Annotated in this window: 56 protein-coding genes (1 of these 56 cut by a window edge); 36 read left to right on the forward strand and 20 right to left on the reverse strand. The window is 70.4% G+C overall.

Going from position 1 to position 55566, the window contains the following annotated elements:
- The first annotated feature begins 14 nt into the window (after nt 1-14).
- Together AC6EI4_RS14585 and AC6EI4_RS14590 are read left to right on the forward strand one after the other, a co-directional pair.
- Nucleotides 15-242, forward strand: a complete 228-nt coding sequence (locus AC6EI4_RS14585; RefSeq protein ID WP_498451880.1) for a hypothetical protein — start codon at nt 15-17, stop codon at nt 240-242.
- A gap of 3 nt (nt 243-245) precedes the next feature.
- On the forward strand, nt 246-3560 hold the full coding sequence (locus AC6EI4_RS14590; RefSeq protein WP_498451881.1) for a hypothetical protein: 3315 nt from the start codon (nt 246-248) through the stop codon (nt 3558-3560).
- An 87-nt stretch (nt 3561-3647) separates the two neighbouring features.
- Here the strand turns inward: AC6EI4_RS14590 and AC6EI4_RS14595 are convergent, their stop codons facing one another.
- The 3 genes from AC6EI4_RS14595 to AC6EI4_RS14605 are packed head-to-tail and all read right to left on the reverse strand — an operon-like array spanning nt 3648 to nt 4390.
- On the reverse strand, nt 3648-3776 hold the full coding sequence (locus tag AC6EI4_RS14595) for a hypothetical protein (RefSeq protein WP_498451882.1): 129 nt from the start codon (nt 3774-3776) through the stop codon (nt 3648-3650).
- Nucleotides 3777-3779: 3 nt separating this feature from the next.
- Entirely contained in the window at nt 3780-4100 is a 321-nt protein-coding gene (locus AC6EI4_RS14600; RefSeq protein WP_498451883.1) for a hypothetical protein, read from the reverse strand.
- Nucleotides 4097-4390, reverse strand: coding sequence for a hypothetical protein (locus tag AC6EI4_RS14605; protein WP_498451884.1), 294 nt, complete (start codon nt 4388-4390; stop codon nt 4097-4099). The genes AC6EI4_RS14600 and AC6EI4_RS14605 overlap by 4 nt, the downstream gene beginning before the upstream one ends.
- Nucleotides 4391-4971: 581 nt before the next feature.
- Here AC6EI4_RS14605 and AC6EI4_RS14610 point away from each other — a divergent pair.
- A complete protein-coding gene (locus AC6EI4_RS14610; RefSeq protein ID WP_498421723.1) occupies nt 4972-6441 on the forward strand; it encodes an RNA polymerase sigma factor in 1470 nt (489 codons plus the stop codon).
- Nucleotides 6442-6612: 171 nt separating this feature from the next.
- Entirely contained in the window at nt 6613-7245 is a 633-nt protein-coding gene (locus AC6EI4_RS14615) for a hypothetical protein (protein WP_498451885.1), read from the forward strand.
- Nucleotides 7246-7258: 13 nt separating this feature from the next.
- Here the strand turns inward: AC6EI4_RS14615 and AC6EI4_RS14620 are convergent, their stop codons facing one another.
- Nucleotides 7259-7735: a DUF456 domain-containing protein gene (locus tag AC6EI4_RS14620; RefSeq protein ID WP_498421721.1), complete on the reverse strand. Its 477-nt coding sequence runs from the start codon at nt 7733-7735 to the stop codon at nt 7259-7261.
- 126 nt (nt 7736-7861) lie between these two features.
- A complete protein-coding gene (locus tag AC6EI4_RS14625) occupies nt 7862-8095 on the reverse strand; it encodes a DUF7455 domain-containing protein (RefSeq protein WP_460798842.1) in 234 nt (77 codons plus the stop codon).
- Nucleotides 8096-8360: 265 nt separating this feature from the next.
- On the opposite strand from AC6EI4_RS14625, the gene AC6EI4_RS14630 reads away from it, so the two are divergent.
- Nucleotides 8361-10463 carry a DNA gyrase/topoisomerase IV subunit B gene (locus AC6EI4_RS14630; RefSeq protein WP_498451886.1) on the forward strand — a complete coding sequence of 701 codons (2103 nt, stop codon included), beginning with the start codon at nt 8361-8363 and terminating at the stop codon, nt 10461-10463.
- Nucleotides 10464-11028: 565 nt separating this feature from the next.
- Here AC6EI4_RS14630 and AC6EI4_RS14635 read toward each other — a convergent pair.
- On the reverse strand, nt 11029-11526 hold the full coding sequence (locus AC6EI4_RS14635; RefSeq protein ID WP_498421719.1) for a beta-class carbonic anhydrase: 498 nt from the start codon (nt 11524-11526) through the stop codon (nt 11029-11031).
- Between the two features lie 62 nt (nt 11527-11588).
- Between AC6EI4_RS14635 and AC6EI4_RS14640 the strand changes: the two genes are divergently transcribed.
- Entirely contained in the window at nt 11589-12455 is an 867-nt protein-coding gene (locus tag AC6EI4_RS14640) for an alpha/beta hydrolase (RefSeq protein WP_498451887.1), read from the forward strand.
- Here AC6EI4_RS14640 and AC6EI4_RS14645 read toward each other — a convergent pair.
- From AC6EI4_RS14645 to AC6EI4_RS14655, 3 genes are read right to left on the reverse strand one after another with little or no spacing between them, the layout of a single operon-like run.
- A complete protein-coding gene (locus AC6EI4_RS14645; protein WP_498451888.1) occupies nt 12445-14214 on the reverse strand; it encodes an MFS transporter in 1770 nt (589 codons plus the stop codon). The two genes, AC6EI4_RS14640 and AC6EI4_RS14645, sit on opposite strands and share 11 nt — an antisense overlap.
- On the reverse strand, nt 14211-14924 hold the full coding sequence (locus AC6EI4_RS14650) for an LppX_LprAFG lipoprotein (RefSeq protein WP_498451889.1): 714 nt from the start codon (nt 14922-14924) through the stop codon (nt 14211-14213). Before AC6EI4_RS14650 ends, AC6EI4_RS14645 begins: the two co-directional genes overlap by 4 nt.
- Before the next feature lie 4 nt (nt 14925-14928).
- Nucleotides 14929-17415 carry a DNA gyrase/topoisomerase IV subunit A gene (locus AC6EI4_RS14655; RefSeq protein ID WP_498421715.1) on the reverse strand — a complete coding sequence of 829 codons (2487 nt, stop codon included), beginning with the start codon at nt 17413-17415 and terminating at the stop codon, nt 14929-14931.
- A 78-nt stretch (nt 17416-17493) separates the two neighbouring features.
- Here AC6EI4_RS14655 and AC6EI4_RS14660 point away from each other — a divergent pair, with 78 nt between their 5' ends.
- From AC6EI4_RS14660 to AC6EI4_RS14670, 3 genes are read left to right on the forward strand one after another with little or no spacing between them, the layout of a single operon-like run.
- Nucleotides 17494-20202: a bifunctional acetate--CoA ligase family protein/GNAT family N-acetyltransferase gene (locus tag AC6EI4_RS14660; protein WP_498451890.1), complete on the forward strand. Its 2709-nt coding sequence runs from the start codon at nt 17494-17496 to the stop codon at nt 20200-20202.
- A 60-nt stretch (nt 20203-20262) separates the two neighbouring features.
- Entirely contained in the window at nt 20263-20847 is a 585-nt protein-coding gene (locus AC6EI4_RS14665) for a DUF5998 family protein (protein WP_498421713.1), read from the forward strand.
- Nucleotides 20848-20857: 10 nt separating this feature from the next.
- Entirely contained in the window at nt 20858-22024 is a 1167-nt protein-coding gene (locus tag AC6EI4_RS14670) for an alkaline phosphatase family protein (protein ID WP_498421712.1), read from the forward strand.
- Between the two features lie 22 nt (nt 22025-22046).
- On the opposite strand, the gene AC6EI4_RS14675 is transcribed toward AC6EI4_RS14670, so the two are convergent.
- A complete protein-coding gene (locus tag AC6EI4_RS14675; protein WP_498421711.1) occupies nt 22047-22700 on the reverse strand; it encodes a thymidine kinase in 654 nt (217 codons plus the stop codon).
- A 71-nt stretch (nt 22701-22771) separates the two neighbouring features.
- On the opposite strand from AC6EI4_RS14675, the gene AC6EI4_RS14680 reads away from it, so the two are divergent.
- Together AC6EI4_RS14680 and AC6EI4_RS14685 are read left to right on the forward strand one after the other, a co-directional pair.
- Nucleotides 22772-23782 carry an aldo/keto reductase family protein gene (locus tag AC6EI4_RS14680; RefSeq protein WP_498421710.1) on the forward strand — a complete coding sequence of 337 codons (1011 nt, stop codon included), beginning with the start codon at nt 22772-22774 and terminating at the stop codon, nt 23780-23782.
- A complete protein-coding gene (locus AC6EI4_RS14685) occupies nt 23779-24624 on the forward strand; it encodes a sulfurtransferase (protein WP_498451891.1) in 846 nt (281 codons plus the stop codon). Before AC6EI4_RS14680 ends, AC6EI4_RS14685 begins: the two co-directional genes overlap by 4 nt.
- A gap of 4 nt (nt 24625-24628) precedes the next feature.
- Here the strand turns inward: AC6EI4_RS14685 and sepH are convergent, their stop codons facing one another.
- Complete coding sequence (sepH, locus tag AC6EI4_RS14690) at nt 24629-25735, reverse strand: septation protein SepH (protein ID WP_498451892.1); 1107 nt, start codon at nt 25733-25735, stop codon at nt 24629-24631.
- 243 nt (nt 25736-25978) lie between these two features.
- Here sepH and AC6EI4_RS14695 point away from each other — a divergent pair, with 243 nt between their 5' ends.
- Nucleotides 25979-26590 carry a trimeric intracellular cation channel family protein gene (locus AC6EI4_RS14695; protein WP_498422254.1) on the forward strand — a complete coding sequence of 204 codons (612 nt, stop codon included), beginning with the start codon at nt 25979-25981 and terminating at the stop codon, nt 26588-26590.
- A gap of 42 nt (nt 26591-26632) precedes the next feature.
- On the opposite strand, the gene AC6EI4_RS14700 is transcribed toward AC6EI4_RS14695, so the two are convergent.
- Entirely contained in the window at nt 26633-27943 is a 1311-nt protein-coding gene (locus AC6EI4_RS14700) for a D-arabinono-1,4-lactone oxidase (RefSeq protein ID WP_498451893.1), read from the reverse strand.
- Nucleotides 27933-29210: an MFS transporter gene (locus AC6EI4_RS14705; protein WP_498451894.1), complete on the reverse strand. Its 1278-nt coding sequence runs from the start codon at nt 29208-29210 to the stop codon at nt 27933-27935. Before AC6EI4_RS14705 ends, AC6EI4_RS14700 begins: the two co-directional genes overlap by 11 nt.
- 67 nt (nt 29211-29277) lie before the next feature.
- Between AC6EI4_RS14705 and AC6EI4_RS14710 the strand changes: the two genes are divergently transcribed.
- From AC6EI4_RS14710 to AC6EI4_RS14720, 3 genes are all read left to right on the forward strand, one after another.
- Nucleotides 29278-30402: a ferrochelatase gene (locus AC6EI4_RS14710; protein ID WP_498451895.1), complete on the forward strand. Its 1125-nt coding sequence runs from the start codon at nt 29278-29280 to the stop codon at nt 30400-30402.
- Nucleotides 30399-31235: an inositol monophosphatase family protein gene (locus AC6EI4_RS14715; RefSeq protein WP_498421704.1), complete on the forward strand. Its 837-nt coding sequence runs from the start codon at nt 30399-30401 to the stop codon at nt 31233-31235. The genes AC6EI4_RS14710 and AC6EI4_RS14715 overlap by 4 nt, the downstream gene beginning before the upstream one ends.
- Before the next feature lie 150 nt (nt 31236-31385).
- Nucleotides 31386-31676, forward strand: a complete 291-nt coding sequence (locus AC6EI4_RS14720; RefSeq protein WP_498422252.1) for a DUF4193 domain-containing protein — start codon at nt 31386-31388, stop codon at nt 31674-31676.
- Between the two features lie 90 nt (nt 31677-31766).
- Here AC6EI4_RS14720 and AC6EI4_RS14725 read toward each other — a convergent pair whose 3' ends face one another.
- Both AC6EI4_RS14725 and AC6EI4_RS14730 read right to left on the reverse strand, forming a co-directional pair.
- On the reverse strand, nt 31767-32084 hold the full coding sequence (locus AC6EI4_RS14725) for a DUF4235 domain-containing protein (RefSeq protein WP_498421703.1): 318 nt from the start codon (nt 32082-32084) through the stop codon (nt 31767-31769).
- Nucleotides 32085-32183: 99 nt separating this feature from the next.
- Entirely contained in the window at nt 32184-32651 is a 468-nt protein-coding gene (locus AC6EI4_RS14730) for a DUF3093 domain-containing protein (protein WP_498451896.1), read from the reverse strand.
- 114 nt (nt 32652-32765) lie between these two features.
- Here AC6EI4_RS14730 and dut point away from each other — a divergent pair, with 114 nt between their 5' ends.
- Genes dut through AC6EI4_RS14750 form a run of 4 tightly spaced genes read left to right on the forward strand, consistent with a single transcriptional unit; the run spans nt 32766 to nt 35088 of the window.
- Complete coding sequence (gene dut / locus AC6EI4_RS14735; protein ID WP_498421701.1) at nt 32766-33275, forward strand: dUTP diphosphatase; 510 nt, start codon at nt 32766-32768, stop codon at nt 33273-33275.
- 27 nt (nt 33276-33302) lie between these two features.
- Nucleotides 33303-33980: a DUF3710 domain-containing protein gene (locus tag AC6EI4_RS14740; RefSeq protein ID WP_498421700.1), complete on the forward strand. Its 678-nt coding sequence runs from the start codon at nt 33303-33305 to the stop codon at nt 33978-33980.
- Nucleotides 33981-33988: 8 nt separating this feature from the next.
- The gene (locus AC6EI4_RS14745; RefSeq protein ID WP_498421699.1) at nt 33989-34354 is read left to right on the forward strand and encodes an OB-fold nucleic acid binding domain-containing protein; all 366 of its coding nucleotides are present in this window, start codon (nt 33989-33991) and stop codon (nt 34352-34354) included.
- Nucleotides 34351-35088 (forward strand): DUF3159 domain-containing protein, encoded by a 738-nt coding sequence (locus tag AC6EI4_RS14750; protein WP_498451897.1) that lies wholly within the window; start codon nt 34351-34353, stop codon nt 35086-35088. Before AC6EI4_RS14745 ends, AC6EI4_RS14750 begins: the two co-directional genes overlap by 4 nt.
- A gap of 41 nt (nt 35089-35129) precedes the next feature.
- On the opposite strand, the gene AC6EI4_RS14755 is transcribed toward AC6EI4_RS14750, so the two are convergent.
- Nucleotides 35130-35801: a potassium channel family protein gene (locus AC6EI4_RS14755; RefSeq protein ID WP_498451898.1), complete on the reverse strand. Its 672-nt coding sequence runs from the start codon at nt 35799-35801 to the stop codon at nt 35130-35132.
- Nucleotides 35802-35826: 25 nt separating this feature from the next.
- Complete coding sequence (locus AC6EI4_RS14760) at nt 35827-36489, reverse strand: potassium channel family protein (RefSeq protein ID WP_498421696.1); 663 nt, start codon at nt 36487-36489, stop codon at nt 35827-35829.
- Between the two features lie 116 nt (nt 36490-36605).
- On the opposite strand from AC6EI4_RS14760, the gene AC6EI4_RS14765 reads away from it, so the two are divergent.
- Together AC6EI4_RS14765 and AC6EI4_RS14770 are read left to right on the forward strand one after the other, a co-directional pair.
- Complete coding sequence (locus tag AC6EI4_RS14765) at nt 36606-38660, forward strand: APC family permease (protein WP_498451899.1); 2055 nt, start codon at nt 36606-36608, stop codon at nt 38658-38660.
- 4 nt (nt 38661-38664) lie between these two features.
- Entirely contained in the window at nt 38665-39912 is a 1248-nt protein-coding gene (locus tag AC6EI4_RS14770) for a class I SAM-dependent RNA methyltransferase (protein WP_498451900.1), read from the forward strand.
- Between the two features lie 22 nt (nt 39913-39934).
- On the opposite strand, the gene AC6EI4_RS14775 is transcribed toward AC6EI4_RS14770, so the two are convergent.
- Together AC6EI4_RS14775 and AC6EI4_RS14780 are read right to left on the reverse strand one after the other, a co-directional pair.
- Entirely contained in the window at nt 39935-41029 is a 1095-nt protein-coding gene (locus AC6EI4_RS14775; RefSeq protein WP_498451901.1) for a hypothetical protein, read from the reverse strand.
- Nucleotides 41026-42207, reverse strand: a complete 1182-nt coding sequence (locus tag AC6EI4_RS14780) for a hypothetical protein (protein ID WP_498451902.1) — start codon at nt 42205-42207, stop codon at nt 41026-41028. Before AC6EI4_RS14780 ends, AC6EI4_RS14775 begins: the two co-directional genes overlap by 4 nt.
- Before the next feature lie 139 nt (nt 42208-42346).
- On the opposite strand from AC6EI4_RS14780, the gene AC6EI4_RS14785 reads away from it, so the two are divergent.
- Nucleotides 42347-42730: a hypothetical protein gene (locus AC6EI4_RS14785; protein WP_498451903.1), complete on the forward strand. Its 384-nt coding sequence runs from the start codon at nt 42347-42349 to the stop codon at nt 42728-42730.
- Nucleotides 42731-43043: 313 nt separating this feature from the next.
- On the opposite strand, the gene AC6EI4_RS14790 is transcribed toward AC6EI4_RS14785, so the two are convergent.
- Nucleotides 43044-43691 carry a PadR family transcriptional regulator gene (locus AC6EI4_RS14790; RefSeq protein WP_498451904.1) on the reverse strand — a complete coding sequence of 216 codons (648 nt, stop codon included), beginning with the start codon at nt 43689-43691 and terminating at the stop codon, nt 43044-43046.
- A gap of 97 nt (nt 43692-43788) precedes the next feature.
- Between AC6EI4_RS14790 and AC6EI4_RS14795 the strand changes: the two genes are divergently transcribed.
- The 14 genes from AC6EI4_RS14795 to AC6EI4_RS14860 form a co-directional block, all read left to right on the forward strand.
- Nucleotides 43789-44526, forward strand: a complete 738-nt coding sequence (locus tag AC6EI4_RS14795; protein WP_498451905.1) for an SDR family NAD(P)-dependent oxidoreductase — start codon at nt 43789-43791, stop codon at nt 44524-44526.
- Between the two features lie 31 nt (nt 44527-44557).
- A complete protein-coding gene (locus AC6EI4_RS14800) occupies nt 44558-45100 on the forward strand; it encodes a cupin domain-containing protein (RefSeq protein ID WP_498451906.1) in 543 nt (180 codons plus the stop codon).
- Nucleotides 45101-45110: 10 nt separating this feature from the next.
- Nucleotides 45111-46064 (forward strand): DODA-type extradiol aromatic ring-opening family dioxygenase, encoded by a 954-nt coding sequence (locus AC6EI4_RS14805; RefSeq protein ID WP_498451907.1) that lies wholly within the window; start codon nt 45111-45113, stop codon nt 46062-46064.
- Nucleotides 46061-46915 (forward strand): alpha/beta fold hydrolase, encoded by an 855-nt coding sequence (locus AC6EI4_RS14810; protein WP_498451908.1) that lies wholly within the window; start codon nt 46061-46063, stop codon nt 46913-46915. The genes AC6EI4_RS14805 and AC6EI4_RS14810 overlap by 4 nt, the downstream gene beginning before the upstream one ends.
- Before the next feature lie 157 nt (nt 46916-47072).
- Nucleotides 47073-47258, forward strand: a complete 186-nt coding sequence (locus AC6EI4_RS14815) for a ferredoxin (protein ID WP_498451909.1) — start codon at nt 47073-47075, stop codon at nt 47256-47258.
- Nucleotides 47255-48454, forward strand: a complete 1200-nt coding sequence (locus AC6EI4_RS14820) for an NAD(P)/FAD-dependent oxidoreductase (RefSeq protein ID WP_498451910.1) — start codon at nt 47255-47257, stop codon at nt 48452-48454. The genes AC6EI4_RS14815 and AC6EI4_RS14820 overlap by 4 nt, the downstream gene beginning before the upstream one ends.
- Before the next feature lie 110 nt (nt 48455-48564).
- Nucleotides 48565-49863, forward strand: a complete 1299-nt coding sequence (locus AC6EI4_RS14825) for a Rieske 2Fe-2S domain-containing protein (protein WP_498451911.1) — start codon at nt 48565-48567, stop codon at nt 49861-49863.
- Nucleotides 49864-49865: 2 nt separating this feature from the next.
- A complete protein-coding gene (locus tag AC6EI4_RS14830) occupies nt 49866-50414 on the forward strand; it encodes an aromatic-ring-hydroxylating dioxygenase subunit beta (protein ID WP_498451912.1) in 549 nt (182 codons plus the stop codon).
- A complete protein-coding gene (locus tag AC6EI4_RS14835; RefSeq protein WP_498451913.1) occupies nt 50411-50686 on the forward strand; it encodes a hypothetical protein in 276 nt (91 codons plus the stop codon). The genes AC6EI4_RS14830 and AC6EI4_RS14835 overlap by 4 nt, the downstream gene beginning before the upstream one ends.
- 65 nt (nt 50687-50751) lie before the next feature.
- Nucleotides 50752-51585 (forward strand): SDR family oxidoreductase, encoded by an 834-nt coding sequence (locus AC6EI4_RS14840; RefSeq protein WP_498451914.1) that lies wholly within the window; start codon nt 50752-50754, stop codon nt 51583-51585.
- Nucleotides 51586-51632: 47 nt separating this feature from the next.
- Entirely contained in the window at nt 51633-52388 is a 756-nt protein-coding gene (locus AC6EI4_RS14845) for a VOC family protein (RefSeq protein ID WP_498451915.1), read from the forward strand.
- A 1-nt stretch (nt 52389) separates the two neighbouring features.
- Nucleotides 52390-53532, forward strand: coding sequence for an alpha/beta hydrolase (locus AC6EI4_RS14850; protein WP_498451916.1), 1143 nt, complete (start codon nt 52390-52392; stop codon nt 53530-53532).
- Between the two features lie 181 nt (nt 53533-53713).
- Nucleotides 53714-54037 (forward strand): alpha/beta fold hydrolase, encoded by a 324-nt coding sequence (locus tag AC6EI4_RS14855; protein WP_498451917.1) that lies wholly within the window; start codon nt 53714-53716, stop codon nt 54035-54037.
- 257 nt (nt 54038-54294) lie between these two features.
- Nucleotides 54295-55566: the beginning of an aconitate hydratase gene (locus tag AC6EI4_RS14860; RefSeq protein ID WP_498451918.1), read on the forward strand. The gene runs 1605 nt beyond the window's last position; 1272 of the gene's 2877 nt are visible here — the first part of the coding sequence; the start codon lies at nt 54295-54297; its stop codon lies off the right edge, out of view.

A 55566-nucleotide genomic window follows, 5' to 3' on the forward strand; every position in this document is an offset into this window, starting at 1 on the left:
CTGGGGGTGACGCGATGAGCGCCGGCCAGATGTCCGACCTCAGCTTCGCCTCGCGGTTCCAGATGATCGTGCTGCTCGATCGCCTCCTCGGCATGAGCAAGGACGACATGCGTCAGGCAGAGATGGAACTCGACGTCCTGACCAAGAACCTCAACGAGTGCGAGGTACTGCCTCTCCTGGCCAGCCTGCGGGGCCTCATCGGCTCCATGCGCGCGGCCCTCGACACCCTCCCGGAGGACTGAATCATGGGTATTCGCAGAGAAAAAGTGGTGTTGGAACTCGATGACCGCTTCTCGAGTGGCATGGCGCGCGCGGCTGCTGCTGCGGCGCTGCTGGCGCGCGAGGTCGACTCGATCGACAAGGGCGCGCGTGGCGCTTCCGCGTCGCTGAACCGAAACTCGGTCTCGAATGACCGGTTCACGCGGTCACTCGAGGGCATGAACCGCAACCTGCGGGAGACCAATCCTCTCCTCAACGCGCTGAACGGGCGCAACGGGTTCGCTGGCTTCAACAGTGGTGCCAACTCGGCCGGCCGGAGTATCAACCAGTTCACGGGGCGTCTGCGGCTGATGGCTGACGCAGCTGTCAGCCTGGGGCCCGCCCTGGTGCCGATCGGCGCATCCCTGACCCCGGTGCTGTCGGGTGTCGCAACGCAGTTGACCCTCGCTGCGGCCGCCGCGGGGACGGCGGTGCTCGCGTTCAACGGCGTCGGTGATGGCCTCACCGCGCTGAACGCCTACCAGCTCGCACCGACTGCCGAGAACCTCGACAAGATGCGCCTGGCGATGGACAAGGTCGGTCCCGCGGGAGCCGAGTTCGTCCGGTTCCTCGACATCGTTGGCCCGCAGTTGCGGGTGCTGCAGATGACGGCGCGCGAGGGCATGTTCCCCGGCGTTGAGGAGGGCATCACGTCGCTGCTGACGATGCTTCCCCAGGTCGAGACGATCGTCGGGGAGATCTCGTCGGCTATGGGCGAGCTCGCGGCCGGCGCGGGCGAGGCGCTCTCGGGGGAGAGGTTCGCGGACTTCTTCAACTACCTCGAGACCAACGCGGGCCCGGGCTTGATGCAGTTCGGGCGCACCATCGGCAACGTCGCCGAGGGGCTCGCGGCCATGATGGTGGCCTTCGGTCCTCTGTCAGCGCGGTTTACAGACGGCTTCGAACAGATGACTGCTTCGTTCGCGAGCTGGGCGCACGGGCTCAGCTCGTCGTCGTCGTTCAACGAGTTCGTGGCCTACGTGAACGCGAGCATCCCGCGCGTCCTGGACCTGATGGGGTCACTGGGGGGCACCTTCGTGGACATCGCCGTCGCCGTGGCCCCCGTGGGCGATGCGGTGCTGCCTGTCTTGAGCGCACTCCTGGACGTTGTGGGAGCCATCGCGTCCTCTCCGATCGGCCCGGCACTGTTCGGCACCGTGGCTGCGCTCGCAGCGGTGACGCGCGCTTCAGCCCTGGCCACAGCCTCGATGACAGCGCTGTCCGCGTCGTCCTTCACTGCCGCGATCAGCGGCATCTGGGCATGGCGCGGGGCGCTGGTGGGGTTGGCTGCGCAGTCGGTGACGACGAACCTGACACTCTCCGCGATGGCCGGCACGATCGGCGGCCTGTCGTTCGTCGCCGCAGCGGCCGGAGCGGCTGTCTACGCGGACACGCTGACGGACGTGAAGTTCTCAGCCGAGGAGATGGACTCCTCGCTCACCGGCCTGGCGTTGGGCGAGGTGAATGACCAGCTGAACAACCTGGCGTTCGGCGCGGACGGACTGGGGGAGGCTCTCAAGCAGGCCGCCTACAACGACCTGCACCTGTTCGACGCGGCCGACGAGATCAAGGCCCTTGACGAAGCGATGGCCTCACTGGCATCGCGCGACCCCGAGCAGGCCGCGAAGGCGTTCAAGACGATCAATGAGGAGGCCACGCGCGCGGGAATCAGCGCGGACGACCTGGCAGGGATCTTCCCGAAGTACACCGATGCGGCGTACCTGGCAGGCAAGGCCGCGGAGGAGGAGGCAGCCGCCACGAGCGCGGGCACCTCGGCTCGTGAGCGTGCTATCGCCGCACTCGATCGCCACCGGGCAGCGATGCAGGCCAACGTTGACGCCATGCGGGCGGCGCGAGAGGAGACGCTGCGCAACCAGAACGCTGAACTGAACTTCGCCGCCTCACTGATCGACGTGCGAGAGGCGGCCCGGAACAACGCAGGAGTCCTGCGCCGCAACGGCGAGATCATCAACAAGAACTCGACCGAGGCGATCGACGCTAAGCGCGCACTGCTGGGCATGGCTGAGGGATGGAACAACCTCGGCGCCCGCGCGCAGAACACCACCGGCGCTCATCGCCAAGCCATCGCCGCCTTCGTGGCTGCCGCCGTTCAGATGGGGATGAGTGAGGCCGCTGCGCGCAGATACGCACGGCGCCTGATGGAGATCCCGTCCCAGCGGCGTACCGCGATCATCGCCGAGACCTCGGCCGCGGAGGGCCAGATCCGCTCCGTGCAGGCGGCGCTCAACGCGATCCCGCGATCCATCGGCGTGCGCGTGGCGATCACCGAGACCACCACCAACGGGGGGCGCTCCACCACAGGGGGCTTCACCTACGCGGAGGGCGGCTTCGTCCCCCGCGACGTCCAGCACTTCGCGGACGGTGGCGACATCCGCAACGGCCACCAGCCGCAGGTGGCTCGCGGTGGCACGTGGCGCGTGTGGGCTGAGGATGAGACCCAGGGTGAGTCCTACATCCCGCACGCCAACGATCACCGTCGCCCGCGCGCGAAGTCGATCCTGGAGCAGACCGCGGCGCTGTTCGGCGGCGATGTCGAGTGGTACGCCAAGGGTGGGTCGACGGAGCAGAAGAAGCGCGAGGCGGCGGCTAAGAAGCGCGCGTCGGCCCTCAAGGGGTTCGACCTGACCGGCGACTTGGGCGTGGCGGGCGTGCGTCAGGAGATGCGCGAGTTCGAGCGCGTGCTGCGTCAGGCGGGGCTCAGCACCGGCAAGGGCTTCGACCGGCTCGGCGATCGCGCGGAGGCGTTGTCGAAGCGCTGGCTCGAGGCTGACCGCAAGCTGGACGCCCTCACGTCTCGCCGTGATGACGTGCGCTCGGCTGCCGTGGGGTCGTTCAACAACGGCATCTTCGGCAACGGGTTGGCGGGCCTCAAGCTGCAGCTTGGCGCGGACACGAACGACGCCAACAAGATGACGACGCTGCTGAATCAGCTCCGCAAGCAGGGGCTGGACGGTGGGTTGTACGAGGCGCTGTCGGGTTCGGGCGACATCAACACCGCCCAGCAGTTGCTCGCCACGGGACGCAGCGGCATCGCTCAGTACGAGCGCATGTACGCGCAGCGGGCGACGGCTCAGACCGGGCTCGGCAATGCCGCGACGGCCGACCTGACGAAGCAGGTGGCTGTCATGACAGCCAGTCTGGCGGGGATGACGAAGGCGATGGAGCGGCTCGAGGGCCGCATCGAGGCCGGCGTCTACAAGGGCGCGAAGGACGGCATTGAGGGCAAGGACCGCGACAAGAACCGCAAGACGCGGCAACTGGTAGGGGGTGGCGTTCGATGAGGTACCCCGTCATCAGCTAGCACCTGACAACAGAACGCCCCCGCCACTTCGGATGGCGGGGGCGTTCTGTGCTGTCTGAGCCCTGGACTAGTGGCCCGAATCGGATTCAGGCACGCCCGCGAGGATGCGCGCCGCCGCCTCGATCTGCTGGGGCGTTAGTGGCGGCGCCGAGGCGGCCAACAAGGCGCCGGCCTCGCGAGGTGTCATCGTGGTCATGTCTCACTCCCAATCGTGATGGCCTGCCTCTCGAAGCCCGTTACGCACGGCTTCGAGAACGTGAATTGCACGCTCGACGATAGCCAGTCTGCTCTCCTCATCGGTCATGACGGAGACACTTCCGACGTGGTTGCCGGGAGTCCCGCCGTCGTGCTCCAGCATGAGCACCACGGGGTGCGCGTCGTGGGCGCCGTGAACGTCCTGCTGGCTCCGTAGGTGCTTGATCAGTCCCTCCGGGTCGGAGATGCCCGCGTTGAAGCTCACCGAGCGCCCTTCGGCGTCGGTGCGGTGGAACCCCTCGATGACGGTACGGGCGCCGCTCATGCCGTGACCGTCCTCTCGCACACGGCCGCGGCCTCGGAGACGGCGAGGGCCAGCGCGACGCTGAACTCTCGCGCCATGCTCGGCGACATCTCCTGCTGTCCCAACGTCAGCTCCACCCAGACCTCGGCCGGGTCGCTGACGTAGCGACCCTCGGGGTTGCCGTCATCAGTTCCGGTGAACATCTGGGCATCGACGACGAACAGGTCCGTCCGGGTGATCCGCTTCCAGCACACGAAGCCGCCGCCCTCGGCGAACTCGCCGGGGGAGTGGTCGACCTCGCACCACTCCACACACGGCGGATTGGGTGCGCTGCGCCACCACGGCGCAGCGAGTTCGAGGGTAGGGGTAGCGCTTTCGGGCGCAGGGGTAGTACGTTCTGTCTCAGTCACTTACTTTCCCTTTCCAGAGGGACCTGGCCCCGGTGTTCCAGCACCGGGGTTTCTTCATGTCCGGGGGCGTTTCCAGGCGCCCAGCCGGCACGGTGATGTCACGTGACGCGTCACGTCGCGAGCGCTCAGCGGGCTGCCGGCGCACCACCCCCCTTCATGGCGTGGCAGTCCGCACAGAGTCCGCAGGACGTCCACAAACGCTCACCGGTAGTCACCGGGCCAGATAGCGTTAGTGCAGGTCGCAAGTGGTGGGGGCTCGGACAGCCACCGGTAGCCACCACGAGGGGCCACAAGAAGCAGAAGAAGGCCGCCGCCAAGGCCGGCCAGGGCCCCGCTCCGGGCCACTGACCCGGTAGCGGCGGGTGCCGCGCCCGGTGTCGAAACCGGGGTAGGGCGTCCGCCTCACCAGGGTCGTGGCAGAATACAACTCGCGGCAGTTGACGTTACCGGGCCTTGCCGCGCCCCTATGTCTTTCACGAGAGGTGTTCGTGTCCTCGAACCCACGCAAGACGCTCCCCGCCGAGGTGCTGGCGCACCCCGCCGTCGCCACCCTCATCGAACGCGGTACGCCCACCGGGACGGTCAGTCCGGATGAGGTCCGCCGGGCCAGCGAAGACGCTGCCGTCGAGCCACGCCACCTGAAGGCGTTGCTGGGTCACCTCAGCAGCCTCGGCATCTCGGTGCAGATCCCCGCCAGCACCGGGCGCGCGGTGGCCGCGTCGAGTGCGCGCAAGACGACGACGGCGCGAGCCGGGAAGTCGGGCGAGGCCGCGGCCAAGGCGCCGGTGAAGAAGACGGCCGCCAAGAAGGCGAGCGCAGCGAAGCCCGATCCCGAGGTCGCCGTCGAGGTGGCAGCCGCCGTGCTGGCCCCCCTCGTGGTCGGCCCCGACGGGAAGAAGGTCCTCCCCGACATTCCCGACGAGGAGTTCGAGAAGGACGTCAAGACGGACCCGACGATCGTCGCGGACGAGAAGCAGGCGACGTTCGTCGTCTCGGCCGCCGACGAGACCGACGAGCCCGAGCAGCAGGTCATGGTCGCCGGCGCCACCGCCGACCCGGTCAAGGACTACCTCAAGCAGATCGGCAAGGTCCCCCTCCTCAACGCCGAGATGGAGGTCGAGCTGGCCAAGCGGATCGAGGCCGGCCTCTTCTCGGAGGAGAAGCTGGCCAAGGGCGGCAAGATCAGCGCCAAGGTCCAGGAGGAGCTCGAGTGGATCTCCGAGGACGGGCGTCGCGCCAAGAACCACCTGCTCGAAGCCAACCTGCGTCTCGTGGTCTCCCTGGCCAAGCGCTACACCGGTCGCGGCATGCTCTTCCTGGACCTGATCCAGGAGGGCAACCTCGGTCTGATCCGCGCGGTCGAGAAGTTCGACTACACCAAGGGCTACAAGTTCTCCACCTACGCGACCTGGTGGATCCGGCAGGCGATCACCCGCGCCATGGCCGACCAGGCGCGGACCATCCGCATCCCGGTGCACATGGTCGAGGTCATCAACAAGCTGGCCCGCGTGCAGCGTCAGATGCTGCAGGACCTGGGCCGCGAGCCCACCCCGGAGGAGCTCGCCAAGGAGCTCGACATGACCCCCGAGAAGGTCATCGAGGTGCAGAAGTACGGCCGGGAGCCGATCTCGCTGCACACGCCCCTGGGTGAGGACGGCGACTCCGAGTTCGGCGACCTGATCGAGGACTCCGAGGCGATCGTGCCCGCGGACGCGGTCTCGTTCACGCTGCTCCAGGAGCAGCTGCACGCCGTCCTCGACACGCTCTCCGAGCGGGAGGCCGGCGTGGTCAGCATGCGCTTCGGGCTGACCGACGGCCAGCCCAAGACACTCGACGAGATCGGCAAGGTCTACGGCGTGACGCGCGAGCGGATCCGTCAGATCGAGTCCAAGACGATGTCGAAGCTGCGTCACCCCTCGCGCTCGCAGGTGCTGCGCGACTACCTGGACTGACCCGCTCCTCGACGAGACCCCCTCGCCGCTCAGCTCTTGAGCGGCGAGGGGGTCTCGTCGTTTCCGGGCCGCGACCCGGTGGCCCCGGGCGGGACGAAAAACGGTTGTACGGCGGGCGCGGGGGAGTCGCATGCTGGGGCGAAGCGCACCACCCCCCAGGAAGGAATCGCCATGACCAGCCCCCGCATCAGCCCCCGCAGTCGAGCCGCACGCCCCGCCCGGCGTCGCCGTACCGTGGCGGGCCTCCTGGCGGCCGGAGCCGTCGCCTCCATGGTCCAGCTCGCACCGGCCCAGGCCCAGGCCCAGGCGCCGCGCGAGAGCGCCAGCGCCGCACGTGCGACCGCGGTCTTCACCGACGCCGCCGGCGACATCGCCCACGGGGCCGACCTCAGGCGGGTCCGCGTCGTCAACGCGAACGAGGTCCGGGTCCGCGTCACCCACGCCGACCTGCGACGCAGCTGGCGCAGCGGCAGCAGCCTGACCGTCTACTTCGACACCGATCGAGGCCAGGCCGGCCCCGAGTTCGCCTTCGCGGGCGGCACCTTCCAGGGCACGGACTACGCGCTGGTGCGCACCGACGGCTGGCGCCTGCGCAGTGGTGGCACGCCGAGCCGCTGCACCTACGACATGACCCTCGACTACGCCGCCGACACCGCCCTGATCCGCATCGCGCGCCGGTGCCTGGGGCTGCCCGAGGGGCTGCGCGTCGCGGTGAGGACCGCCGGGGAGCAGCCGGACGGCGACACCGTGGTGGACTGGCTGGGACGCCGCCGTCAGCTCACTCGCCTGGTCGCGCGCGACTGACGGAGCGGTTGGCTCAGGTCGCGAGGACCCCGCCCACCCAGACCAGGGTGGCGGCGGTCGCTGCGGTGAGCTCGATCAGGATGCTGGCCCCCACGGCCTTGAGCGCGGAGACCGTGGCGGGCCAGGCGGCGCCGGAGCCGACCCGGCGCAGCTCCGCGAGGTAGACGCCCACCACGAAGCCGACCAGCAGACCGACGACCGGGATCACGAAGAACCCGACGACGGCGCCGGCGGCGCCCAGCCAGAGCGTGGACCCGGGCACGCCGGCGGTCTTCATCTGGCGTCCCGGGAGCAGGTACTTCACGACCGTCCCGGCGGCCAGCAGGGCGGTCGCCACGGCGAAGCAGACCCAGGCGGTGGGACCGCCGACCTCGACGGCCCAGACCAGGATCGCGCCGAGGACCAGGACTGTGCCCGGGAGCACCGGGACGATGATGCCGACCAAGCCGACGAGGATGACCAGGGCGACGCCGACTTCGAGGAGACTCACGGGGTCAGCCTGTCACAGCCGCCCGCACCGCTCGGGTCACGGATCGCGCCGACATGCAGAACGACCCCGGACCAGCAGGTCCGGGGCCGTTCGCAGTCTGGGATCAGTCGGCGGTAATCGGGAGACTCAAGACGGGTTGCTCTCGAGCTTGTGCGTCTCGTCCACGACAGCGACGGCGACCTCGCGAAGCTTGTCGCCGTGCTCGCGGGCGTGGTGGGCGCAGAAAAGGAGCTCGCCGCCAGCCTGCAGCTCTACACGGAGGTAGGCCTGGGCTCCGCAACGGTCACAACGGTCAGCCGCAGTCAAGGCGGCAGTGCTGGGGGCAACTGCAGTGGTCACATCGGCCTCATTTCTCTCCATCGTCGTCTGGTCCAACGTAGCGTCCGGGATAAAAGATTCCGTGCGGCTAGGTGTTCCGGACCACTCCATCCAACCACGGGACTCCTACCCAGTCTCGCACTGCTCAACCCTCGACCGCGGACCCCCCGGGAGGCATGCGACTCGAACGCCGATTGCGGAACTGTAGCGGCCCGTCGGTGAGGGGCGCGGTAGGCGTGCCTTCGCGAAGGTTCGGCGCGTCGCGGGTAGATTCGGGCGCGACGACGACGAGCTGGACAGGAATCACGTGGCAGGCACGATCAAGACCGCTGACAACGGGAGCAAGAAGATCGACAACACCTACAACGCGGCGCACCTGCTGGTCCTGGAGGGCCTCGAGGCGGTGCGCAAGCGTCCCGGCATGTACATCGGCTCGACGGACACCCGCGGCCTCATGCACTGCCTGTGGGAGATCATCGACAACGGCGTGGACGAGGCGCTCGCCGGCGCCGCCACCCGGATCGAGGTGACCCTGCACGCCGACGACTCCGTCGAGGTCTACGACGACGGCCGCGGCATCCCGGTCGACAAGGAGCCCAAGACGGGGCTGCCCGGTGTCGAGGTGATCTTCACCAAGCTGCACGCCGGCGGGAAGTTCGGCGGCGGCTCGTACGTCGCCACCGGCGGCCTGCACGGCGTGGGCGCCTCGGTGGTCAACGCGCTCTCCTCGCGCCTCGACGTCGACGTCGACCGCTCGCCCGCCCAGCAGGGGATGTCCTTCCAGCGCGGCGCGCCGGGCGTCTTCGACGGCGAGGGACCCGGCCGGCCGTTCACGCCGCAGTCGGGCCTGACCCGCAAGGGCAGGCGGGTGGCCAAGGGCAAGTCCGGCACCCGGATCCGCTTCTGGCCCGACCGCCAGATCTTCACCCGCGACGCGACGTTCGTCTACGACGAGCTGATCACCCGCGCCCGCCAGACGTCGTTCATCGTGCCCGGGCTCGAGCTGGTCATCCGCGACCTGCGCGGCGAGGAGCCGGTCGCGGAGAGCTTCCGCCACGACGGCGGCATCGCCGAGTTCACCGAGTTCCTCTCCAGCGGGGAGCCGGTCACCGACGTGCTGCGGCTGCAGGGCCAGGGCAGCTTCACCGAGACCGTGCCGTTGCTCGACGACCTGGGGCACATGACGCCGCAGGAGGTGCAGCGCGAGCTGGTCGTCGACGTCGCCGTGCGCTGGAACACCGGCTACGACACGGAGCTGCGCTCCTTCGTCAACGTCATCGCCACGCCCAAGGGCGGCACCCACCTCAGCGGCTTCGAGCAGGCGGTCACCAAGACGTTCAACGAGGTGATGAAGCAGACCAAGGTGCTCAAGGTCAACGACGCGGACGTGATCAAGGATGACGTGCTCGAGGGGATGACCGCGGTGGTCGCGGTCCGCCTCGCCGAGCCGCAGTTCGAGGGGCAGACCAAGGAGATCCTCGGCACGCCCGCCGCGCGCTCCGTCGTACGCAACGTGGTCGCCAAGGAGCTCAAGGAGTTCCTGACCTCCTCCAAGCGCGTCGAGAAGGCGCAGGCCAAGCTGGTCATGGAGAAGGTCCTGGGGGCCTCCAAGACCCGGCTGGCGGCCCGGCAGCACAAGGAGACGCAGCGCCGCAAGAACGCGCTGGAGTCCTCGGCGCTGCCGGCCAAGCTCGCGGACTGCCGGGCGGCCGACAACGACCGCACCGAGCTGTTCATCGTGGAGGGCGACTCCGCGCTCGGCACCGCGAAGCTGGCCCGCAACTCCGAGTTCCAGGCGCTGCTGCCGATCCGGGGCAAGATCCTGAACGTGCAGAAGGCCTCGGTCGGAGACATGCTCAAGAACGTCGAGTGCGCCTCGATCATCCAGGTCGTCGGCGCCGGCTCGGGGCGCACCTTCGACATCGAGGCCGCCCGCTACGGCCGGATCATCTTCATGGCCGACGCCGACTCCGACGGGGCCCACATCCGGTGCCTGCTCGCGACGCTGTTCTTCAAGTACATGCCCGACCTGATCGCCCAGGGCCGGGTCTACTCGGCGGTGCCGCCGTTGCACCGCATCGAGCTGTCCAACCCCAAGAAGGGGATGGACAAGTACGTCTACACCTACTCCGACGACGAGCTGCAGCGGAAGCTGGCGGAGCTGAAGAAGAAGGGTGTGCGCTGGAAGGACCCCGTCCAGCGCTACAAGGGCCTCGGCGAGATGGACGCCGACCAGCTGGCGGAGACCACCATGGACCCCCGTCACCGGACCCTGCGCCGCATCACCGTCGACGACGCCGACGCAGCCGCCAAGGTCTTCGAGCTGCTGATGGGCTCCGACGTCGCCCCCCGCAAGGAGTTCATCGTCCAGGGGGCCTACGAGGTGGACGTGGAGGCGCTGGACGCCTGAGCCCGGGCTGGGCGGCCTCCAGGCCGCCGTTTGGTCCCCAACGGCGTGATTTCGACGTCGAGAGGGTCCGTCTCTGACCAAACGGCGACCTGGCGGAGCTGCCTGGCGCGTGGCGCCCGCGGTCGGCGCTGCGTCCTACGACGGCAGTGCCTCGCCGCCGGGGCCCGCCCAGGGGGAGTGGGCGGCCCCGGCTCTGAGGGACAGCGGCGCTGGGTCCCTGGAGGGGCCGGGACGTCACCGAATGGTCAGAAACGGCATGCCACTCACCGTATTTGCGTCCGTTGGGGACCAAACGGCGAGCCCGGGCGGTGCTGCCTGGTGCGCGTGGCGTCCGCGGGCGGGGGCGCTGCGTCGTACGACGGCAGTGCCTCGCCGCCGGGGCCCGTCCAGGGGAGTGGGCGGTCCCGGCCCGGAGGGGACGGTGCTGGGTCCCTGGAGGGGCCGGGACGTCACCGAATGGTCAGAAACGGCATGCCATTCACCGTATTTGCATCCGTTGGGGACCAAACGGCGTCGACGCGGTGGCCGTTTCGGGGAAGCGGGCGCAGCGGCCGACGCGGGCGGGTCAGACGTGCTGCTCGACGCGCCCGGTGTCGACGTCGTAGATGAAGCCGCCGACCTTGACGGTGTCGGGGATCAGCGGGTGGGAGGTGACCCGGTGGACGTCCTCGCGCAGGGTCTCCACCTGGTTGGTGACCACGTTGAAGGACTGCCAGGTCACGTCCATGCCGGCGGACTCGCCGACCTTCTCGTGGAGCTCGTCCTCGGTGTTGCTGGCCACCGCGCACCGGGTGTGCGGCACGATCAGGATGCGGTCGACCCCCAGGAGGTGCGCGCCCAGGACCAGCGCCTCGAGGGCGGCGTCGGTGACGCGACCGCCGGGGTTGCGGAAGATCTTGGCGTCGCCGTGGCGGAGCCCGAACATCGCGAGCGGGTCGATGCGCGAGTCCATGCACGTGACGAGGGCGACGCCGGCATGGGCCTTGCCGTCGAACCCGCCGAGGCGGAAGGTGCTGGCGAACTGCTCGTTGGCTGCGATCAAGTCGTCGAAATCTGCGTTCACGAGCACGAACGCTAGCCCAGGCGCCCCGGCGGCCTGCCAGCGCGTCCACCTAGGGTGACGCCATGGCCCTCACCAGACGCAAGCTCCTGCTGGCGGGCGCGGGATCGGCCTGCGTCGTCGTGGCCGGATCGGGCGCCCTCGTCGAGTACGACGTGCTGCCGGGCCGCACCCGGGCCCACGAGCTGCTGGGCCTCAACGGCGACCCCGGTCGGATCCCGCAGGTCGAGCCGGGGCCGCGGCTCACCGGGACCCTCCCGTCGCGCCGCGTGCCCGACGACCCGTCCTGGACCGTCGCCTACCCGCCCGGTGCCTCCCCGGGGGACCGGCTGCCGGTCGTCCTGGCCCTGCACGGGGCCGACATGCGCGCGGAGACGCTGTTCGCCCGGCTGGGTCTGGACCGGTTCCTCGCCGCATCGGGGCTCGGCGTCGCGGTGGCCGCGGTCGACGGCGGCCGGGACTACTGGCACGCCCGCGAGAGCGGCCGCGACCCGGGGGCGATGGTGCTCGAGGAGCTCGTCCCGTTCCTGGGCGAGCAGGGGCTCGACGTGCGGCGACCGGCGTTCTGGGGCTGGTCGATGGGCGGCTTCGGCGCGATGCTGCTCGCGGCTCGGCGCCAGGCCGCGGGGCACGGGGTGGGCCCGGTGCTGGCCGTGAGCCCCGCCATCTGGGACAGCGCCGAGCAGGCCAACGCGGGAGCGTTCGACGGGGAGGACGACTTCCGCGCGTGCATGGAGCTGGTGGAGGCCGACGCCCGTCCGCGCACCCGCGTCGACTGCGGCTCCGGCGACCCGTTCTACCGCAACGTCGTGGACTTCTGCGAGCGCGAGGACGTGGAGACCCGCTTCGACCCGGGGGCCCACGACGCGGACTACTGGACCCGGATGGTGCCGTCCCAGCTGGCCTGGCTGGGCCGCGGCGTCACCGGCTGAAGCCGGCCAGCGGCCCCGACGTCTGCGGGGTACGGGTCTGCGCCCCGCGGAACAGGGCCAGCGCCAGCACCGCGGCGACCACGGCGCACACCGCGGCCCCCTGGAAGACCGTGTGCTCCTGGGCGATGCCCGCCTCCTTGAGCAGCAGCGTGAAGGCGTCACAGCGGCTGGAGCCGCCGCAGACCTCGCGGATCGGGGGCAGGTCGGCCTGCTCCGCGTAGTAGCGGCGCAGCCCGAGGGTGGTCAGCGCCGAGATGCCGACCAGCATGCCGACCATCCGGGCCACCACCACCATCGCGCTGGTCAGCCCGTGCACGGCGTCGGCGGTGCTGGCCAGCACCGCCGCGTTGACCGGAGCCAGCGCCAGCCCGAAGCCCAGCCCGGTGAGCACCAGCGTCACGTTGGAGGCGGCGCCCTCCAGTGAGGTCAGCCCCCAGGTGCTCATCCACCAGAAGCCGGCCGCGGTCATCAGCATGCCGACGGCCGTGATCGGCCCGGCGTCCACGCGCCGCAGGAGGTAGCCGCCGAGCACCGCGCCCACCGGGAGCGCGATCAGGAACCGGACCAGCACCAGCGCGGCCATCAGCTGGGAGTCGGAGTGGACGGTGGTGCGGGCGAACAGCGGGATGTCGATCAGCGCGGCGATGAGCGCGGCGCCCACGAAGAAGCTGACCAGCAGCGAGCCCCACGCCGCGGTGGCCGCCATGGCGCCGGGCGGCACCAGGGGACGGGGCGTACGGCGCAGGTGCAGCACGAAGCCGACGGCGCCCAGCGCCGCCCCCAGCAGGTACCAGTGCCCCTGGTCGGAGAAGACGGCGACCTCGGGGTCGGCCGTCGCGAAGGCGAGGATCACCCCGCCGAGAGCGACCGCGAGGAGCACCGCGCCGACCAGGTCCGCCTCCCTCATGCTGCGCGCCCAGCCGCGGACGTCGACGAGCGGGCGCCGGGCGGTGGCGCAGCGTACGACGAGGCCGAGGGCGGCGGCCATCGCGACCACGCCGATCGGGGTCAGCCAGCGGCCCTCGCCGGTGTAGGGCACGAAGAGCTCACCCCAGGTGAGGTCGCGCAGCAGGGGGGCCGGTCGGACGAAGACGAGACCACCCGCGACGAGGGCGACCACGGCGAGCAGCGCGCCGAGCAGGTCGGGTCGCCCGGGTCGCGGCGGATCGTCCGGCGGGACCGGGCGGTCGGTCTGCGCGACCCGCCCCAGCCCGCGCACCGCCGCGGCGAGGACCAGGCCGACCGCCAGGTTCAGCGCGAAGATCGCCCGCCAGTCGGCCACGGAGAGGATCACCGCGCCCAGCAGCGGGCCCAGCACCGAGCCGATCTCCTGGACCGCCGAGACCAGCCCCAGCGGCACGCCGCGGCGCTCGACCGGGTAGAGGTCGGCCACCAGCGCCAGCGTGGCGGGCACCAGCCCGCCGCCACCGACGCCCTGGAAGAACCGGCCCACCACCATGCTCGGCATGTCGTAGGCGAGCGCGGTGACCAGCGAGCCGAGCGCGAACACGACCAGCGCCATCACCAGCACCGGCACCCGGCCGCGCAGGTCGGCGATCCGACCGATCAGCGGCAGCATCGCCACGTAGCCGAGCAGGAAGCCCGAGACGATCGGGGCGGCCCGCTGCAGCTCGTCGAGGGGGATGCCGACGCTGCCCATCATCTCGGGCAGCGCGAGCACCACGACGTAGGTGTCCGCGGCCGCGAAGGCCACTGCGACAGCAGCCAGCCCGAGCAGGATCCGGGCCTGGCGGGTCATGGGGCGCTGATGTCCTTGTCCGTGCCGTACTCGTCGAACCCGATGGTGTAGGTCATCGACTCGGTGTCGGGGTAGAAGACCCCGGTCAGCACGACCTTGCGGAGCTCGTCGTCGTCGGTGATCGTGTACGTCGCGTCGAAGTCGCCCGAGGCGCTGGGGATCACGTTGGCCACGACGTCGCCGGGCACGGTGCCGGTGTAGGTGGTGAGGATCTCGTCGTTGTCGGCCCCGCCGCGCTCCTGGTCGCCCTTCTTCAGGTCCTCGGTGGCCGGCAGCAGCGAGGAGAACCCGTTGTCGGTGCTCATCAGGTCCGCGGGGTCCGGCGCGCCGTACTCGGCCGGGTCGATGTCGGACCAGCCGGAGGTGAACGGCAGCTGGGCGTAGACGGTGTCGTCGACGGCGATGATCGGGACCTCGGGGGTGAGACCCGCGTAGGCCACCGTGATCGTGCCGTCGAACGCGGGCGCGTGGGTGCCGATGCCCTCGGCGGCGGTGATGCCCTGCACCCCGTCGGGCAGCTCCTCGGCCGACAGGTCGATGTGCACGCCCGAGGTCTCGTCGAGGGTCTCCTTCGCCTGCGCGAGGACCTCCTCGGGGGTGGTGTCGTCGGCGGTCTCGGAGTCGTCGCCGGCGCACCCGGCGAGGGCGGCGGTGCTCAGGAGGGCAGCGGAGACGAGGGCGGCCCGCAGGGCCGATGGGTAGCGCGGCATGGGCTCAGCCAACCACATCGTCGGTGGGCTCGGCCCCGCTCGCGACCCGGGTCGCGAGCGGCGCCGCGATCGCGATCACCGGCTGGCTCGCCGCCACTCCCGAGCCGTCGCGGCGCCCGTTCGCCTCGGGCAGGTCCACCGGTGCGCCGCTCGCGGCCGCGGCCCGGGCGGGGGAGTGCCCGGCCCAGGCGAGCACGATCGTGTCCTCGCCGCGCAGGAACCGGTGGCAGCGCACGCCGCCGGTGGCGCGGCCCTTGGCCGGGTACTCCGCGAACGGCGTCACCTTCACCGACCCCGGCTCGGTGCCCGGCAGCGCGGTCGAGGAGCCGGAGATGGTGACCACCACGGCGTCGGCCGGGTCGACCGCGCCGAACCAGACCGCGCTCGCGCCCGCACCGAGCCGGATGCCGGCGACGCCGCCGCCGGCGCGGCCCTGCGGGCGCACCTGGTCGGCGTTGAAGTGCAGCAGTTGCGCGTCGGAGCTCACGAAGCAGAGCTCCTCGGTGCCGCTGGACAGGTCCACGGCGCCCACCAGCCGGTCGCCGTCGGCGAGCCGGATGATCTCCCAGTCGTCGCGGTTGGGCACGTCGTGGTTGACCCGCTTGACGATGCCCTGGCGGGTGCCGACGGCGAGTCCCGGCCCGTCGCCCTCCAGCGACATCAGCGCGAGCACGCTCTCGCCGGAGTCGAGGGAGACGAACTCCGCGACGGGCGCCCCGCCCTGCAGGTGGGGGTCGTTGGCGGTCGCGGGCAGCGTCGGCAGGTCCAGCACTCCCAGTCGCAGCACCCGCCCGGCGGTGGTCACCAGTCCCACCTCGCCGCGCGCGGTGGCGCGCACCGCCGAGACGATCACGTCGTGCTTGGCGCGTGACTCGCCGGCACCGGGGCTCTCGTCGGTGGTGGTGCGGGCCAGCAGGCCGCTGGAGCTGAGCAGCACGAAGCACGGGTCGTCGGCCACCTCGAGGGGGACCCCGGTGGTGGCGGGCACGCCCGCCGACTCCAGCAGGACGGTCCGACGCGGCGTGCCGTAGGTCTTCGCGACCTCGCCCAGCTCGTCGGAGACCACCTTGCGCAGCAGCTTCTCGTCGGCCAGGATCGCGTCGAGCGCCTCGATCTCGCGCTGCAGCTCGGCCTGCTCCTTCTCCAGCTCGATGCGGCTGAACTTCGTCAGCCGGCGCAGGGCCATGTCGAGGATGTGGTTGGCCTGGATCTCGGAGAGCTCGAAGACGTCCATCAGCCGCTCGCGCGCGATCGTCGCGTTGTCGCTGCCGCGGATCAGCTGGATCACCTCGTCGATGTCCAGGATGGCCACCAGCAGCCCCTCGACGAGGTGCAGCTTGGCGGCGGCCTTCTCCCGGCGGAACTGCGAGCGGCGACGCACCACGTCGTAGCGGTGGCCGAGGAAGACCTCGAGCAGCTCCTTGAGGCCCAGCGTGCGGGGCTGACCGTCGACCAGGGTGACCGCGTTGATGCTGAAGGACTCCTCCAGCGGGGTCGCCTTGTAGAGCTGCTCGAGCAGCGCCTCGGGGTGGAAGCCGTTCTTCACCTCGATGACCAGGCGGGTGCCGTTGGCCATGTCGGTGAGGTCCTTGACGTCGGAGATGCCCTGGATCTTCTTGGCCTGGACCAGGGTCTTGATCCGCTCGACGATCTTCTCGATGCCCACGTTGTAGGGCAGCTCGGTGACCACGATGCCCTTGCGGCGCGGCGTGATCGACTCGATCCGCGCGGTGGCCCGGATCCGGAAGCTGCCGCGGCCGGTCTCGTAGGCGTCGCGCACCCCGTCCAGGCCGACGATCTTGCCGCCGGAGGGCAGGTCCGGGCCGGGGATGAAGCGCATGATGTCGTCGAGGCTGGCCCGGGGGTCCTTGACCAGGTGGCGCAGCGCCTGGACCACCTCGATCAGGTTGTGCGGCGCCATGTTGGTGGCCATCCCGACCGCGATGCCGGTGGTGCCGTTGACGATGAGGTTCGGCAGCGCCGCGGGGAGCACCGAGGGCTCCATCTCGCGGCCGTCGTAGTTGGGCCGGAAGTCGACGGTGTCCTCGTCGATCGACTCGGTCATCGCCACCGCCGGCGGCGCCATCCGGCACTCGGTGTAGCGCATCGCCGCGGGGCCGTTGTCGGGGGAGCCGAAGTTGCCGTGGCCGTCGATCATCGGCAGCCGCAGCGACCAGGGCTGGGCCTGGCGCACCAGCGCGTCGTAGATCGCGCTGTCGCCGTGCGGGTGCAGGCGGCCCATCACCTCGCCGACGACGCGCGCGCTCTTCACGTGGCCGCGGTCGGGACGCAGGCCCATCTGGCTCATCGTGTACAGGATGCGCCGCTGCACCGGCTTCAGCCCGTCGCGCGCGTCGGGCAGCGCCCGGGAGTAGATGACCGAGTAGGCGTACTCCAGGAACGAGGAGCGCATCTCGTCGCCCACGTCGATGTCGAGGATGTGCTCCTCGAAGTCGTCGGGGAGCTCTTGCTTCGTGCCACGCCTTGCCATGGCACGCATTCTCCCCGGACACGCGCGCTGCTGAGCGGCGGGCACGCCGTACGGGGTGATCCGCGCTAGATTTCGGCCGTGACCGCAGTCAACGAGGACGCCGCCATCCCGGACCCGCCGCAGCACTGGGAGGCCGACGTCCTGTTGCGCGACGGGCGCACCGCGCACATCCGTCCGGTGCGCGCCTCCGACGCCGAGCTCCTCGTCGAGTTCTACGCCCGGGTCTCCGACGAGTCGAAGTACTACCGCTTCTTCACCCCGATGCCCCGGCTCTCCGCGCGCGACGTCAAGCGCTTCACCCAGGTCGACCACGACAAGCGGGTCGCGTTCGTCCTGCTGGTGGCCGGGCAGATGATCGCGATCGGCCGCTACGACGTGGTCTCCGACGGGACCGCCGAGGTCGCCTTCCTCGTCGAGGACCAGCACCAGGGCCGCGGGATCGCGCAGGTCCTGCTCGAGCACCTCGCCCAGGCGGGCCGCGAGCGCGGCGTGGAGAAGTTCGTCGCCGAGGTGCTCCCGGACAACCAGCGGATGATCCTGACCTTCCGCGACGCCGGCTACCAGGTGGTCAGCGGCTACGAGGACGGCGTGATCTCGCTGGAGTTCCCCATCGATCCCACCGAGACGGCCATCGGGGTGATGCAGCAGCGCGAGCACCGCGCGGAGTCGGCCTCGATCGAGGCGTTCTTCAACGCCCGCTCGGTGGCCGTGGTGGGCGCCAGCCGGCGCGCCGACAGCATCGGCCGGGCGATGGTGCGCAACCTGGTCACCGGCGACTTCACCGGCCGCGTCTACGCGGTGAACCCGACCGCCAAGGCCGTCTCCGGGATGCCGACCTACGCCTCGGTCAGCGACATCCCCGGCGAGGTGGACGTCGCCATCGTCGCGGTGCCCGCCGAGTCCGTGCAGGACGTCGTCCTCGACTGCGCCGCCAAGGGCGTGCACGGGCTGGTGGTGATCTCCTCGGGCTTCGCCGAGACCGGCGACGAGGGGCGCCAGCGCCAGCGCCGGCTGGTCGGGCTGGCCCGCTCCTACGGCCTGCGCCTGATCGGCCCCAACTGCCTGGGCGTGATCAACACCGACCCGGAGGTCTCGCTCAACGCCTCCCTCTCGCCGCTGATGCCGCCCCGGGGCCGGGCCGGGTTCTTCTGCCAGTCCGGAGCGCTGGGCACCGCGATCCTGGAGAAGGTCAACGGCCGCGGGCTGGGCCTCTCCACGTTCGTCAGCGCCGGCAACCGCGCCGACGTGTCCGGCAACGACCTGCTCCAGTACTGGGAGGAGGACGACTCCACCGAGGTGGTCCTGCTCTACCTGGAGTCGATCGGCAACCCGCGCAAGTTCTCCCGGATCGCGCGACGCGTCTCGCGGCGCAAGCCGATCGTCGCGGTGCGCTCGGGGCGTACGACGCAGGGCGTGCCGCGCGGGCACGCGGTCCGGGCGATCGCCGCCCCCCGCCAGGCCGTGGACGCGATGTTCCGTCAGGCCGGGGTGATCCAGGTCGACACCCTGGAGGAGATGTTCGACGTGGCCCAGCTGCTGGCCCACCAGCCGCTGCCCCAGGGGCGGCGGGTGGCCGTGGTCGGGAACTCCGACGCGCTCGGCCTGCTCGCCATCGACGCCGCGGCGTCGGTCGGGCTGGTCGTCAACAAGTCCGTCTCGCTGGGGGCCGAGGCCACCGCCGAGGACTTCGAGGACGCGCTGGACGCGGCCATCGACGACCCCGAGGTCGACTCGGTGGTGGCGGTCTACTTCCCGCCGCTGAACACCACCGGCGAGGACGTCGCCAACGTGCTGGCCGCGGTGGGCGAGCAGTCGGACAAGCCGCTGGTGTCCACGTTCCTCGGGGCGGAGGGCGTGCCCGAGCTGCTGCGGGTGCCCGACGTCGCCGGCTCCACCGCCGGGCGCGGCTCCGTGCCGTCGTACCCGGCCGTGGAGTCCGCGGTGCGCGCGCTGGCCCGGGTGGTCGACTACAGCCTGTGGCTGCGGGCCCCCGACGGCGCCCCGGTCGCCGAGGACGACCTCGACACCCACGCCGCCCGACGACTGGTCAGCGAGGTGCTGACCCGCCATCCGCAGGGGCGCGACCTGGCCGGCGAGGAGCTCGACGCGCTGCTCGCCGCCTACGGCATCGAGATGTGGCACACCCACCCTGTCGCCTCGCTGGCCGAGGCCCAGGCCGCGGGGGAGGCCCTGGGCTGGAACGTGGTGCTCAAGGCCACCGCGGAGCATCTGCGCCAGCGCCCCGACCAGGCGCACGTGTGGCGCAGCATCGACGACGCCGGCGAGATGGCCGACGCCTGGCAGGCGCTGAACACCGTCATCTCCGACCCCGCCCAGGCCGACTTCGTGGTCCAGAGGAACGCCCCGCCGGGGGTCCCGGTGGCGATCGGCACCATCGAGGACCCGCTGTTCGGTCCGGTGGTGTCGTTCAGCATCGCCGGGCCGCTGACCGAGCTGGTCGGCGACAAGGCCTACCGGATCCCGCCGCTGGGCGAGCGCGACGCCGCGGAGATGGTCCGCGAGGTGAAGTCCTCCCCGCTGCTGTTCGGCTACCGCGGCAGCGAGGTCGTCGACGTCGCCGCCGTCGAGGAGCTGGTGCGCCGGGTGGCGCAGCTGCAGAACGACCTTCCTCAGCTGCGCTCGCTCGACCTGCCGCTGGTGCTCGCCGGCCCGGACGGCGCCCGGGTGCTCACCGCCAGCGCCCGCGTCGAGCCGGTGGTGGATCCGCGCTCGGACTGGTTCGTGCGCAGGCTCACCGCGATGCCGGGGGACTCGCTGCAGGACTGAGCGTGGGCCGGGTGCCGGGTAGTCGCCACCGGGGTCCGGGGGGCGTGACAGACTGCACTCATGCGCAGCCGCACTGCTGATCAGGATCGTTCGTTCGAGCTCAAGGACGCGATCGACCGCACCGGGTACTACCCCGAGGTCGTCGCCGACGGGGTGAACGGCGCGGTGGCCGGCGAGCAGGTCGTCGCGTTCTACGTGCACCACGAGCCGACCATCGAGCGCGACGAGGTACGCCGTCACATCACCGTGGTCGTGCTGACCCCCTCGCGTCTGATCCTGGCGCACACCGACGAGCACGCCGGCGACGACCTGCTGCCCGAGCCCTACACCTCCACCTCCACCGAGGCGATCTCGCTGAGCTCGGTGAAGTCGGTGGTGGTGACCCGGATGATCGCCAACCCGACCGGTGGCCCGACGCCGCCCGCCGAGGCCGTGATGACCATCGGCTGGGGCGGCGTGGGCCGCATCGACCTCGAGCCGGCCGGCTGCAGCGACCCCCAGTGCGACGCCGACCACGGCTACACCGGGGTGCTCGCCTCCGACGACTTCTCGCTGCGCGTCTCCGAGGCCGCCGACGGTCACGACGCGGTCGCGGGGCTGCTCGCGTTCGCCGAGCAGCTCTCCGCCAAGACCCACGGCGCCTGAGCCGCAGCGCGTGGGCCCGGGGGCAGGCAGCACCACGACCGAGCCCGAAGGGGCGTCCTTCGTCGAGCCCGCCTACCACCGGCGCTCCCTGGGCGACGTGGTTCCCGCCGTCGCGCAGGCGCTCGGGGTCGGCCCGCTGCTGCCCGACTCGCCGGGACCGGGCCTGGTGCTGCCGGGGGCGTCGTCGTACGTGGTGTTCCTCGTCGACGGTCTCGGCGCCGAGCTGCTGCGCCGCTATGCCCACTGCGCCCCGTTCCTCTCCTCGCTGCTGGAGGAGCAGCAGGACGGGACCGCGGGCGTGCCGTCGACGACCGCGACCAGCCTGACCTCCCTGGGCACCGGACTGACCCCGGGCACGCACGGACTGGTCGGCTTCACCTCGCGCGTCCCGGGCACCGACCGGCTGCTGAACGCGCTGCAGTGGGACAAGCAGGTCGACCCGCTGTCCTGGCAGCCGCACCCCACCGCGTTCGCCCGGATGGCGGCCGCCGGAGTCGCCATGACGGTCGTCAACAAGCGCGACTTCCAGGGCAGCGGACTGACGCTTGCCGCCCACCGCGGGGCCGCCTACGTGGGGGCGGACCGGGTCGGCGAACGGATCGCGGCGGTGGTCGCCGCGGCGGCGGCGCGCCCGTCGCTGACCTACTGCTACGAGGGCGACCTGGACTGGACCGGGCACAAGTTCGGGGTCGCCTCGACGCAGTGGCTCCAACAGCTGCTGATGGTCGACGCGGAGGCCGAGCAGCTGCGCGAGGCACTGCCGGCCGGCACCCGGCTTCTCGTCGTGGCCGATCACGGGATGGTCGACAGCCCGCCCGAGAGCCGCCTCGACGTGGACGAGCACCACGAGCTGCGCGCGGGTGTCAGGCTGCTGGGCGGAGAGGCGCGCTTCCGTCACCTCTACTGCGACGGCGGCGCGGTCGGCGACGTGCTCAGCGCCTGGCGCGAGGTGCTGGGGGAGCGTGCCGAGGTGCTCAGCCGCGACGAGGCGATCGCCCGCGGCTGGTTCGGCCCGGTCGAGCCGGGGGTGCGCCCGCGGCTGGGCGACGTGATGGTCGCCTGTCGCGGCGACGCGGCCGTGATGAGCAGCCGCGACTTCCCCTACGAGCAGACCCTGGTGGGGCTGCACGGCTCGTTGACGCCGGCCGAGATGCTGATCCCCATCCTGATCAGCTGACCTGCCCCGGCGTCGGGGCGCCTCAGCCGAACGGCAGCGGCTCGGGGGCCAGCGACACGGCCTTGGCCCGCGCCGCCGTGAGCCGGCGTCGGTGGTGCTGGCGGCAGAGGACCTCGTAGGCGACCTCGATCTCGTCGGGCTCGTGGCGCTCGGTGTCCCCGACGACGACGACCTCGCCCTCGGTCACCATCACCCCGTTCTCGGTGCGCGCATTGTGCGTGGCCCGCTTGCCGCACCAGCACAGCGCCTCCACCTGCAGCACGTGCATCCGGTCGGCGATCTCCACCAGCCGGGCGCTCCCGGGGAACAGGGCGGTGCGGAAGTCGGTGAGGATGCCGAACGCGAAGACGTCGATCTGCAGCTCGTCGACGATCTTGGCCAGCTGGTCGATCTGTCCACGCGAGTAGAACTGCACCTCGTCGCAGATCACGTAGTCGATGCGCCCGCCCTGGGTCAGGGTGCGCACCACGTAGCCCCAGAAGTCGAAGTCCGGGTCGACCTCGATCGCGTCATGGGTCAGGCCGAGCCGGCTGGACAGCGTCGCCTCCCCGGCCCGGTCGTGGGCGGTGAAGATCCGGCCGACCCGCCCCCGAGCGGCATGGTTGTGGTTGGTCTGGAGCGCCAGCGTGCTCTTTCCCGAGTCCATCGTGCCGGTGAAGAATTGGAGTTCAGCCACGGGCGCAGAGTCTTTCACAACCAGCCGGGCGCCAGGTCCGGCGGTCGGGCCCGTATGGCTAGAGTCGCCGAATGGACTTCAGATACCTCGGCAACAGCGGTCTCAAGATCTCCGAGATCACCTACGGCAACTGGCTCACCCACGGCTCCCAGGTCGAGAACGACGTCGCCACCCAGTGCGTGCACGCCGCCCTCGACGCGGGCATCACGACGTTCGACACCGCCGACGTCTACGCCAACACCCGCGCGGAGTCCGTGCTCGGCGAGGCGCTGGCCGGACAGCGCCGTGAGTCCCTGGAGATCTTCACCAAGGTGTACTGGCCCACCGGGCCCGGTGGGCCCAATGACTCCGGGCTCTCCCGCAAGCACATCCTGGAGTCGATCAACGGGTCGCTGTCGCGTCTGGGCACCGACTACGTCGACCTCTACCAGGCCCACCGCTTCGACACCGAGACCCCGCTGGAGGAGACCATGCAGGCCTTCGCGGACGTGGTCCGCGCGGGCAAGGCGCTCTACATCGGCGTCAGCGAGTGGACCGCCGAGCAGATCCGGGCCGGCGCGGAGCTGGCCCGCGAGCTCGGCTTCGGCCTGATCTCGAGTCAGCCGCAGTACTCCATGCTCTGGCGGGTGATCGAGGACGAGGTGGTCCCGACCTGCCGCGAGCTCGGGCTCTCGCAGATCGTCTGGTCGCCGATCGCGCAGGGGGTGCTGACCGGCAAGTACCAGCCGGGGCAGGCGCCGCCGGCCGGGTCGCGCGCGACCGACGAGAAGGGCGGCGCGGACATGATCAGCCGGTTCATGAACGACGACGTGCTGACCCGCGTCCAGGCCCTGCGCCCGGTGGCGGAGTCGCTGGACCTGACCATGGCCCAGCTCGCGGTCGCCTGGGTGCTGCAGAACGACAACGTGGCCAGCGCCCTGGTCGGAGCCTCGCGCCCCGAGCAGGTCCACGAGAACGTCCGGGCCGCCGGCGTGCGGATCCCGCCCGAGGCGATGGCCCGCATCGACGAGGCACTCGGCGGCATCGTCGAGCGCGACCCGGGCAAGACCGCGGCGAACGCCCCGGCCACGCGTCCCACGTGAGCCCGATCGGGCGCTCCCCGCTGGTCACCCCCGCCGAGCTGGGTGACCTGCTGGGCGACGTCAGCGTCCTCGACGTCCGCTACCGCCTCGGCAGTGACGACGGGCCGCGGCAGTACGCCGCCGGGCACGTGCCGGGGGCGCTCTACGTCGACCTCGACACCGAGCTGGCCGCCGGCCCGGGGGAGGGCGGGCGCCACCCGCTGCCCGACCCGGCCCTGTTCCAGGCGGCGATGCGCCGTGCGGGCGTGGACGGCGCCCGTCCGGTCGTCGTCTACGACGACTGGTCGAGCCATGCGGCCGCCCGGTGCTGGTGGCTGCTGCGCTTCCACGGGCACGGCGACGTCCGGGTGCTCGACGGCGGCTGGCGCGCCTGGGTGGAGGACGGCGGAGAGGTCGCGGTCGGCGAGGTCGGACCCGGCCGGCCGGGCGACTTCGTCGCGCGGCCCCCGGCCATGCCGGTGGTGGCCGCCGACGACCTCGCGGGCGTGGACGTGCTCGTCGACGCCCGGGCCCCCGAGCGGTTCCGCGGGGAGGTCGAGCCGGTGGACCCGGTGGCCGGGCACATCCCGGGCGCCGTCAACGTCCCCACCGCGCGCAACCTGGACCCGCGGGGCCGCCTCCTCCCGGCCGCGGAGCTGGCCGCCCTGTACGCCGAGGTCGGCGCCGTCGGTGGGGCCGAGGTGGCCGCCTACTGCGGCTCCGGGGTGACCGCGGCGCTCGACGTGCTCGCGATGGAGCTCGCCGGGGTGCGCGCCGCGCTCTACCCGGGCAGCTGGAGCGGCTGGATCACCGACCCGGGGCGCCCCGTCGAGACGGGGCCGGGCGCCGGGCCGGCGCGCTAGCCGGTCAGTCGCTCTTGCCGCCGCCGAACATGATCTCGTCCCAGCTCGGCACCGAGGCGCGACCACGGCTCTTGCGCACGGGGCGACGGGCGGGCTGCTCGGTGCTCTCGTCCTGGGCCGGCGGCTGCTCCTGGGGTGCCTGAGGCTGGCTCTCACGAACGGCGCGGCGGCTCTCCGGCGCGACGGAGGGCTGCTCGGGCATCGTGGGGCGCCCGCGTCCCGCGCGCACCCGGGCGGCGGTCTCGGTGAGGTCCAGCGTGGACTCCTCCGGGCCGAGCACGTCCGTCGCGTCGGCCGGCTGGCCGGTGGCCCGGTCGGGGGTCTCGTCGGCCTGCTCCGGCGCGGGGTTGACCAGGTCGATCACGTCGTCGCCCAGCTCGGGCTGCTGGCGTCCCTCGCGCTGTACCGGGGCTCCGGAGCGCTGCATGCCGCGCAGCTCGTCCTCGGCGAAGGGGAGCTGGTCCTCGCCGTCGGCGACCGCGCTCAGCCGCCGCTCGCGCGCCTGGCTGAGGTCGTCGCGCGAGGGCGCGGGAGCGGCGATCGGCTCGCCGACGAGCCACCGGGCGTCGTCGTTCTCGGCGACCACGTAGTTGCCCGGGAGGTCGAAGACGTAGGTCGCGGCGCCGCTGCGCCGGCCCGCGGCGTACGACGCGGTGAGCGTCCAGCGCCCGTCGTCGCGGCGCCAGGCGTCCCACTGCACCGAGGTGGGGCTCACCCCGTCCGTGCGCAGCTGTGCGGCCACCGCGTCCCCGAGGGTGCGCGCGCCGTGCTCGCCGGACTTGCGGCGCACCGAGGAGCGCTGGGCGCGGTCGGCGACGTGCTCCCGCTCGGCGAGCACGGGGCCGGCGTAGATGAGGATCTTCTCGACGCTGCTGCCCGCCGCGTCGGCGACGTCCTGGGGCGACTCCCCGGCTCGGATCCGGGCCTGGATGTCGCGGGGGCGAAGTGCGCTGTCCATCTTGGTCTCCAACTGGCCTGGGCGTGCGTTGTCGCCGCGCAGGGCGGCCCGGAGTCGCGCGTCGACGTCGAGGGTGAACTCGAGGCCGGCGTCGTCGGAGAGCAGCAGGCGCGCGCCGTTGTCGCGCACGCCGAGGAGCGTGAGATGCCTCATCGACTCCTCCTGCTCCTGCCTGGTCACGAGGCTGTCCGCTGCCCTCGGCACGGGGCTGTGCTGAGTCATGGTCACCTCTCGTCTGCGTGCACCGACGTCTCCGGTGGGGCGAGCCTACGCCAGCGGAGGCGCGGCTCGGCACAGCGTGCGCGGCGTGCCCGGGAGGTAACCTCCGCGAGTGCCCAACTTGTGCCCGCCGCGGCTCCGGCCGCGTCCCGATCCGCCGACGGCGGTGTGGTGACGATGCTCGTCGTCCTCGAGCTCGTGGGCATCTTCGTCTTCGCCATCTCCGGCGCGCTGGTGGGGGTCCGCAAGGAGCTCGACATCTTCGGGATCCTGGTCCTGGCCGGCACCACCGGCCTGGGCGGCGGGTTCCTGCGCGACGTGCTGATCGACGCCACGCCGCCGGCGGCGCTGCTCGACTGGCGCTACCTGATGGTGCCGGTGGCGGCCGGGGTGCTCACGTTCCTGTTCCACCCGGCGGTGGGCCGGATGGAGCGGCTGGTCAACGTCTTCGACGCGTTCGGGCTCGCCCTGTTCTGCGTCACCGGGGCGCTCAAGGCTCTCGACTACGGGCTGGGCCCGGTCCCCGCGGCGCTGATGGGCATGGTCACCGGGATCGGCGGCGGGATGCTGCGCGACGTGCTCGCCGGACGGGTCCCCGACATCTTCCGCGGACCGCTCTACGCGACCCCCGCGCTGACCGGCGGGGGGATCGCGGTCGCCGGCGTCGAGGCGGGGCTCCCGCTCGGCCTGGTCGCCCTGCTCGGCGGCGGGGTGTGCCTGGTGTGGCGTCTGCTCGCCATCTGGCGCAACTGGCAGGCGCCCCGGCCCCGGGGCCCGGCCAGCGTCTGATCGGCCAGCGTCTGATCGGCCAGCGTCTCCAGTGACGGCTGCTCAGCTGCCCAGCACGCGCCGCAGGTAGTCGTTGGCGAAGACCCGGTCCGGGTCGAGCCGCTCGCGCAGCGCCAGGAAGTCCCCGAACCGGGGGTAGGCCAGGGCCAGGTCGTCAGCCGTGCGGGTGTGCACCTTGCCCCAGTGCGGGCGACCGCCGTGGGCGAGCATCACCTGCTCGACGGCGGCGAAGTAGGCGGCGTGGTCCACGTCGCGGTGGGTGTGGAAGGCCAGGTAGACCGAGTCCTGGGCGTAGGCGGTGGACAGTGCCACGTCGTCGGCGCGGGCCACCCGGATCTCGACCGGGAAGCTGATCCGCCAGCGCGACGCCTCGATCACCCGGCGCGCCTCGCGCAGCGCCGCGAGCCCGGCGGCGCGCGGCACGGCGTACTCCATCTCGCGGAAGACGACGTCGCGCGGGGTGGTGAACACCCGGTGTGCCACGTCGCTGTAGCGGCGCTCGCTCAGGGCCCGCGCCGAGACCTGGTTCAGCACCGGCACCACCCGGGGCGCGAGGTTCGCCCCGGCGCTCAGCGCGCCGAACACGGTGTTGGAGAGGAACCGGTCGTCGAGCCACTCCCGCCAGCGGGGGAGGGGAGCCGCCTCGGCCGGGTCCACATCGAGCCGGTCGTTGGTCTTGGTGAGCACCCGATCGGTGTGCGGGAACCAGTACATGTCCACGTGGTGGTGCTCGGCGACCCGCTCGTCGAAGCCGCCCAGGCCCTGCTCCCAGGTCATCGGCTGCTCGTGCGCCTCCAGCACGAAGAGCGGCTCCACGGCGAAGGTCACGGTGGTGAGGATCCCGAGGGCGCCCAGACCGACCCGCGCCAGGTCGAAGACCTCGGGGTTCTCCTCCCGGCTCGCGCGTAGCACCTCGCCGGTGCCGGTGACCAGCTCGAGCGCCGTCAGCTGCCCGGCGAGCCCGGCGACGACGCCGCCGGTGCCGTGGGTGCCGGTGGACACCGCCCCGGCCAGCGTCTGCTCGGCGATGTCGCCCATGTTGTGCAGGCTCAGCCCGTGCCGCTCGAGCTCGGCGTTGAGCCTCTTCAGCTGCGTGCCGGCGCGGGCGGTCACGGTCATCGCGGCCCGGTCGATCTCGACGATGCCGCTCATCGCGCCGGGGCGCAGCAGGGTGTGGTCGGGCGCCGAGATCGCGGTGAAGCTGTGCCCGGTGCCGGCCATCTTCACGGTGGTCCGCTCGGCGCGGGCGCGCTCCACCGCGGCCACCACCGCCGCGGTGTCCACCGGGGTCTCGACGCGCCGCGGGTGCGCCGACTCCAGTCGCGACCAGTTGCGCCAGGTCTCACCGCTCACGACCGTCTCCTCCACGTGGTCCTGCCTCCGGGCCGAGGCCCTGAGGGGGCAGCGTAGTGCTCGCCAGCCGGTGCGCGTCGCTGTCTGCGCCCGCCGGCGTACGCCGGGTGGCCAGCGCCGCGGCGGCGCCCAGGGCCCCCGCGGCCGTCGCGACGAGGAAGGCGGCCGAGGCCCCGTGGGCGTCGGCGACCGCACCGGCCACGGCCGCCCCGGGCGCCACCCCGGCGGCCATGCCGGTGGAGAGCACCGACATGCCCTCGGTGAGCCGAGCGGCCGGCACGCTGCGCTCGGTGGCGGCCAGGGAGGCGATCAGCGTGGGCGAGATCGCCAGACCGCCCACCAGCAGCACCACCCCCAGCAGCGGCAGCGAGCCGATGAAACTCAGCGGCGCCAGGGTCAGCGCCAGCGCGACCGTCCCCCAGCGGACCCGGATCGCCGGGTCGCCACGCCAGTGCACGGCGCCGGTGAGGATGCCCGAGGTCATCGACCCCAGCGCCCACAGCGCGAGCAGCACACCGGCCATCTGGGGAGCGTCCACCTCCTCGGCGAACGCGACCGTCGAGACCTCGGTGGCCCCGAACAGCCCGCCCAGCGCCAGCGAGACGACGGTGAGCGGGATGATCGTGCGCCACGGCATCGCCGGACGTGGCCCGCCGGCGTGGTCGTGGCGGTGCGGCGGGGGCTGGGTGCCGCGCTGCGCGGCGAGCACGAAGGTGCCGACCAGCCCGGCCAGGACCGCGACGGCGAGTCCCGCCACCGGATGCCAGGCCACCGCCAGGAAGGTGACCAGCACCGGGCCGAGCACGAAGATCGTCTCGTCGACGACGGCCTCGAGGGCGTAGGCGGTCTGGACCTGGGCGGGGTCGGACAGCACGTGCGACCACCGGGCCCGCACGCACGACCCGATCTGCGGGTACGCCGCACCGGCCACCGCGGCGCAGGCGTGCACCAGCACCAGGGACGCGCCGCTCTCGACGCTCCAGACCAGGGCCGCCATCGCCAGCGCGAAGACGACCACCGCGGCCGGCAGCGCCCGGTGCTGGCCCCAGCGGTCGGCCAGGCGGCCGTGCAGCACGGCCAGCGCCGCGTTGGCCAGCACGTAGGCGGCCGAGACGCTGCCGGCGACCCCGTAGGAGCCGCGGTCGGCCGAGACCAGCAGGACGATGCCCAGCCCCATCGTGGACACGGGCAGCCGGGCGACGAGGCCGGCGAGGCAGAAGGCGCGCGCTCCGGGGACCGTGAGCACCCGACAGTAGGTGGTGAGCATGGCGAGCGCGAGCGTACGACCCGTCCCCGTCGTGGGCCGCATTGCCGAGCGCTCCTACGATGTCGACATGAGTTCCGACGCCCGCCCCTACGACGCTCTGCTGCTGCTCTCCTTCGGCGGGCCCGAGAAGACCGAGGACGTGGTGCCGTTCCTCGAGAACGTGACCCGGGGCCGCGGGATCCCGCGCGAGCGGCTCGAGGAGGTCGGCGAGCACTACTTCCTGTTCGGCGGCAAGTCGCCGATCAACGACCAGAACCGCGCCTTCCTGCGGGCCCTGCGCGCCGACCTCGACGAGCACGGCGTCGACGTCCCGGTCTACTGGGGCAACCGCAACTGGGAGCCGTACCTGAGCGACACGCTGCGCCAGATGGCCGCCGACGGGCACCGCCGGATCGCGGCGATCTTCACCTCGGCGTACTCGTCGTACTCGGGGTGTCGGCAGTACCGCGAGGACCTGGCCGCCGCGGTGGCGTCGCTGCGTGAGGAGGACCCGGACGCACCGCAGCTGCAGATCGACCGGCTGCGGATGTACTTCAACCATCCCGGGTTCGTCGACGCCAACGTCGACGCCACCCTCGCCGCGCTCGACGAGCTGCCCATCGACGTGCGCGACGAGGCCCACCTGACCTTCGTCACCCACTCCGTCCCGGTCACGATGAACGACGGCGCGGGCCCCGGCGGCGGCGCCTACGTCGCCCAGCACGAGGACCTGATGGCCGAGATCGTGGCGCGCGTGCAGGAGCGCACCGGCCGCCGCCACGACCACGCCCTGGTCTACTGCTCGCGCTCCGGCGCGCCGCACATCCCGTGGCTCGAGCCCGACGTCAACGACCACCTGCGCGAGCTGGCCGAGGCCGGCACCCCCGGCGTGGTGATGGCGCCGATCGGGTTCGTCTCCGACCACATGGAGGTCATCTACGACCTCGACACCGAGGCGATGGCCACCGCCGAGGAGCTGTCCCTGCCGGCCGTGCGCGCCGCCACGGCCGGGACCGACCCGCGGTTCGTGGCCGCCGTGCGCGAGCTGCTGCTCGAACGGGCCGCCGCCGAGCGCGGCGAGCAGCCGCAGCGCGCCGTCTGCGGCCGGCTGGGCCCGGTCTGGGACCGCTGCGCGGTGGACTGCTGTCCGAACCCGCGGGCACCCCGCCCGGTGCTGGCGGGCGTCGACGACCCGAGCGTGGCGAGCGCGTGAGCCCGGCCGCCGGACCGGACCGTGACGCCCTGGGCGGCGAGCTGCTGGAGGTCGCCCGCCGCGCCGCGCGCGAGGCCGCGGCGCTGGTGGCCCAGCGTCGTGCCGCGGGGGTCAGCGTCGCGGCCACCAAGAGCAGCTCGGTCGACCCGGTCACCGAGGCCGACCGGGCCAGCGAGGAGCTGCTGCGCCGGGTGATCGCGGCCGCGCGACCCGACGACGCCTTCCTCGGCGAGGAGGGCGGGGAGCGCGACGGCGCCGCAGTGGGCACCGGGGTGCGCTGGGTGGTCGACCCCATCGACGGCACCGTGAACTTCCTCTACGGACTTCCCGAGTACGCCGTGTCGGTGGCCGCCGAGGTCGACGGCGAGGTGGAGGCGGGCGTCGTGCTCAACGTCGCCACCGGCGTCGAGTACTGGGCCCTGCGCGGCGGCGGCGCCTGGCGGGACGGGGCCCCGCTGTCGGTGCGCGCCGCGGCGCCGCTGGAGCAGCGGTTGGTGCTGACCGGGTTCAGCTACGACGCCGAGCGCCGGGTGCGCCAGGCGGGCGCGGTGGGCCGGCTGATCGGCCGGGTGCGCGACATCCGCCGGATGGGTTCGTGCGCGCTCGACCTGTGCCACGTGGCGGAGGGGAGCGCCGACGCCTACGTGGAGGAGGGCGTCAACCTGTGGGACCACGCCGCCGGGGCGCTGGTGGCGCGCGAGGCCGGAGCGCGCACCGAGCTCCTGGCGGGCGCGGGTGGCGCCGAGCTGCTGCTGTGCGCGCCGGCTCACGGCTTCGCGGAGTTCCGCTCGGCGGTCCTCGAGGCGGGCTTCGCGGCGGCGTCCGCGGAGTAGCTCTGCACCCGGTGGAGAGGGAATAGCGCCGAGCGTGCTTGCGTTGGTCGATCGACGGGCACCGGATGTAGGACCCCCCGAGGCCATGGTGCACAATCTGGCGCCGGGCAACCAGACTTTCTGCAGACCTGCTCATAGGAGTGGATGACGATGGCGACTGACTACGACGCACCGCGCAAGAACGAAGAGGACCAGAGCGAAGAGAGCATCGAGGAGCTCAAGGCCCGTCGTCACGACAAGAACTCCGGCAAGGTCGACGAGGACGAGGCCGAGGCCGCCGAGTCGTTCGAGCTGCCCGGCGCCGACCTCTCCCACGAGGAGCTCGCCGTGGAGGTGAAGCCGCGCCAGGACGACGAGTTCACCTGCATGAGCTGCTTCCTGGTGCACCACCGCAGCCAGCTCGTCGACGCCGAGAACCTGATCTGCCGCGACTGCGCCTGAGCCGCGCAGGGCTCGCACGCACGAGACCACAAGGGCCGCCACCCGGCAGGGTGGCGGCCCTTCGTGCGTCCGTGGCCGAACCGGCGCCGATCAGTAGGCGGTGGCGCCGTTCTTCTTGGAGTCCTGGTCGTCCTTAACCAGGTCGGGCGGCAGGTGGCCGGTCGAGCGGGTGTAGTAGTCGGCCGCCTTGCGGGCGGCGAGCATCCGGGCGATCGCGATGATCGTCCCGCTCGCGGCCGCCCACATCACCGCCTCCCACAGGTCGACGTCGGGGTCGGCCGGGTTGGCGGGAGGGTTCTTCCCGGTGGCGGTGCGCCACGACGTGTTGAGGGCCTTCTTCGCGACCGCGGCGCCGAGCAGCGCCGATCCGAGCGAGAAGACCGACCAGATCTTGGAACCCGATGCCATCGGTCCTCCTGTGAGTGCGGCCAGGGCTGGCCGAGGGTGGGGAATGTCGTTCTTGCGCAGACCTCACACTACCCAGCCGGCGGCCGGCTCATGCGTGGCTCAGCCGCCGTGCGAGGCGCGTGCGACGTCGCGCGCCGCGGCCAGCGCCGTGGCGAGGCGCTGGGGGTGGCGGGTGCTGACCAGCCAGTACGGCGTGGGGTCGGCCGGGTCTTCGATGGCCACGCGTACCGAGCGCTTGAGGTAGGGCCGCAGGACCAGGTGCGCGCGAGCGTCGGCGTCGCGTCCGGCGATCAGCCGCGTCTCCTGGGCGTCGAGCTGCTCCACCGGCCCGATCAGCCGCACCGGGATGTGGGCGGAGCCGGCCCGGAAGACCCCGTCCGCCACGCTCACCCGCGCTGCGCCGTACGACGTGAGCGAGAGGACCAGCAGCAGCACCATCACGGCCGTGGCGCCCCACGCGGCAGCCGCCGGCATGGCGACGATGACGGCCAGCCACATGCTGGCCACCAGCATGGTTCCCTGGACCCACCACCGCAGCGGGACGGTGAGCCTCTCTGCGTACTCCACGCTTAGATCCTGCCACTCGGCTCCGCGCGGTGAAGCATCGGGTGGCGTGGACGCGGGCCGGGATGGGACAGCCAGGAGGCCGTGCCGACCCGGGTTGGATAGGGTCGTCGGGCCATGACCCAGACCCCGCCGCCGAGCCCCTCGGTCGACCAGCGCCAAGCCCGCCCGGAGGCGGGTGATGTCGAGGTGAGGCTGGTCCGGCTCGACCGCGAGCTGCCCGCCCCCGCCTACGCCCACCCCGGCGACGCGGGCGCGGACCTGATGACCACGATCGACCTGACCCTGGCGCCGGGGGAGCGGGCGCTGGTGCCGACCGGGATCGCGATCGCGCTCCCGCTCGGGTTCGTCGCTCTGGTCCACCCACGCTCGGGGCTGGCCGCGCGGCACGGGCTGTCCATCGTGAACACCCCCGGGACCGTGGACGCTGGTTACCGTGGGGAGATCAAGGTCATGCTGATCAACCACGATCCGGCCACCCCGGTGGAGCTGCGTCGCGGCGACCGGATCGCCCAGCTGGTCATCCAGCGGGTGGAACGGGCCGCGTTCCTCGAGGTGGACCGGCTTCCCGACTCCGATCGTGGCGCCGGGGGTTACGGTTCCACCGGCGGTTTCGGTCCGCTCTGACCTGCCGCACCCGATCGAGGAGTCACAGTGAAGTTCCGTCGCAAGTCCCAGCAGGTCGAGACCGACCCGGCCGAGCCGCAGACGCCCGCGACCGGGCCGGGGTCTGACGACGCCGCGTCGGCCGAGCCGGGCAGCGCGCAGTCGGGCGAGAGCGAGGTGCGTCCGCGTGACGTCGACGAGATCGATCTCGCCGACGGGGTGCAGCGCATCGACCTGGGCTCGCTGTTGATCACTCCCTCGCCGGGGCGCGAGCTGCGCCTGCAGGTGGACGAGAAGACCAAGGCGGTTCAGTCGGTGGTCATCGCCGCCCCCGACGGCGCGCTGGAGCTGAAGGCGTTCGCGGCGCCGCGCGGTGGCGGCCTGTGGGACGACGTCCGCCCCCAGATCGCCGCCGACATGACGCAGCGCGGCGGCACGGTGACCGAGCAGGAGGGACCGTTCGGCACCGAGCTGGCCTGTCAGCTCACCGTGCGTCGCGCCGACGGCACCACCGCCGTCCAGCCGTCGCGGATCATCGGCTTCGACGGCCCCCGCTGGCTGCTGCGCGCCACGCTGCTCGGCCGCCCGGCCGTCGACCCCGAGGCCGCCGCCGAGTGGGAGGCCACGATCTCGGGCGTCGCCGTGCGCCGCGGGGCGGTCGCCATGCCGGTGGGCGACGCCCTGGCCCTGGTGATGCCGGCCAACGCCCGGCGCAGCAGCGAGTAGCGCCCGCGATGAGTCCCGAGAGGAGCCCGCTGCGTCGGCGGATCAGCCGGTGGGCCAGCTCCAGCGACCAGGAGGCCCGCGAGCTGCGCAAGACGCACAGCGAGCCGGGCGGGATCTCCATCGCGCTGGCCCCGGACCGTGAGCGCGTCCGGCTCCGCGGGACCCTGCGCACCGTCACCCTGCGCCCGCGAGGCGGCGCGCCGGCCCTCGAGGCGGAGCTCTACGACGGTTCCGGGGTGCTCACCCTGATCTGGCTCGGGCGCCGGCGGATCGCCGGCATCGCCCCGGGGCGCGCCCTGCAGGTCGAGGGGCGCATCGGCGTCCAGGAGGGCGTCCGCGTGATGTTCAACCCCCGTTACGAGCTGCGCCCATGAGCCAGCCCGAGCGCGACACACCCCCGGCGGGGGCCCCGGAGCCGCAGGCTGCGGCCTCGCTCGACACGGTCGAGGCGGTGGTGCGTCAACAGCTCTCCCGCGCCCTGGGCGGCCGGCGGGGGATGATCGAGGCGGCCGTGCCCACCGTGCTGTTCACCGCGACGTGGTTGCTCGGGGACGACCTGCGGACTGCGCTGCTGGTCAGCCTGCTGGTCGCCGGCCTGCTTTTGGTGGTGCGCGTGGTCCAGCGCTCCACCACCCAGTTCTGCCTCAACGCCATCTTCGGCATCGGCATCGGCTGGCTCTTCGTGCGGATGTCGGCAAGCTCCGGAGGCAGCGCAGACGACCAGGCGCTGGCCTACTTCCTGCCCGGGATCCTCTACAACGGCGGGTACGCCGTCGTGCTCGGCCTGACCTGCGTGATCGGCTGGCCGCTGGTCGGCTTCATGGTCGGCAGCGTCACCGGCGACGCCACCGCCTGGCACCGTGATTCGCAGGTGGTGCGCCTGTGTTCCCGGTTGACCTGGGTGCTGGTGGTGCCGTGCGCGCTGCGCGTGCTGCTGCAGGCCCCGATCTGGTGGGCAGGCTCCTCGGGCGCCCTGGAGGCCGACACCGCGGTCGCGGCACTGGGCATCCTCAAGATCGCGCTCGGGTGGCCGCTGCAGCTGGCGTCGCTGGCGACGATGGCCTGGCTGCTGAGCCGGAACCGGACGCCGCTCAGCTCCGCGGGCTGAGTGCTCCGCGGGCTGAGTGCCGGGCTGAGGGCTCCGCGGGCTCAGGCCCGGTGGGTGCCGGGGGCGAGCAGGCGCTCCAGCACCGCCTCGACGTCCTCGGGCACCACGAACAGCAGCTCGTCGCCCGCCTCGAGCGGCTGCTCGGGGTCGGGTGTGTAGACCTGGCCGTCGCGCAGGATCGTGACCAGCGCGCAGTTCTCCGGGAACGGCACCAGCCCCGAGGGGGTGCCGACGTGGGGGGAGTCCGCGGGCAGGGTCATCTCCACGAGGTTGGCGTTGCCCTGGCGGAAGGTGAACAGGCGCACCAGGTCGCCGACCGACACCGCCTCCTCGACCAGCGCGGACATGATCCGCGGAGTGGACACGCTCACGTCGACGCCCCAGGCCTCGGTGAAGAGCCACTCGTTGTTGGGGTGGTTGACCCGCCCGACCGTGCGGGGGACGCCGAACTCGGTCTTCGCCAGCAGCGCGGTGACCAGGTTGGCCTTGTCGTCTCCGGTGGCCGCGATCACCACGTCGCACTGGTCGAGACGGGCCTCCTCCAGCGAGGACAGCTCGCAGGAGTCCGCGAGCAGCCACTCGGCGTGCGGCACCCGCTCGGGCTTGATCGACTCGGCGTTCTTGTCGATCAGCAGGATCTCGTGGCCGTTCTCGATCAGCTCCCGGGCGATCGAGCGACCGACCGCACCCGCTCCGGCGATGGCGACCCGCATCAGTGCTCTCCTGCCTCGTGGCCGGTCACTCGTGCACCGGACCGCTCTCGATGACGCTGTAGGCGTGCGCCGCGGACTCCTCGCGCATCACCAGGTGCAGCAGATCGCCCTCCTGGATCACCGTGTCCCGGGTGGGCAGCATCCCCTCACCGAGCCGGTCGATCCAGGCGATCCGGCTGCGTGACTGCTGCTGGAAGTCGATGGTGCGGTGACCGATCCACCGCTGGGGGACCGGCACGTGGTCGAGCCGGATCGTGCCGGAGGGGTCACGGAAATCCGGCTCCGCGCCGGCGGGCAGCAGCCGGCGCAGGACCTGGTCGGCGGTCCACTTGACGGTGGCGACGGTGGTGATCCCGAGCCGCTGGTAGACCTCGGCGCGTCCGGGGTCGTAGATCCGGGCCACCACCTGCTGGATCCCGAACGTCTCGCGTGCCACCCGGGCGGCGATGATGTTGGAGTTGTCACCGCTGGAGACCGCGGCGAAGGCGTCTGCCCGCTTGATGCCGGCCTTGGCCAGCACCGCCTGGTCGAAGCCGTAGCCGGTGACCTTGTCGCCGTTGAACGACGGGCCCAGTCGCCGGAAGGCGTCGGGGTTGCTGTCGATCACCGACACGGTGTGGTTGCGGTCCTCGAGGCTGCGCGCGAGTGTCGAACCCACTCGGCCGCAGCCCATGATCACGACATGCACGAGGGCACCGTATCCCAGCGGCGGACCGCCCCGGACCCGATCGTGTCGTGCATCCACCGCAGTTGTTCGCCGTTGATGTGAGTGTCGGGTGCGCGGGCGGTCTAGTGTGTCCGATCGTGAGTGTCGGCGACGTCTCGAAGAGGATCCTGCTGGGGCGCAAGCTCCGCAGCTCCCAGCTGGGGGAGACTCTGCTCCCCAAGCGCATTGCTCTTCCGGTCTTCGCCAGCGACGCGCTCTCGTCGGTGGCCTACGCCCCGGACGAGGTCTTCATCATGCTGTCGCTCGCGGGCGCGTCCGCCTACGTGTGGTCGTGGAAGATCGGGATCGCGGTCGCGCTGGTGATGTTCGCGGTGATCGCCTCGTACCGCCAGACCGTGCACGCCTACCCCAGCGGCGGTGGCGACTACGAGGTGGCGACCGTCAACCTGGGCCGCACCGCCGGCACCACGGTGGCCAGCGCGCTGCTGGTGGACTACGTGCTGACCGTGGCGGTCTCGGTGTCCTCGGGGGCCCAGTACGCCGCGGCGGCCCTGCCTTTCCTCAGCGGGCACGAGGCGGTGTTCGCGACGCTGCTCGTGATCCTGCTGATGGCGATGAACCTGCGTGGGATCCGGGAGTCGGGGACCTTCTTCGCCGTCCCGACCTACCTCTTCATGCTCGCCATGCTCGCGATGTGCGGCTACGGGCTGATCCGACTGCTGCGCGGCACGCTGCCGCAGGTGGAGAGCGCCGACCTCCAGATCGTCGCGGCGCCGGGCTACGAGGGCCAGCTGACCACAGTGGCGCTGATCTTCCTGCTGGCGCGGGCGTTCTCCTCGGGCTGCGCGGCGCTGACCGGCGTGGAGGCCATCTCCAACGGCGTGCCGGCGTTCCGCCGTCCCAAGAGCCGCAATGCCGCGACCACGCTGCTGCTGCTCGGCTCCATCGCCATCACGATGATGCTCTCGGTGACCCTGCTGGCCCGCGAGATGGGGCTGAAGTACGTCGATCCCCACGACATCGACCGGCTGCGCACCGCCACCGGGGAGATGCTGCCGGCGGGCTACGACCAGCACACGGTGATCGCCCAGATCGCGGCCGCGGTCTTCGACGGCTTCCCGGCCGGTTTCTACCTGGTGGTCACCGTCACCGGCGTGATCCTGGTGCTGGCCGCCAACACCGCGTTCAACGGGTTCCCGGTGCTGGGCTCGATCCTGGCCCAGGACGGCTACCTGCCCCGGGCGCTGGGCTCGCGCGGCGACCGGCTCGCCTACAGCAACGGCATCCTGTTCCTGGCCCTGATGGCGATCGCGCTGATCCTCGCCTTCGACGCGCAGGTGACCCGGCTGATCCAGCTCTACATCGTCGGCGTCTTCGTCTCCTTCAACCTCAGCCAGCTCGGGATGATCCGGCACTGGACCCGGCACCTGGCCAGCGAGTCGTCGCCGGTCGAGCGCCGCCGGATGCAGCGCTCGCGCGCGATCAACGCGATCGGGCTGGTGTTCACCGCGGTCGTGCTGGTGATCGTGCTGGTCACCAAGTTCCTGGAGGGCGCCTGGATCGCGATCCTGGCGATGGCCGGCTTCTTCGTGCTGATGCGCGCCATCCGGCGCCACTACGAGCGGGTCTCCGACGAGCTCGCGGCCGACGAGCAGGACGGGGTGCTGCCGACCCGCGTCCATGCGATCGTGCTGGTCGGCAAGCTGCACAAGCCCACCCTGCGGGCACTGGCGTTCGCGAAGGCCACCCGCCCCAACGTGCTCGAGGCGATCTACGTCGGCGTCGACGACGAGGCGACCAACCAGCTGCTGGACGAGTGGGACGAGCGCAACCTCGATGTTCCGCTGAAGGTCCTGCACTCGCCGTTCCGCGAGCTGGTCAAGCCGGTCGTGGACTACGCCGCGGAGATCCGGCGCCACCACCCCCGCGGCGTGGTCGCGGTCTACATCCCCGAGTACGTCGTGGGCCACTGGTGGGAGCAGCTGCTGCACAACCAGACCGCGCTGCGACTCAAGGGCAGGCTGCTGTTCAGCCCCGGCGTCATGGTGATCTCGGTGCCCTACCAGCTGCACTCCTCGATCAACGTCCACGAGCGCGAGGAGCGCGAGCTCAGCCGGGTCCGTGCCGGCGACGTGCGCCGCGGACGACTCCGTGCCAACACCCCTTCCCGCAGACGACAGACACCCCGGTGATCCGATGACCCGCTCCCACCGTCCACGCCGCCCCGGCCCCCGCCACTCCGCTCCTCGCCCGCGCAAGGAACGCGGTCGCTCCCGGGTCGGTGAGCGCTTCACCGCCACCGTGGGGCCGATCGCGCACGGCGGCCACTGCGTCGTACGAGTCAGCGATCCGGCCGCGGCGCCCGCACCGGACGGCTCGCCCGGCACCCGGGTGGTGTTCACCCGGCACGCGATCCCCGGCGAGGAGGTCGTCGTGCAGATCACCGAGGGCACCGACGGGGACCGCTTCTGGCGAGGCGACGCGGTCGAGGTGCTGGTGCCGTCCCCGCACCGGGTCACCCCGCCGTGCCCCTACGCGGGACCGGGCCGCTGCGGCGGCTGCGACCTGCAGCATGTGGAGCTCGGCCATCAGCGCGAGCTGAAGGCCGCCGTGGTGCGTGAGCAGCTGGCCCGGCTGGCCGGCCTGGACCTCCCGGTCACCGTCGAGGCCGTGCCCGGCGACGTGGACGGGCTGCGCTGGCGCACCCGGGTGCAGTTCGCCACCACGCCCGAGGGCGGACGCGGCATGCGGGTGCACCGCTCCCGCGCGGTGATCGCGGTCGACGAGTGCCTGATCGCCCACCCCGACGCGCGGATCGCGGGGGAGAGCGCCGACGACGTGGTCGTCGAGACCGTGCACGGGCGCGGGGTCGAGCACGACGAGGCCCCCGGACAGCAGTTCGTGGTGGAGGCCGACGGGTTCTGGCAGGTGCACCCCGGGGCCCCGGACGTCCTGGTGGACAGCGTGCTGGAATTCCTCCAGCCGCGCGCCGGGGAGCGGGTGCTTGACCTGTACGCGGGAGTGGGCCTGTTCTCCCGCTTCCTCGCCGAGGCGGTCGGGGAGGGCGGCTCGGTGGCCGCGGTCGAGGGCGACCGCCGGGCGTGTCAGCACGCCGTGGCGAACCTGCACGGCCTGCCGGTGAGGGTCGAGCACGGCTCGGTGGACGAGGTGCTCGCCGACGGGCTGGACGAGCCGTTCGACCTGGTCGTCCTGGACCCGCCGCGCGAGGGCGCCCGTCGCCAGGTCGTGGAGCAGGTGGTCGATCGGGCTCCGCGGGCGGTGGCCTACGTCGCCTGTGACCCCGCGGCGCTCGCGCGCGACCTGGCGATCTTCGCCGAGCACGGCTACCGGGTCAGTGGGTTGCGCGCCTTCGACCTCTTCCCGATGACGCACCACGTGGAGTGCGTCGCGCTGCTGGAGAGAACCAGCTCTGACCTGCGGTGACGCCCAGTCAGGGCCGCGGTTCTCAGCCGACCCCTATCAGCCGCAGGCGGGACCGGATCGGCAGATCCTGCGGCGCTCCGGCGCCGGTGAAGGAAAGGACCTGCTCCAAGACGAGCTCGCGCGGCTCCACGTCGGTGTCGACCGCGAAGACCACCCGACCCAGGGCGGCGTGGCTCGAGGCCTTGAGTCCCTCACGACGGACGGGCTGGGCGCCGTCGAGGGTGACGACAGGCGCACTCATCCGCGCCGGGAACCACGTGTCACCGGCAGCGTTCTCCACGGTGCTCGCGCGGTAGAGCTGGAGCCGGAGGTTGGCCCACAGCGTGCCCTCGTCGGCCCACCCGAGCGCCGCGTCATAGGGGTAGAGGGTGAGGTGGCTGGAGGTGTAAGTGGCCAGTCCCGGTCGCAGCGGCGAGTCGGGGTCCGCGGCGACGAACGCGCACGCGCTTGTCTCGGCGCAGGCGGTCGAGAAGTTGCGGTTCCCGTCGTACAACGCCTCGGCCACGCCGGCATCGATCTCGCCCGACTCGACGTGGGCGGTCTGGGTCAGGCCGTCGTACTCGACCTCGACCGTGAGGTCCTCGACGCTGGGTCGCCCCTCGATGCCGACGGCGATCGAGGTCGGGTCGTCACCGGAGTCGCTGCTGGAGTCATCGAGCACGATCGAGGCCAGGTCGACGCGCTGGTCGCCGACGACGAGGCGGACCTCGACCGGGTTCGGGTCGCGATGCGTGGACCAGCCGACCTTGCGGACCTCCCAGCTGACCGGGATCAGGCTGCCGTCCTTGGGGGCGGCCAGGTCCTGCGACTCGTCCCACGTGGGGTCGCCGTAGTCGACCTCCATGAGCTCGTGCCCGAGGGTCTCGACGGGGGCGCCGACCCGGACCGTGACCTCGCTGCCAGGCACCTGCACCGTCACGGAGCGGCCGTAGGCCGGCGAGCTCAGCGGCAGCTGCTCGCCCACCTCGGCCGCGACCGTCGGCCCGTCGTCGACCGCGCGCCACACCATGATGCCGAGGACGAGGACGACCACGGCGAGTGCTACCGACAGGAGTGAGGCCAGCGCGCGGAGGCGATCGCTGCGACGAGCGTCGGTGGTGAGGGTGGTGGTCGTCATGGAAGGTCTCCGCCCGGGATGGTCCACTGGAAGTGCACGGGCCGCCGCTCGCGGGCGAAGGGCTCGCGGTCGACGGCCGGTCCCTGGTAGTCGAACCGCAGGGCGGGGGTCGGCTTCCCCTCCGCGATGTCGAAGACGAACTGCTCGGGGTCATCGGGGTCCGAGAAGCTCAGCGGCCCCGCGTTGAGGTCGTTGACATCCGCGGGCGGGGAGAGCGGCTCGGCGTTGCCGAGGCGCGCTGAGAACTGCAGATCGCCGGCATCCCAGTACGTCGAGGCGTCACCACTTCCGCTGACCAGGGATAGGCGGCGGGGGCGGACGACGTGCACCACCAGGAACTCGCGGCCCTGGTCGGCCCAGCCCAGACCGTCGACGTACGGCGTGCGCAGGGTGAGCTTGACGCGGCACTGCAGGGCGGCTCGGAAGTAGACCCTGATCCCGCTGTCGTCGAGACGCCTCGGCGGGCCGCACGGTGTCGCCGGCATCTCGGCGAGCTCTTCCGAGGACGGGAGGTCGGCGAGGCGGCTCGCCTGTCCGCCCTCGACGGACCCATCGGAGGCGTGCACGACCTGGGTCACGCCGTCGACGGTGACGCGCACCTCGAGCTCGGCGGGGTCACCATCGACGGCAACCCAGACCCCGCCTCCCCGGGAGAAGGGCACGTTGGGATCCAGGACGAGCCCATCACGCCCGGACACGGGATAGTCGCGCCCGTCGGCGCGCAGGACCACCTCGGTCTCCTGCGCATAGGGCCTGCCGATCGAGGTCATCGGGATGAAGTAGTTCTTTTCGACCTCCACCTCGACCCGCACGAAGCGGCCACCCTTAGGCGCCCGCACGTTGGCCTCCGCCCCGAGCAGGTCGGGCAGCTCCTCGCGCGTGTCTCCCGCCCCGGCCTTCGTCCGCGCCCACGGCAGCAGGACCTGGCCGTAGTGCGGCAGGTCGTCCTCAGCGAACGGCGCGTCGAAGAGCTGGCCGACCTGGGCCCGGGGCCGGTCGTCCTTACCGCCCCGTATCACGACCAGCGCGGTCGAGAGCCCGACCACGAGCACCGCCAGCAGGGCGACCAGAGGCCACAGGCTCCACCGCTCGGTCCGGGGCGGTGCCGGCCGGGCCGGCTCGGTGGGCGCGGTGAGCTCGGTGGCAGCCCCCGGCTCGACCGAACTCTCGTGGTCCATGCGCCGCACCGTCCCCCGCGGCCGCCACCGCGAAACTCCCGAGGGCGCTCAGCTCGGCGTTCTCAGGGCAGCGGGGGGAGTCCCATACGGTGACCGTGAGCCAGTGTTGGCAGTCGGGTGGACCGGTCTGGTTGGGGAGATGGTCTTCATCGCTGGCCCGACCGCGGTAGCCGGGGCGATGTGGTGGATCATCGCGTGGGCGAAGACGCCTGCCCCACCGCTCCGTCGCGGGGTCGAGCGTCTTACTCGGGTCGTCTCGTCGCTGCTCGCGCTGATCGTGGTCGCGACCTTGGTAACCCCGGGATTCGCCCTCGTGGTCTCGGGCTACCTTTTCGTGGCCCTGCTGTTCGGGGTGGTGGCAACCCGTCGAGCACGCTCCCTGGCAGACGGCACCGAGGTGTCGTCAGGCTGGTTGGTCGCCGGCCGAGTGGCGCACGTGGCCGCGCCCGCGGTGACCGTCGTCTCAGCACTGATCTGCATCGGAGGCATCATCGCCGCGATCTCGCTTGGCCGCCCCTGCTAGCCGACTGGCAGCCCGTCTCGGAGCTCCGGGGGAGCAACCTCGCTTGACTGAGACGGGTCGGCGCTAGGTGTTTGAGGGGGAGCAGGCCCAGGGCGATTCCCTCCGATCCTGCACCGCGGGAACCGGCCCACATCAGGCCTCACATGGCGTTAGAGCTTGCCGGGTCTCCCGTGGGGGTCTCGCCGCGCAGCAGTGAACCACAGGGCCGGGGGGATCCCCGTGGGTGCTCGGAGCGGTTGCTCCCGCGTGAGCGGGCCTGCGCGCCGTAGACAGGTGTACTTGTCGGAGGCGACACCTGCGGTGGGTGGCTGGCTTATCCGTTGACCGAGGTCGTCGCGGCCAGCTCGGGCTCTCCAGCCTCGCCGTTGGTGTCGTGCCGCGTCTCGTATTCGTCGAGCCAGGCAAGGCATGAATTCGCCCAGGCGATCTCGAGCTCTGCACGCTGGATGTCGCCGCCGTACGCCATCTCGCGCACAGCCAGGATGAGCTCCTTCTCGGCAGGGGTCGATGCCTCGGCGATCCGCTTCTCGATTCGAGGGTGCTGTCGACTGGTCAAGACGGCGGCGAACTCCTTGAGTTCCTTCAGGCGAGACTCGAAATGCGCCAGGTGTGTCTCGAAGTGGCGCCGGATGTGGCGCGTGTCGCTGCCGTCTCCGAAGATCAGTCGGAGGCGCTCGCTGTCCCGGTTGGGAGGGTAGGTGGGTGGCTCGCTGGCCCACTCCCGTACCGCTTGCCGGCCAGCGTCGGTGATCGAGTAGACCCGTTTTTCGAGCTTCGATCCGACCGTTACGGACTCGGACCTGATCATCCCACGGGCCTCGAGTTCCTTCAGGCGCGGATAGATCTGGCTGTGCGCGGCCCCCCAGAACCAGCCGAGACCCAAGTCCATCTGCCTGACCAGGTCGTAGCCGGAGCCGGGACCCGTCGAGAGCCACCCCAAGATCGCGTTGTCCAACGACATAGCGATGAATGTAGCGCTCAGGTGTATATCTCGCGACATGTAAGAACTATCATGACAAAAGTTGCATGATCGTCCCGCTCGACCTAGGTTGTGTGCCATGTCACGGAACTCTGTATCGCTCGTCGTCGGTGGCACCTCCGGCATCGGAGCCGAGGTCGCACGCATGCTCGCGGGTCACGGCAACACCGTGGTGGTCGCTGGTTCTCGCTCCGAGGAGGCGGCTGCGCCGCTGCTTGCGGAGCTGACCGGTGCCACCTACGTCCAGGCAGACATGGAGGACCCGGCGAGTCCGGGGCGGCTGATCGCACAGATCATCACGGCTCACGGCCACCTGCACGACGTCATTTACTCTGCTGGCGCCACGGTCAAGATCCCGCACGCCGACCTGGATGCTGTCACCGACGACGTGTGGCACCGGATCCTCGGCATGAACGTCATCACCCCCTGGCGCCTCGTCCAGGCCGCGGCGCCGGCCTTGCGGGCCAGCGGCAATGGCACAGTCACATTCGTGGGAGCGCTCGCCGGCGTGGACGTGGGCGGCAGCAGCATTCCCTATGCGGTCTCGAAGGCAGCCCTCCACCACATGGTGAAGTTGCTCGGCGCGGTCCTCGGACCCGAGGTTCGCGTCAACGCCGTCGCTCCCGGCCTCATCGAGACGCCCTGGACCAGCGGCGACGCGTGGGACGCGCTCTACGACCACGTCCGCCAGGTCGCGCCACTCAAGCGTGTTGGCCGACCCGAGGACGTCGCCGAGCTCATCGTCTCCTTGATGAACGCCAACTACACGACCGGACAAACCGTCGTCGCCGACGGCGGACTCTCCCTCATTCCCTGACCCCGGCCGACCCCAAACGCAAGGAACCGTCATGTCTGCCACCGCAGAACACCACGTCCAGCTTGGTGCGGGCATCGCCCCCCACGCCGGAATGCGCCACTTCCGCCGCCTCGTCACGGGCGTCAATGAGGAGGGCAAGGCGGTCTTCATCGAGGACGGCGAGACCTCTTCGATCCAGACTGTGGCTAAAACGCCTACCTTCGTCGTCACCAACCTGTGGCAGCACGCCGAGGTTCCGGTGATCAACGACGGGCCGGTCGACGATGGCGTCGGCGGTGACGTCACCCTCGATCCGCCCCCGGGTGGCTCGGTCTTCCGCATGGTCGAGTTCCCCCCGGACGCCGACTGGAAGGCGAACGGCGTCGCGGACCAGGTCCACGCCACCCCCTCACTGGACTACGCGATCGTTCTCGAGGGAGAGATCTGGGCCGTCCTTGACGAGGAAGAACGCCTGATGAAGCCCGGTGAGGTCTTGATCCAGCGTGGCACGCGCCACGCGTGGTCGAACCGCTCCGACACGCGGGCTGTGGTCGCCTTCATCCTCATCGGCGGCACCATCCCGGACGGGCACTGAGGGGATCGACATGGCTCACGTGGTCGGAAGCATCAACCTGTCTCACTCGCCCCTGTGGAACCTTGCCCCGGACCCGGTGCCTGGAGAGGAGGGCGGCACGTTCGTGGCGGAGGTCGATCGCGCGCGGAGCATCATCACCGAGTTGCAGCCTGACGCGATTGTCATCTTTGGCCCGGACCATGCCCGCGGCGTCTTCTACGACGTCCTGCCGCCCTTCACCATCGGTCTCGAGCGCGTCGAGGGTGTCGGGGACTACAACACGCCCAAGGGCGAGCTTCCGCTCGCCCGGACGCTGGCCGCTGCGATTCACGCCGGCGTGGTCCATCGCGGTTTCGACCCCGCGATCTCGCTGGACCTGCGCATCGACCATGGCCTCACCCAGGTGTATGCCCGCCTGGTGCCCGACCGGGACATCCCGATCGTCCCGATCATCGTGAACTCGGGTTGCTCGCCGCTGCCGTCGTTTGCTCGAACCTTCGACTTCGGTGCGGCGGTCGGTGAGGCCATCCGTCACTTCGAGGGTCCCGATCGTGTCCTGACGATCGGATCAGGGGGCATGTCGCACTGGCCGGCCTCCACCGACGCATTCGACCCCAACATCACACCCGAGTGGCGCAATTTCCTCATCCACGGTCGGGCCCGCGTCGATGAGATGGAGCCCGCACGCGTGGCGAAGGCCCAGGCCCTCGCGGACGGCGCTGCGACCGGCCGAGTCGAGTCCGGTTGGGACCAGAGTCTCCTCGCCCGTGCCCTCGCCGATCCGCACGTGTTCCGGAGCCTCGACGAGGAGGACGTCATGCACCTTGGCGGGCCTGGTGCGCATGAGATCCGCACTTGGGCGGCCGCCATTGCCGCATGGGGAGGCCCGCTCGAATGGAGTGCCTACGAGCCCGTCAAGAAGTGGATCACCGGAATGGGCATCATCGCCAGCACTTCGCCAGCGACGCCGCGGTCCGAATCATGATCGGAACGACTGACTACTCCACCGATCCGTTCTTCGGGCTGCGAGAGGACTGGCTTCCCACCGCCGAGGGCGAAGTCACGCATCTGCATCAGACCGGCCAGGGGACCCCCGTGGTCTTCCTGCACGGATCCGGTACCGGCGTATCCGCGGCGGCCAACTGGTGGCTCACGCTGCCTGCCGTCCAGCACGACATGTGGGCCATCGCCCCCGACCTCATCGGCTTCGGAGCCACCGTGACTGCGCCGGGGGTGACGTACGGGATCCGCGAATGGGGTGACCACACGCTGCGGCTGCTCGACGCGCTCGGGATCGAGAAGGCTTGGCTCGTCGGGAACTCGCTCGGCGGATGGATCGCGCTGCTGCTCGCCATCGAGCACCCCGACCGGGTACTCGGGGTTGTCTCGATGGGCACCGGCGGAAGCGCGCCGACCGCGGCAATCAGGGCGCACGCGACGCCGAATACGGAGTTCTCTGCGCTGCGCCGATCCTTTGAGGGGTTCGTGACCGACCCGGGCCTCGTCACCGACGCCATGGTGGTGGCTAGACAGGTGGTCGCCGAACATGAAGTCTCCTCGGGTCGGCTCGACCAGGTCATCGAGGCAAGAGAACGTGACCGCGCCGCGTTGCCGTTGGACAACGAAGCGCTCGCGCAACTTCGGTTGCCGGTCCTGCTTGTCCATGGGCTCGCCGATCACGTGATCCCCCCAGCGCGCACCTGGGAGCTGGTGAATGTCATCCCGGCGGCCGATGCGGTGTTTCTCCACGGCTCTGGCCACTGGTCTCAGATCGAGCGTGCCGAGGCGTTCTCGCGACTCGTCGTCGATTTCGTCGTGGGGCGGTGGCGGGCTTGATTTTGTCATGCTCGACATGTAAGAGCAGACATGAAAACTCTTGAATGTTGCCGTTCTGCGCATTAGCGTGTGGCGGGAGTCACGGCGGCCGCCTGACAAGCGCCGCAACTCATCAGGGCGCCGCTCATGGCGCCGGTTCGAACCTTCGGAGGAATCAATGGAGATCGTGGTCGACCTGGACAAGTGCCAGGGGTATGGCAACTGCGTGATGGCCGCGCCGGAGGTGTTCGACCTCTCCGATCAAGGCAAGGTTGTCGTGCTCGACCCGAACCCCGCCGACCTTGTCGCCCTGCGTCAGGGCGTTCGCGAGTGCCCGGCGCACGCGCTGGCGCTCGCGGAATGATCCAGCCTCCCGATGCGCCCGTCGTGGTCGTCGGTGCCTCTCTTGGCGGGGCACGCGTCGTCCAGGCGCTGCGCGACCACGGATACCGAGGCCGCATCGTCCTGGTGGGCGGTGAACTGGAGCTTCCCTACGACCGCCCGCCGCTTTCCAAGGAACTGCTGCTTACCGATGCGGTAGCAAAACTGCTGATCTCGGAGGCACAGCTGAGTGACCTGGACGTCGAGACTCGCCTCGGGGTATGGGCAACCGCCCTGGATGTCCCCTCCAAGACGGTCTCGCTCAGCACGGGGGAAGACCTGGTCTACGGCTCGCTGATCATCGCCACCGGAAGCGCCCCGCTCATCTTCGACGACTGGGGTTCCTTCCTCGGTGTGCATCAGCTTCGCACCTGGGGCGATTGCGTCGCCCTACGTGCGGATCTGAAGCCTGGAAAGCGCCTGGCCATCGTTGGCGCCGGGTTCCTCGGCGCCGAGGTTGCCTACAGTGCCCGTCGGGTCGGCGTGGACGTGGCCATTCTGGACAACACCGAAGCCCCGTTGGCCCGCGCGATCGGACCGTTCTTCGGCGACATGACCAAGGCGATCTTCGACGACGCCGGGGTAGAGCTTCACCACGAGGTGAGCGTGCTCGGCGTCGAAGGGGACGAGCGAGTGCGCGGCGTCCGTCTGGCAGACGGCTCCTTCATCGAGGCCGATTCGGTCCTCGTCTGCATCGGGGCTCGTCCGAGCGTGGACTGGCTCCAGAGTTCCAGCCTGCACCTGCAGAACGGCGTCGTGTGTGACGAACACCTGAGCGCTGCTACCGGGGTGTACGCGATCGGAGATGTCTGCAACTTCTACAACGTCTTGCTCGGAGAACGGATGAGGGTCGAGCACTGGACGAACGTGGGGGAGCAGGCGACCTATGTCGCCAAGGCCATTGCCCGTGGCGAGAAAGGCGACGGCTTCGGTTCGTTGCCCTTCGTGTGGTCCGAGCAGTTCGGCATCAAGATCGAGGTCATCGGACGCCCGCGGCCGACCGACGCCGTGCGGATCGTCGAGGGTTCGCGGGAGGCTCGCCAACTCCTCGCCATCTATGAACGCGACGGCTGCGACGTAGGGGCCATCTCTTTCAACTCACCGCGGAGCATGTTCCAGCTCCGCCGACGCCTCCTCACGGAACTCAACGCAGCCCGCAACTCGATCACGGCCGGCTGACCACAAGACCACCTCGCCACTCGGCACTAGGCCGAGTCTGGAAAGGAACAGGAATAGAGATGACGGCACAACAGCACAGCCAGGGGGACATCGATGCGTTCCTCACCGAGGTGGCCACCGACCTCGACAGCGGAGTTCTCCCCATCCGCGCGTTCTCCGATCCCGAGCTGCACCAGCTCGAACTGGAACGAATCTTTGCCAAGAGCTGGGTCTACGTCGGTCACGTCACCGAAATCCCCAACCCTGGCGACTACGTCCTTCGCTACGTGGGCAAGGACCAGTTCATCCTCGCCCGCGATGAAAGTGGCGAGATAAACCTCCTGTTCAACAGCTGCATGCACCGGGCCACGGCCGTGTGCCACGCCGAGAAGGGCAACAGCTCGCACTTCCGCTGCCCGTACCACGGCTGGATCTACAAGAACAACGGTGACTGGAACGGCGCCCCGCACCGGGTCAACGCCTATCCCCGGACGATGGACCCCAAACAGTGGGGCCTTCGCAAGGCGCCACACCTGGACACCTACCAGGGCCTGATCTTCGTGAACCTCGACCCCGAGGCGATCACGCTCAAGGAGTACCTGGGTGACATGGCGTGGTACCTCGACGTCACCTTCGGTCTCAACTCCACCGGCATGCGCGTCGTCGGCGACCCGCAGCGATGGATCGCCGGCGCGAACTGGAAGTCGGGGGCGGAGAACTTCGGTGGCGACGCCTACCATGTGCCGCATCTGCACCGCTCCGGCGAGGAGACCGGCGTCTTTCCGCACATCGACGACGCCCTCTCCGGACAGTTCCACATCGCCGTCGACGGTGGCCACAGCATCGTCGCGAGCCGCGGCTTCCTGCCTCCGCCGATGTGGCAGTACGGCGGCTGGCCCCAGGAGGTTGCCGACACCTTCGAGCTCGACAAACTCAAGCCTGAACAGCGGGAGTTCATCGAGAACGGCTGGTGCGCCACGGTCTTCACCGTCTTCCCGAACCTCTCGATCATCCACGCCCCTGGCGTATATGACGCCGAGACAACTCCACCGGTGCTCATGACCGCGCTGCGGCAGTGGCAGCCCTACGCCCACGACGAGACCGAGATCTGGAACTGGCCCATGGAGTGGATCGACGCTCCTGCCGACTTCAACAGGTTGTCCTATGACACCGCGATCAATTCGTTCGGTCCCGCCGGCATGTTCGAGCAGGACGACACCGTCGCCTGGGAAGGCCCGGCCGACGTCGGCACGTCGGTCTTCGCGCGCCAGACGATGAAGCTCAACTACCAGCTCGGCCAGGGCACTCCCGGAGGGTTCGGCTTGGTCGAGGACTGGAAGTTCCCCGGGGTCGCGACCACGACCTCCTACGACGAATACAACCAGCTTCGATTCTGGAAGCAGTGGCAGAAGGCGGTGTCGGGACAGTGAGCATGCAGTCCTTCGAGATCACGGACGGCGTGATTCTTCCTCCTCTGGTCGACCTGCAGACCGAACGTGAGGTCGCGCAGTTGCTCTACACCGAGGCCGAGCTGCTCGACCAGACGCGTTACGTCGACTGGTTCAACACCTGCCTCGCCGAGAGCCTTGAATACCTGGTCCCAGTCCGAACTACCCGTGAGCGCAAACCAGGAGCGTCAGAGTTCGCCACTGACAGCTTCCACATGCGCGAGACCTACAACACCATGAAGGCCCGCGTGAACCGCCTGCTCACCGAGCACGCATGGGCCGAGGACCCGGCCTCACGCACACGCCGCTTGGTCAGCAACATCCGGATCGAGGAAACCGCCACCGATGAACTCCTTGTCAAGAGTTACCTCCTTCTCTACCGCTCGCAATGGGACCGCGTGAAGTACGACCTGCTCCTCGCTGACCGGGTCGACAAGGTGATCAAGGTCGGGGACAGGTGGAAGATCGCCCGCCGCGAGGTGTTCTTCACCCACACGATCCTCGGCACGCCCAACCTCGGAGTGTTCCTGTGACCACCGACCACGTCACCACCGGCACCACCGGCGACGTCACCCCCGACGGCCCGATCATCACGATCGTCAACGAGTTCGCGGAGGTCCGCCTCCAGAAGGTCTACACCCGCAACGGCGAGCGGCTGCGCCTCGCCTCCTACCGGCGTGGATCGGAGATCCTGCTCGACGCGATCCAGCTCGAGAGCCTGACCTGGCAGACCCCCGAGGACTTCTCCCGACTCCTCACCGCCTCCATTGGCCCCGACACCACCGGAACTGACCCGTCGCGCTGAGGCACATGGCGAAGCCGGTCCGACGGGCACGTTCAACAGACTTCATCAGCAAGAACAGGATCACCATGTCGATGCTCGAAAACCACGTCGTCCTTCTCTCCGGCGGTGGCTCCGGAATGGGCCGTGGCGTGGCCCGCCACTTCCGCAGCGAGGGCGCGCAACTCGCGATCCTCGAGATCGTCCCTGACAAGGTCACTTCTTTGAAGGAAGAGTTCGGCGATGACGTCCTGGTCATCCAGGGCGACGCCACCAAGCTGACGGACCTCGAGGCCACCAAGAAGGCCGTCCTCGAGCGCTTCGGGCGCCTCGACGCCTACGTCGGCTGTCAGGGTGTCTTCGACGGCAACATTCCCCTGAAGGAGATGCCGCTCGATAAGGTCGAGAGCACCTTCGACGAGCTCTTCCACATCAACGTGATGTCCTACATCCTCGCGGCCCGGGTCTTCGTGGACGAGCTCGAGAAGGCCGGCGGGTCGATCGTCCTGACGGCGTCTGTCGCCGCCTTCATGGCAGACGGCGGCGGCCTGTTCTACACGGCCACCAAGGGCGCGGTCCGAAGCCTCATCGGGCAGCTCGGCCTGGAGTTCGCTCCGAAGGTCCGGGTCAACGGACTCGCTCCGGCCGGCTTCGCGGGAAGCGAGTTGCGCGGTCCCGAAGCCCTCGGTCTGGACGGCTACAAGCAGTCCGACATTCCCAAGGAGGCGTTCCTCAACCTCTTCCGGGAGGTCAGCCTCCTCGAAGAGCTACCGACGCCGGAGGATCACGGCCCGCTCTACGCCTTCCTGGCCTCGAACAAGAACAAGATCGTCACGGGACAGGTCTTCGTCGTTGACCAAGGGGCGCTCAACCGGCCGTTCCTCAGTGCACCCCACCGGGACACCAGCGGCGGCATCGGCTGACGGTCCGCCCCTACCCGCCGCGACCAGGCAGAAACAGGAAGACGACCATGACCGAAACCGCACATTCCGCAGCCACCAACGAGGCGCATCCGAATCAATGGAACTCCACTGAGCAGAAGTTCTGGGGCGGTCCCGACCACGCGGATTTCCCGGTGCCGGAGGAGATCCTCCATCTTTCCGTCTTCCACCAGGGCCCTGGTGTCGACGACCTGGTTCGCTTCTACCAGACCGTCCTGAACCTGCGATACGTCTGGAAGACCGACTACGGCTCCTGGGAGTTCATCGCCCTGAGCCACGACGACGAGAACCACCGCATCGGCATCGTCAACGCCTACGAGGGCAACCGCCCCCGCGCCATGGAGCTCGACGTCCGCACGGAGGTCGAGGTGCCCGAGGGCGTCGAGCCTCGCACCCTTCCGCAGCGTCCCTGCCGCTTGGAGCACATGAACTGGCGCTTCCGCACCATGGAGGATCTGCTCATCACCGCTCGCCGGGTTCACGACGAGCTCGGCATCTGGCCCCTGACGACCCGCCTGAGCCCGTTCGACTTCACCATCGACTACCTGGACCCCGACCTCAATCGGGTTGAGATGCTCGCCCAGTTCGCGGCAACGAAGGGCCAGGCAATGGTCGGCATGTTCAAGGGGCTCGAGCGAATGATGGGCACCACCGGTGACTACGACCGCATCTACTTGCCGGTCGACATGGAGAAGTTGCTCGGACATTACGAGGCTGGGGTGCCGCTCTCCGATCTGCAGAGCCGACCGTGGGCCGAGCAGATGAAGGCAGAAGGCAAGCTCTGAGATGTTCCAGTATTTCCCTACCAACTACGTCTGGAACCTGTCAGTCAACATCGCCATGACTTGCGGCGCCAAGATCGGCGAGATCGACCAGATCTGCAAGCCATTGCTGGAGATCTCGAAGCAGGGCGACGACGCTGGCACACACCAGTTCTTCAAGTCGTGGGTCGACAAGGCCGACTCCTTGGTCGCCCGCGCGGAGCAGGAACTCGCGCATGGTCGTCGTCTCGGTGCCGGTTCGCTCTACAACCGTGCCTGGATCTATTACCTCGTCGCGGAGCGGATGCAGAGTCCCGAGTTCCCTGATCGACAGAGCGCCTACGACAAGATGGTCGAGACCTACGGCAAGGCCATCGAGTACGACGAACTTCCCGTGGAGGTCGTCGAGATCCCGTACCAGGACACGTCGTTCCCCGCGCTCTTCATCCGCGCCGAAGCCAGCGAGCGCCCGGCTCGCACAATGATCTTCTGCAACGGCCTCGACAGCATGAAGGAGATGCTCTACGGCACGGGAATCGCCCACGAGTTCGCCCGGCGAGGCATTAACACCCTTATTGTCGACCAGCCGGGCACCGGTGGAGCCATCCGCAAGCGCGGCCTCTACGGCCGTCACGACAGCGAAGCGTGGGCCTCGGCGGCGGTGGACTATCTCGAGACCCATAGCGGGGTCGACGCCGAGAGGATCGGCATGATGGGCGTTTCTCTGGGCGGCTACTTTGCCCCGCGGGCAGTGGCGTTCGAGAAGCGCCTCAAGCTGTGCGCGGTCTGGGGAGCCAACTACAACTGGGGTGAACTGCAGAAACGTCGTCTGCAGCGCGAGGGTGAGAACCCGGTCCCGCACTACTGGGCTCACGTCCAATGGGTCTTCAACAAGAACTCACTTGAGGAGTTCATGGCCTGGGCACCGAGCATGACGCTTGAGGGTGTCGTCGACAGGATCACCGTGCCCTTCTTGGTCACCCACGGCGAAGACGACAAACAGATCCCGATGGAGTTCGCCACGCCCCAGTACGAGAACGCGGTCAACAGTTCGTACCGGGAGTTCCACCTCTTCACCCACGACTCGGGTGGATCCGCGCACGCTGGCGCTGACAACGAAGCCATCGGCGCCTCGTTCATCCCTGACTGGGTCAACGAGCACCTTTGAATCCGACCCCTGTCCGTCCCGGTACGTCGAGCCGATGGCGATCGGGAGTTACACGGCCCTGAGGGGTGACCACCCGTGCCGTTGGGTTCGCCGGGATAGCGCAGGAGGACGTCGTGGAGTGCGCCGCCGCCCAGCGGGGCCTGAGGCCTACGAGCGATATGTCGTCGACGAGGTCATGCCGATGCTCGCCGCGACCGGTGAGGAGTTGCTCGAGGCGCTGGGCGGGTTGTTGCCGGCGGTGGACCCCGCTGCGCTCACCCCGGCGTACTCCGACTGGCTCAGCCGAAGCTTGCAGGCGGCCGGTGCCCAGGGGTCGGTCGGGGCGTGCACGACGGACTGGCGCTGGTCGCGCTGTGGGGGTTTCGACATGGCGGAGATCCGGGTGCCCGTGTCGGTCTGGCAAGGCGGACAGGACGCGATGGGTCCCTACGCTCAAGGGCAGTGGCTCGCAGCGCGCGTGCCCGGCGCAACGGCGCACCTGTTCGACGACGCGGACCTCAAGTAGCGGGGCGCTAGGGAGCGCTGCTTCGGGTGGGGTGCGCCTGCGGCTGTCTCTGCGGGCGGTCTACTCACCCGGGCAGGTGGTTTCCGATTGTGCCTCGACATCGTGTATCTTGATATCGAGATACATTCGCTCGCGACGGTCGCACTGCCGACCAGGGGAGCGGCACCCGGGTAAGGGGAACCTTCCTTTCGTGCCCTCCGCGGCGGCGGCAAGATGGGCGCGAGCGAACCCATGAAGACGTCACGAGGAGATGGCTGATGGCCAGTCAGGACAGCTTTGGTGCGAAGAGCACTCTCGATGTGGACGGGAAGTCCTACGAGATCTTCCGCCTCGACGCAGTCACCGGGGAAGGCTTGGACGTCGCGTCCCTGCCGTACTCCCTGAAGGTGCTGCTGGAGAACCTCCTGCGCACCGAGGACGGCGCGAACATCACCGCCGACGACATCAAGGCGCTCGCCGGCTGGGACGAGACGGCGCAGCCCGACAAGGAGATCCAGTTCACGCCCGCGCGCGTGATCATGCAGGACTTCACCGGCGTGCCCTGCGTCGTCGACCTCGCCACGATGCGCGAGGCGATGGCCGACCTCGGGGGAGACCCGGCGAAGATCAACCCGCTGGCACCGGCCGAGATGGTCATCGACCACTCCGTCATCGCCGACGTGTTCGGCACGCCCGAGGCCTTCGAGCGCAACGTCGAGATCGAGTACGAGCGCAACCGCGAGCGCTACCAGTTCCTGCGCTGGGGCCAGGGCGCCTTCGACGACTTCAAGGTCGTCCCGCCGGGCACCGGCATCGTGCACCAGGTCAACATCGAGCACCTGGCGCGCACCGTCTTCACCCGCGAGGTGGACGGCGAGCTCCAGGCCTACCCCGACACCTGCGTGGGCACCGACTCGCACACCACGATGGTCAACGGCATCGGCGTCGTCGGCTGGGGCGTGGGCGGCATCGAGGCCGAGGCCGCGATGCTCGGCCAGCCGGTCTCCATGCTGATCCCGCGCGTCGTGGGCTTCAAGCTGAACGGCGACCTCCCCGAGGGCGCCACCGCCACCGACCTGGTGCTGACGATCACCGAGATGCTGCGCAAGCACGGCGTCGTCGGCAAGTTCGTCGAGTTCTACGGCCCCGGCGTCTCGGCGCTGCCGCTGGCCAACCGCGCCACCATCGGCAACATGTCGCCCGAGTTCGGCTCCACGATCGCGGTCTTCCCGATCGACGAGGAGACCACCAAGTACCTCGAGCTCACCGGCCGCTCCGCCGAGCAGCTCGCCCTGGTGGAGGCCTACGCCAAGGAGCAGGGCCTGTGGCACGACCCGGCCGCTGAGCCGCGCTTCTCCGAGAAGCTCGAGCTCGACCTGGCCACGGTCGTTCCGTCCCTGGCCGGCCCGAAGCGCCCCCAGGACCGGGTCTCGCTCACCGAGGCCAAGCCCGCCTTCCGCACGGCCCTGGCCGACTACGTCAGCGCCGACGAGACCGGCACCGAGGACCGCAAGCCCGGCGTCCCCGCCCAGGAGCAGCCCTTCGGCGTC

Source organism: Nocardioides sp. Z43_10 (genome assembly GCF_059766615.1).

Coding starts and splice junctions, on each gene's coding strand:
- AC6EI4_RS14615 (WP_498451885.1), top strand. CDS start 6,613: ATGACCAGCCCCCGCATCAGCCCCCGCAGTCGAGCCGCACGCCCCGCC.
- AC6EI4_RS14695 (WP_498422254.1), top strand. CDS start 25,979: ATGCTCGTCGTCCTCGAGCTCGTGGGCATCTTCGTCTTCGCCATCTCC.
- AC6EI4_RS14815 (WP_498451909.1), top strand. CDS start 47,073: ATGGAGATCGTGGTCGACCTGGACAAGTGCCAGGGGTATGGCAACTGC.
- AC6EI4_RS14795 (WP_498451905.1), top strand. CDS start 43,789: ATGTCACGGAACTCTGTATCGCTCGTCGTCGGTGGCACCTCCGGCATC.
- AC6EI4_RS14790 (WP_498451904.1), bottom strand. CDS start 43,691: ATGTCGTTGGACAACGCGATCTTGGGGTGGCTCTCGACGGGTCCCGGC.
- AC6EI4_RS14785 (WP_498451903.1), top strand. CDS start 42,347: ATGGTCTTCATCGCTGGCCCGACCGCGGTAGCCGGGGCGATGTGGTGG.
- AC6EI4_RS14585 (WP_498451880.1), top strand. CDS start 15: ATGAGCGCCGGCCAGATGTCCGACCTCAGCTTCGCCTCGCGGTTCCAG.
- AC6EI4_RS14725 (WP_498421703.1), bottom strand. CDS start 32,084: ATGGCATCGGGTTCCAAGATCTGGTCGGTCTTCTCGCTCGGATCGGCG.
- AC6EI4_RS14855 (WP_498451917.1), top strand. CDS start 53,714: ATGCTCGCCGCGACCGGTGAGGAGTTGCTCGAGGCGCTGGGCGGGTTG.
- AC6EI4_RS14600 (WP_498451883.1), bottom strand. CDS start 4,100: ATGAGCGGCGCCCGTACCGTCATCGAGGGGTTCCACCGCACCGACGCC.
- AC6EI4_RS14775 (WP_498451901.1), bottom strand. CDS start 41,029: ATGACGACCACCACCCTCACCACCGACGCTCGTCGCAGCGATCGCCTC.
- AC6EI4_RS14820 (WP_498451910.1), top strand. CDS start 47,255: ATGATCCAGCCTCCCGATGCGCCCGTCGTGGTCGTCGGTGCCTCTCTT.
- AC6EI4_RS14650 (WP_498451889.1), bottom strand. CDS start 14,924: ATGCCGCGCTACCCATCGGCCCTGCGGGCCGCCCTCGTCTCCGCTGCC.
- AC6EI4_RS14710 (WP_498451895.1), top strand. CDS start 29,278: ATGAGTTCCGACGCCCGCCCCTACGACGCTCTGCTGCTGCTCTCCTTC.
- dut (WP_498421701.1), top strand. CDS start 32,766: ATGACCCAGACCCCGCCGCCGAGCCCCTCGGTCGACCAGCGCCAAGCC.
- AC6EI4_RS14595 (WP_498451882.1), bottom strand. CDS start 3,776: ATGACCACGATGACACCTCGCGAGGCCGGCGCCTTGTTGGCCGCCTCG.
- AC6EI4_RS14800 (WP_498451906.1), top strand. CDS start 44,558: ATGTCTGCCACCGCAGAACACCACGTCCAGCTTGGTGCGGGCATCGCC.
- AC6EI4_RS14665 (WP_498421713.1), top strand. CDS start 20,263: ATGCGCAGCCGCACTGCTGATCAGGATCGTTCGTTCGAGCTCAAGGAC.
- AC6EI4_RS14680 (WP_498421710.1), top strand. CDS start 22,772: ATGGACTTCAGATACCTCGGCAACAGCGGTCTCAAGATCTCCGAGATC.
- AC6EI4_RS14755 (WP_498451898.1), bottom strand. CDS start 35,801: ATGCGGGTCGCCATCGCCGGAGCGGGTGCGGTCGGTCGCTCGATCGCC.
- AC6EI4_RS14750 (WP_498451897.1), top strand. CDS start 34,351: ATGAGCCAGCCCGAGCGCGACACACCCCCGGCGGGGGCCCCGGAGCCG.
- AC6EI4_RS14720 (WP_498422252.1), top strand. CDS start 31,386: ATGGCGACTGACTACGACGCACCGCGCAAGAACGAAGAGGACCAGAGC.
- AC6EI4_RS14590 (WP_498451881.1), top strand. CDS start 246: ATGGGTATTCGCAGAGAAAAAGTGGTGTTGGAACTCGATGACCGCTTC.
- AC6EI4_RS14845 (WP_498451915.1), top strand. CDS start 51,633: ATGACCGAAACCGCACATTCCGCAGCCACCAACGAGGCGCATCCGAAT.
- AC6EI4_RS14830 (WP_498451912.1), top strand. CDS start 49,866: ATGCAGTCCTTCGAGATCACGGACGGCGTGATTCTTCCTCCTCTGGTC.
- AC6EI4_RS14705 (WP_498451894.1), bottom strand. CDS start 29,210: ATGCTCACCACCTACTGTCGGGTGCTCACGGTCCCCGGAGCGCGCGCC.
- AC6EI4_RS14810 (WP_498451908.1), top strand. CDS start 46,061: ATGATCGGAACGACTGACTACTCCACCGATCCGTTCTTCGGGCTGCGA.
- AC6EI4_RS14780 (WP_498451902.1), bottom strand. CDS start 42,207: ATGGACCACGAGAGTTCGGTCGAGCCGGGGGCTGCCACCGAGCTCACC.
- AC6EI4_RS14625 (WP_460798842.1), bottom strand. CDS start 8,095: ATGGAGAGAAATGAGGCCGATGTGACCACTGCAGTTGCCCCCAGCACT.
- AC6EI4_RS14645 (WP_498451888.1), bottom strand. CDS start 14,214: ATGACCCGCCAGGCCCGGATCCTGCTCGGGCTGGCTGCTGTCGCAGTG.
- AC6EI4_RS14640 (WP_498451887.1), top strand. CDS start 11,589: ATGGCCCTCACCAGACGCAAGCTCCTGCTGGCGGGCGCGGGATCGGCC.
- AC6EI4_RS14745 (WP_498421699.1), top strand. CDS start 33,989: ATGAGTCCCGAGAGGAGCCCGCTGCGTCGGCGGATCAGCCGGTGGGCC.
- AC6EI4_RS14805 (WP_498451907.1), top strand. CDS start 45,111: ATGGCTCACGTGGTCGGAAGCATCAACCTGTCTCACTCGCCCCTGTGG.
- AC6EI4_RS14840 (WP_498451914.1), top strand. CDS start 50,752: ATGTCGATGCTCGAAAACCACGTCGTCCTTCTCTCCGGCGGTGGCTCC.
- AC6EI4_RS14770 (WP_498451900.1), top strand. CDS start 38,665: ATGACCCGCTCCCACCGTCCACGCCGCCCCGGCCCCCGCCACTCCGCT.
- AC6EI4_RS14655 (WP_498421715.1), bottom strand. CDS start 17,415: ATGGCAAGGCGTGGCACGAAGCAAGAGCTCCCCGACGACTTCGAGGAG.
- AC6EI4_RS14850 (WP_498451916.1), top strand. CDS start 52,390: ATGTTCCAGTATTTCCCTACCAACTACGTCTGGAACCTGTCAGTCAAC.
- sepH (WP_498451892.1), bottom strand. CDS start 25,735: ATGAGGCATCTCACGCTCCTCGGCGTGCGCGACAACGGCGCGCGCCTG.